The organism is Corynebacterium sp. UMB10321 (assembly GCF_030228725.1).
In the GTDB taxonomy this organism is placed as follows: Bacteria; Actinomycetota; Actinomycetes; order Mycobacteriales; family Mycobacteriaceae; genus Corynebacterium; species Corynebacterium pseudogenitalium.
The window spans coordinates 399,132-454,985 of the sequence record NZ_JASOZC010000001.1; the positions used below are offsets into that span (position 1 = coordinate 399,132).

The window sequence follows — 55,854 nt, forward strand, 5'->3', positions numbered from 1 at the left end:
TTGGGCGCTTGTGCCGAAGCGCTCGTCGATTTCGAGCTCACCGCGGTAGGTGAGGTGTGCGATGCGCCGGGCGGCAGCCAGTCCCTCATCGGGGGAGGTGCCGGTGGAGTAGTAGTCGCCGCCGTGCCAGTTGGGGTCGCGCACGATGGCGTAAATCTGAGCCTCCTGGATGCCGATCTGCCAGGCGCTTGCGCGCGCGGAGACCGCCATGACGCAGGCGTAGCCGACAGATTCGGGGTAAAGCAGCGTCCACTCCAGGGTGCGCGCCCCGCCCATGGAGCCCCCCATGATGGCATGCACACGGTGGATACCGAGCTGGGTGAACAGGGTGTGTTCGGCGCGGACCTGGTCGCGGACTGAAAGTGCGGGGAAGCGGGACCCCCACGCGACGCCGTCGGGATGCGTGCTCGCAGGGCCAGTCGAGCCGTAGCAGGACCCGATCACGTTGGTGCAGATCACGCACCAAGTGTCGGTGTCGAGTGCTTTGCCGGGGCCAATCGCCCCGCCCCACCACTCGGCGGCGTTGGAATCGCCGGTTAAGGCGTGCTCAACAACAAGGATGTTGTTGTCGCCCTTCGGGTCACCCCGGAACTGCCCCCACCGCTGGTACGCGATGTGGGCGTCCTGGATAGTGGCTCCGGCCTCTGTGGTGAAGTCGCCAATCGGGACTATCTGCAGCTCGCCTTCAGGCGCCAGGTTGGGCATGTTAGATCGCTGCGAATCCGCGCTCGAGGTCCGCAATGATGTCGTCGGCGTCTTCGATGCCGACGCTCAGGCGGATAGTCGCCTGGGAGATACCGGCGCGCGCCAAGCCTTCAGCATCCGACTGGGAGTGCGTCGTCGTTGCCGGGTGGACCACCAGGGAGCGCACATCGCCAATGTTTGCCAGGTTCGAGTGCAGCTTGAGGGCGTCGATAAACTTCCAGGCGTTGGTGTGGTCGTCCTTGTCGCCTGCGATCTCGAAGGAGAGGACCGAGCCGGTGTAGCGCAGGCCGAGCTTCTCCTTGACCGCGTAGTACGGGGAGGACTCGATGCCGGCGAAGTTCACCTTGGCTACCTTGTCGTGCTCGCTGAGGAACTTTGCCACCTTCAGTGCGTTCTCGTTGTGGCGCTCCACGCGCAGGCTGAGCGTGTCCAGTCCCTGCAGCGCAACCCACGCGTTGAACGGGGAGATTGCAGCGCCGGTGTCGCGCAGGATGCCGGCGCGGGCCTTCAGCGCGAAGGCCGGTGCACCGAGGTCCGCGTACTTCAGGCCGTGGTACGCCGGATCCGGGGTGACGAAGTACGGGAAGACCGGTTTGCCGTCGCGCTCGACGGTCCAGTCGAACTTGCCGCCGTCGACGAGGACGCCGCCGATAGCTGCGCCGTTGCCCGTGTAGAACTTCGTAGTGGAAGCGACGACAATGTCTGCACCGAGCTCCAGTGGGCGGACCAAGGCGGCGGTGGCCATGGTGTTGTCAATAATCAGTGGCACCTGGTTGCGGTGCGCGACCTCCGCGACGGTCGGGATGTCGAGGACGTCGGCGATCGGGTTGCCGAAGGTCTCGCCGTAGAACGCCTTCGTGTTCGGCTGGACAGCCGCCTGCCAGCTCTCTGGATCGTCAGGGTTGTCCACGAACGTGACGTCGATGCCGAGGCGTGGCAGCGTCACCTGGAACAGGGTCTCGGTGCCGCCGTAGATGCGAGGCGAGGTGACGATGTGGTCACCTGCTGACGCCAGGTTCGTGATGGCGGCGGTCTCTGCAGCCATGCCAGAGGCGAATGCGGTAGCTGCGACGCCACCCTCGAGGTCCGCGATGCGGTCTTCGAGCGCTTGCTGGGTCGGGTTGGTCAGGCGAGTGTAGATCGGGCCTGGGTTGGAGAGGTTGAAGCGGTCTGCTGCGTGCTGAGCGTTGTCGAACACGTAGGAGGTGGTCATGTAAATAGGCTGGTTACGGGCCCCGTAGTCGCTATCGACGGCCTGCCCGGCGTGGATAGAGCGTGTGGTGAAGGACCAGTCTTTCGTATTGCTGTTGTCGTATTGTGTCATGGGGAACAATGTAACGCTTGGTAGGTTCTGTGTGAACCAAGCTGTCTAGCAATACTGTTTAACCAGGCGATATATGTGAATATAAATAGAATAGTGAAGAGCGTCCAGCGTCACGCTCACCCCGGGCGGTAGTCATGCCAACTTGCTGGTTCAACCATGTTGACAATAGTGACGGTGATGTACGTTCGTGAACCTTCGCGTCGCGCAACGCGGGGTAGGCCTTCGGCGACGGGAGGGAACCGGTGCCGGGTTTTCGCCGTCAGAAAAGACATGGGGATTGACAGAGCACATAAGGCACAACAGCAACGGTGGGAGGAACGGAAGGAAGAGCTACGGCGGGGGATTGTGGACAAGCGGGTTCTTTCCCACAAGGAACTCGACAAACTCCGAGGGCCGTATCGGGTGCTCGACACGAGCATTGTGTATGCAGAGAAGGGCTGGAAAGAGCTGAGGTTCCACGAACGTCAGTGGCTGCGCGTCGAAGCTGCTGCGATGATGAGCAGGGAAGCGGTGTTGGTCGGAAGATCGGCCGCGCGCATGCACGGCATTTGGGTGATTAGTACGACGGAAGAACCCGTCGAACTGTGTCTGCTTTCGAGGGGGAGCCCGCCATCTCGCCGAAACCGGGAGGGGATAATGTTTCGGCGCATGGTGCTGCGTAGCAACGAAATCTCGTTGCGCGACGGCCACCGGGTTACTAACGGTTTCCGAACGTTTGCTGACATCGCCCGCCATTACGGCTTCGTCGAAGGGCTCGTCGCTGCCGACTACCTTCGGTGTAGTGGGTTTACGTTTGAACTTCTTGAACGGGAGGCATCCCAACTTGGCAGGCTAAAGGGCGTTGCCGTGGTCCGGGAGTGCATCCGGCACTGTGTCGCGGATTCCGGTTCGCCCTACGAATCTTTCGCACGTGCCCTGCTGATCCGGGCGGGGATCGGCCCTTTGCTTACGCAGTACGAAGTGGCTGGACGCTACGCGGACCTCTGCGTCGACGGCTGGCTGCTCATCGAGATCGACGGCAACGTGAAATACCAGGGACCCAACGCCGAACGCGCGCGGCAGGAAGAGTTCGAGCGGCAGAAGATGATCGCCAACAGGGGGTATGTCTTCCTCCGCTACTCGCCGTCGTTCTTGCGTCGGTACCCCGATCAGTTCGTCCGCGAGGTCCGCGACACCATCGCTGGCCGCCGGGCTGCGCTCGCGTGAGCAGTCGCTTCTCGACGCCACCACACCCGCAGCCCGCTCTTTGCCGAGGATGGTAACCAGAGGACGGTAATCAGCCGAGTAGAGGTGATCGCCGTCGGCCCAGTTACTCGGCTGATTACCATCCTCTGGTTACCACGTAGAGGTACCATCCTGGGTGCCAGGTCAAGAACCGTAAACGAAACCCCGGCCGCCGCGAAAACGCAGCAACCGGGGCCGATCAAACCGAGGGTTTACTTCAAACCGTCAATCACCTTGTTAAACGTTGCCGACGGACGCATGACGGCAGTGACCTTGGCCTCCTCAGGCCAGTAGTAGCCACCCAAGTCGGCAGGGGAGCCCTGCACCGCGAGCAGCTCTGCGTCGATGGTCTCGGCGTTCTCTGCCAGCGCTGCAGCAACCGGGGCGAACGTGGCCGCCAGGTCCGCGTCCTCAGACTGCGCGGCGAGCTCTTCGGCCCAGTAGCGTGCCAGCCAGAAGTGGGAGCCGCGGTCGTCGATCTCGCCGACCTTGCGCGATGGCGACTTGCCTTCGTTGAGCAGCTTCTCCGTTGCGCGGTCCAGCGCGTCACCGAGGACGCCTGCCTTCTCGTTGCCCTTGGTGTTCTTCTCGTGGCGGAAGGACTCTGCAAGTGCGAGGTACTCGCCGAGGGAGTCCCAGCGCAGGTGGTTCTCCTCCTGGACCTGCTGCACGTGCTTCGGTGCGGAGCCGCCAGCACCGGTTTCGAAGAGGCCGCCGCCAGCCATCAGTGGAACGACGGAGAGCATCTTCGCGGAGGTGCCCAGCTCCAGAATCGGGAACAGGTCGGTGTTGTAGTCGCGCAGGACGTTACCGGTCACGGAGATGGTGTCCTCGCCGCGGCGGATGCGCTCGACGGAGACCTTCGTTGCCTCAACTGGGTTCAAGATGGAGATGTCCAGGCCGTCCGTGTCGTGGTCCTGCAGATATTTCTCAACAAGGGAGATGAGGTTGCGGTCGTGTGCGCGCTCCTCGTCGAGCCAGAAGATGGCCTTCATGCCGGACAGGCGTGCGCGGTTGACCGCGAGTTTGACCCAGTCCTGGATCGGGGCGTCCTTGGTCTGGCATGCGCGCCAGATGTCGCCGGCCTCGACGTCGTGCTCAATGAGTACGTCGCCGGCCTTGTTTACAACCTGGACCTTGCCGTCGGCAGGGATCTTGAAGGTCTTGTCGTGGGAGCCGTACTCCTCAGCCTTCTTCGCCATCAGGCCGACGTTTGGCACGGTGCCCATGGTGGTTGGGTCGTAGGCGCCGTTGGCGCGGCAGTCGTCGATAACCGCCTGGTAGACGCCCGCGTAGGAGGAATCCGGGATGGTCGCCAGGGTGTCCTGCTCCTGGTCGGCAGCGTTCCACATGTGGCCCGAAGTGCGGATCATCGCAGGCATCGAGGCGTCGATAATCACGTCGGATGGTACGTGCAGGTTGGTGATGCCCTTGTGGGAGTTGACCATCGCCAACGCCGGGCCGTCCTTCAGTGCCTGCTCGAAGGCCGCGCGGATCTCCTCACCATTATCGACGCCAGCAAGGCCATCGAGGATCGCGCCCAGGCCGTTCTCGCCGTTCAGGCCAGCAGCGAAAAGGGTCTCGCCGTACTTGTCGTAGACGTCCTTGAAGTACGCGCGGACGACGTGGCCGAAGATGATTGGGTCGGAGACCTTCATCATCGTTGCCTTCAGGTGAGCGGAGAAGAGCACGCCCTCTTCCTTGGCGCGCTTGACCGCGTCGAGAAGGAACGCGTCGAGCGCCTTGGCGGACATGAAGGTGCCGTCCACGACTTCGCCAGCTTCGACAGCCAGGGAGTCCTTGAGGACGGTCTCGGTGCCATCATTGGCGACCAGCTTGATGGTCAGGGAATCGGCCGCCGGCATGATGACGGACTTCTCGTTGTGGCGGAAGTCTCCAGCATCCATGGTCGCAACGTTGGTCTTGGAGTCCTTCGACCACGCGCCCATCGAGTGTGGGTGCTTCTTTGTGAAGTTCTTGACGGCCTCCGGCGCACGGCGATCGGAGTTGCCCTCGCGCAGGACGGGGTTCACGGCGGAGCCCTTCACGGCGTCGTAACGCTTCTGTACTTCGCGCTCTTCGTCGGTGGAAGGATTGTCCGGGTACTCCGGCAGGTCGAAGCCAGCGGCCTGCAGCTCTGCGATGGCCTTCTTCAGCTGGACCAGGGAAGCCGAGATGTTCGGAAGCTTGATGATGTTCGCTTCGGGGGTAGTAGCAAGCTGGCCGAGCTGCGCAAGTGCGTCGTCCATCTTCTGCTCGTCGGTGAGACGCTCCGGGAACTGCGCAATGATGCGGCCTGCAAGCGAGATGTCAGCGGTGGTGACATCGAGTCCCGCCTGAGCGGCGAATGCCTCAACGATTGGCTTGAGGGAATAGGTTGCCAGCAGTGGCGCTTCATCGGTGCGTGTCCAAATGATTTGAGCCATGGTTCTCCTTAAGTATCGCGTCAAATGTGTTGCCTAAACCCACAGCGTACAGCTTTTACATACCGCGTGTCTTGTATTAGCGGGGAAAGGTAGGGTCATGGGCATGGTTTTAAGCATTGCTTCGGTCAACGTCAACGGAATCCGCGCGGCCACGAAGGTCCGCAACGAGCTTAATCACGGGATGCACGCATGGCTCGACGCCTCGTCTGTCGACGTCGTGCTGATGCAAGAGGTGCGGGCAACGCAGCAACAAACCGAGCTCGCGCTGGCGCCTGCGCTTGAGCAAGGGTGGTATCTCGCCGTCGCCCCGGCAGAAACTCCGGGCGCGAAAGGCCGCGCGGGTGTGGGAATTCTCTCACGAACCCCCCTATCTGAGGTAAGTGTTGGTATCCCAGGATTCGAGGACGCGGGGCGCTTCATTGCGGCGACGCTCGAAAATGGTGTGCGGGTGGCATCGCTCTACCTGCCGTCGGGTGCGGCGGAGACGGCCAAGCAGGACGAGAAGTACCGCTTCTTCGACCAGTTCGGCCCGGTGCTCGAGGAACTGCCCGCGAAGTACCCCGACATGGTGATCGCAGGCGACTGGAACATCTGCCACCGCCGCGAAGACTTGAAGAACTGGAAGACGAACCGGAAGAAGTCCGGCTTCCTGCCCGACGAGCGCGCGTTCATGGACTCCGTCTTCGGTGCGTTCCCGGATGACGCCGCGCAGGACCTCGAAGACAAGGAAGCAAGCCGGTGGGCTGGGGCGGTGGAGTATGAGTCGGAGGGGCGTCGACAAGCGAATGAGAGCCCGCAGTGGTTCGACGTCGCGCGCCGCCTGCAGCCCGAGGACGCGCCGTACACATGGTGGACCTACCGTGGCCAGGCGTTTAACAACGACGCCGGCTGGCGCATCGACTACCAGGCCGCAACGAAGTCCATGCTCGAGCGCGCGCAGCGCAGCTGGGTGGAAAAGGCGCCTACGGTTGAGCAGCGCTGGTCGGATCACTCCCCACTCATCGTGGAATACGACATTTAATATGGACGCAGTCAGCACCGATCAGCTCATCACCGCACTCTTCATCATCGGCATCGTCGCAGAGGCCATGACCGCCGCCGTGTCCGCGGGCCGCATGCGCATGGACCTCTTCGGGGTCATCACCCTCGGCGCGTTGACCGCGCTCGGCGGCGGCACGGTGCGCAACCTGCTGCTGGGGATTTACCCGATGGTGTGGGTGGAAAAACCCGAGTATCTGCTGCTCGTCGTAGTTGCTTCCGTACTGACTGTCCGCATTAGTTGGCTGATGCACCAGCTGCGTCGCGGCTTCTTAGTTGCCGACGCCATCGGGCTCGCCGCGTTCGTTGTTGTTGGTATTCGAATCGCGATTGAGAACGGCCACGGGTTCATCATTGCCTGCGTGGCCGCCATCACCACCGGTGTGTCCGGCGGTATCATTCGCGACGTCCTCTCCGATCGTGTGCCGCTGGTGTTCCGGAAAGAGCTGTATGCGTCGGCGGCGGTGATTGGCACCGTGGCGTGGTGGCTCATGATGATGGCGAGGGTCCCGGAGTGGGTCAACGTCATTGTTACCGTGCTGCTCGTGCTGGGTATCCGCCTGGTTTCCCTGAAGCGTGGCTGGTCACTGCCGGTCTATGTGTACGACGACGAGCGCGTCGCCGAGATCGACCCGAAGTACGCGCTGACCTCTTACTTCTACCGGCGAGCGCGGATGGTGCCGGGGGCGCGCCAGGTCTACCGCGGCATCAAGCGCATGCGCCGAACCGACCCGCGGCCAAACAATAAGACCGACAAAGAGGAAAAAGAATAGGGCAGGTACCGCACGCGCACGTTCCGGTCTACAGTAGGTAGGCATGACTAAAAAACAGCGCGTACTTTCCGGCATTCAACCCACGGCAGATTCCTACCACCTCGGCAACTACCTTGGGGCATTGAAGCAGTGGATTGACCTGCAAGACGGGTACGACGCGTTTTATTTCATCCCGGACCTGCACGCCATCACGGTCGACCAGGATCCGAAGGAGCTGCGCGAGCGCACCATCGCGGGCTGCGCGCAGCTGATCGCGCTCGGCATCGACCCAGAGAAGTCCACTCTGTTCGTGCAGTCGCATGTGCCTGAGCACACGGAGCTGACCTGGGTGCTGCAGTGCCTCACCGGCTTCGGCGAGGCAAGCCGCATGACGCAGTTTAAGGACAAGAGCCAGAAGCAGGGCCAGGATCGCACCTCGGTCGGTCTGTTCACCTACCCGGTGTTGATGGCCGCCGATATTTTGCTGTACTCGCCACAGGTTGTGCCCGTTGGTGAAGATCAGCGTCAGCACCTTGAGCTGACCCGCACGCTCGCCGAGCGTTTCAACTCCCGCTACGGCTCCACGTTCGTTGTGCCGGAGGGGCTGATTCCGGAAGGCTCGGCAAAGATTTACGACTTGCAGGACCCGACGTCGAAGATGAGCAAGTCTGGGCAGAACCCCAAGGGTCTGATTAACCTGCTGGATGATCCGAAGGTGTCCGCGAAGCGGATCCGTTCCGCGGTGACGGATGATGATGGCGTCGTCGCCTATGACAAGGAAAACAAGCCAGGTGTTTCCAACCTCTTAGTGATCCAGTCTGCGCTGACCGGCACCCCGATCGACTCGCTGGTGGCCAGCTACGAGGGCAAGGGCTACGGCGCACTGAAGGTTGACACGGCCGATGCACTTGAGGCCTTTACGACGCCACTTCGCGCCCGCTACGACGAACTCATGAACGACCGTGGACAGCTGGAACGCATCCTTGCGGACGGAGCGCAGCGCGCACGCGAGATCGCGGCGCCGTTGGTAAAAGACGTGTATGAGAAGGTTGGTTTTCTCGCGGGAGCCTAGCAATTCGGTGGCTAGATGGTGGACCTTTCCTCTACGATGGTGTGCTTAACGTAACAAACCAGAAGTAGGGAAGGGACTGTGATGGCCACTTCGACGTCGCCACAGACGGAGTACACCGATCGGCAGGGCATTGAGCGCGCCACGAAGCAGCAAACAGAGGGCGCTGCGGACGAGATTGCGAAGAAGGCTCCGGCGGTCGGGCACCTGATGCGGATGAACGAGCGTTTCTCCGCGCAGGGCGGAAACCAGCTTTCAGCAGGTATTACGTACTTCTCGGTACTGTCACTCTTCCCGCTGGCGATGTTGCTGTTCGCTGCCCTCGGTATGTTTTTGAACGGGCGCCCGGACATCATGCAGCAGGTGCAGGACCAAATCACTGAGAACCTCGAAGGGGGACTCGGCGAGACCGTCAACGAGTTGCTACAGGCAGCGATCGACCAGCGTGGAGCCGTCGCAGGTGTCGGTTTGCTCACAACCCTCTGGTCCGGCTTGGGATGGATGAACAACCTGCGAGTCGGCGTTTCGGCGATGTGGAACCTTGACGCGAATGATGGTGGAAACTTCGTCGTGAAGAAGCTGACGGACCTGTTGGGCTTGATCGGTTTGATTCTGCTCTTCATCGTGGCGTTCGGTGTGACCGCTGTAGGTGCATCCTCCTGGACCTCGCAGGCGATGGAGCACTTCGGTCTCGGTGACTTCCCGGGGGCCCGCCTCGTGGTGTGGGCCGTCGGCCTGTTGGTCGGTGTGCTGGCGAACTTCCTGGTTATGTGGTGGATGGTCACGTACATGCCGCGCACGAAGGTGCCGATGAAGTCCGGCCTGAAGGGCGCGCTGCTCGGCGCGGTCGCGTTCGAGCTGGTGAAGCAGTTCGCAACCGTGATCGTCAGCTCGGCGACGGGCAACCCAGCCGGCGCGATCTTCGGCCCAGTGATTGTGCTGATGGTGGTGCTCTATCTCATCTGGCGCGTTGTGCTCTACGTTTCTGCCTGGACCGCAACTACAGAGGAGTCGTTGGAGCTCGAGCCGGTTGAGGTCCCGGAGTCCGCGATCATTAATGTGCGCGCGGGCGCGTACCAGGACCCTGCTAGCAGCGCCTCGGCATCGGGCAAGGCGCTAGGCATTGGGGCCGCGATTGGTGCTATTGGCGTCGGGATCGTTTCTTTGCTGACGCGAAACTAAGCGCGACGGCGAGTGCGGTAACCACCAGCACGCCGCCGACGAGCGCGATGGAAAGCCAGGGAATGCCACCCTGGCTTTTTGCTGTTCCAGGCTGCTCATCAGCGGTATCGGTCGGCTGCGATGTTGTCGTTGGCGTTTCCTCGACAGGATTCAGCGACGCCACGTGGGTGCGGCTCTCGGAGGCGGAGGCGTAGGCGTAGGACTCGTGGAGAAGCGTCTGCGCCTGCTGCCAAGCGCGCATTTTATCCACCGTGGTGTCCAGCACTACCGCCACCAGACGCACGCCGTCGTGGTCGACTGCGCCTACAAACGTGTGGTTCGCGTCATCCGTGTAGCCGGTCTTGCCGCCGATGCCGTCTGGGTCGTTGAGGTAGAGCTTGTTGTCGTTCCACAGCTCGTAGCCCGGGATGTCACCATAGCCGGGGAACGGGTAGGAGGCGGTGTCCGCGATTTCGGCGAACGCCGGGTTGGAAAACGCGGCCCGGTAGGCGAGCGCCATATCCCATGCCGAAGTGGACATCCCAGCCCGATCCAGCCCGGAGTAGGAGGTTGCGCGGGTGTCGAGCATGCCGAGCTCGCGGGCTTTTGCGTTGATCTTCGTCAGGGTGGCGTCGTCACCGCCGAGCGCCTGCGCGAGCGCATGGGCGGCGTCGTTGCCCGAGGCCATCAGCAGGCCGTGTAGCAGGTCGTTGACGGTGTACTCGCCGCCGGCCCCGATGCCGACGGCGGAGCCCTCCTGGCCAGCGGATTCCTCGCTGACCACAACGCGCTGTTCGCGGGGCAGCTCGTCAATCGCCACGAGTGCGAGCAGCACCTTAATAATCGAGGCCGGCCTGTACCTGCCGTGCGGATCCTTCATCGCAATCACGTCGCCGGTATCGAGGTTGGCGACCAGCCACGCGGACGCGAGCACCCCCTCATCGACATGGAATCCCTCGGGCGCCTCGATGCCGCAGGAGCCCTCGTAGGTTACGGGGAGTGGTTGGAGCGTCTCAGTTTCGCGGGCCTCGGACGTCGATACTGGCTCGGGTGGCCACAGGGAGCGCTCGCAATTGTTCGTGTCCGGCGCGTGGAGGCGGACAGGGGGGACCCAGTTGCCGTAGTCGTCGTAAAACCCGGGGCGGGGTGTGACCGTGGTCGTGACCGTCGTATCCTCCGCCTGCGCAAGCGGGGCAGGGGCGAGAGTCAGGCACAGGGGCGCGCACACGGCGCTTGCGATGCGTATTGCAGTGTTCATCGCAGGCTATCGTACGCCAGGTCACCCACGATATTGGTGAGGCTGCGCTTTGTTGCGCGGGTGTGTAGTTTCAGCCACGATGTAGCGCATGGTTGCGGTTGAAGGCATGAATGAGCGGCTGAACAAGCTGCGCGCGGCAGTGCTCGGCGCGAATGATGGCATCGTTTCGACGGCCGCGGTGGTCGTCGGCGTCGCGGGTGCTACCCCGAACGTTCCCGCGATCGCTACGGCCGGCATCGCCGCGCTGATCGGTGGCGCAGTGTCGATGGCGCTCGGCGAGTACGTGTCCGTGTCCTCCCAGCGGGATATGGAAAGCGCCTTCATTGAGCGCGAGCTCGAGCTGCACAAGGAGGACCCGCACGAGGAGTTCGAGCACCTGGTCGCAGGCTACGTCGCGTCTGGTTTGAGCTCGAAGACGGCGCTGAAGGTGGCGAAGGAGCGCACCGCCGAGGACCCCATCAAGGCCCACTTGGAAATGCACTACGGCATCGACGAGGACGACCTTGCGAACCCATGGTCCGCGGCCATTGCGTCGTTCATTTCCTTCTCCCTCGGTGCGTTGCTGCCGCTTGCTGCGGTGCTACTTCCGCCAGACTCGTGGCGTGTGGCGTCGACGTTCATTGTGACTCTCGTGGCGCTGGCGGCAACTGGCGCGATCTCTGCTCGCATTGGTGGCGCGAGCGTGACGCGCGCCGTGTTGCGCCTGGTCATCGGCGGCGGGCTTGGGCTTGCCATCACCTTCGGCGCTGGCTGGGCCTTCGGCACCGCGGCGCTCTAAGAGTTTCGCGCTTCGTACTGCTTGACCAGCCGCTCGATGAGTTCGTCGGTGAGTTTGTCGTCCTGCAGAATCATGTCCAGCATCTTGCTGGCGGTCTGATCAAGGTTGCGGTCTTCGTCGTAGGAATCGCCGGAGAGATCCACCCCGATGCCGTCGAGCAGCGACTCGCCGGTCGACGCCTCCTCCGTCACATCCTGCTTGTCCTCAGCATCAATCGCCTCGAACTGGGAGGTGAATTCCTGCAGGAACGCGTCTGCCTCGTGCACGGCCTCTTTACGCCCTTTGCCGCGCTTGACCTCCGATTCGATCCTGCGCTGGAGCGCCTTTTCCATTTGGCGGTGGCGCCAGGAGCGCACGCGGGTCGGCTCGAGTTCACGTGCGATGTTGCGTGAGCGACGCTCCGCTTTCCGAGCCAGTTCCGCGAGGTGTGCCGCGGTCTGGTTTACCGGCGCGAACTCGGAGTTCGTGGAGATCCGCCAGTTTCCGTAGTAGCCGAGCAGGAAGAGTCCGAAGCTCACCATCGGGCCAATCACCATCCCGATCGCCATGTGGCCCGTGGCGTGCCCGATCAGGACGATGACAGAGCATGCCACGGCTGGAATGACCGTTGGTTGGTTGTTGCCGAAGACACTCGGTTCGCGGCCGGTGACGACGTCGCGGATCATGCCGCCGCCCGTCGCGGTGAACACGCCCATCATGATCGCAGGCAGGACCGGCAGCCCGTACGTCAGGGCTTTCGACGCCCCGGTGGCCGCCCACAGCGCTGAGACGAAGGCGTCGCCGTGGCTTTCAAGCACGCTCCACGCGCGCCCTTTGAAGTATGTAAAGCGCGCGATCACCGCGCCGGTAAAAGCCAGGATGAGGTACTCCGGCTGGCTCATTGCCGCCACGGTGCCTTCGTTGATGAGGACGTCGCGAAGCATGCCTCCGCCGAGTGCGGAGAGCATCGCGATGAAGAAAAACCCGATGATGTCGTAGCCACGGTGGCGTGCGATTGTGCCACCGATGATGCCCATCAGTAAGACACCGGATACATCGAACCAACGATAAATAGCGGAGATTAACGGATCGACCTGGTCCATGGTGGCACATTTTACGTGTGCCAGAATCCGGCGTCTTCGACGGCCTCAGGAATTTAGGCTGCGACTAGAACTTGGAGAAGCGCTTGATGAGCTGCAGCTCCATCTCGTTCCACGCCTCAGCCTTATCCGTAAACGGCGCAGATGGGACGTAACCTGCGGCTTCGGTGGAGCCCAGCATGTACGCCAGGTAGTCCTGCATGCGTGGGTTTGCCAGGAGGAATGAATTGAGCGAGTCGTCCTTGGCCCAGTCGGCGGCGTCGGCAAGCAGCTCGTAGGCCTTCGCCATCTGCTTGGTATCGACGCTATCGACGCCCTGCTTGATGTCCTGCGCGATGCCGTTGAAGGAGTAGGAGTTGTCCGGGTGGACGGTGACCTCGAGCTCACCAGCGTTTGCCAGGGTAACCAGGTCAGGCCAGGTTGCTACTGCGGCGAGGTCATGGTCATCGTTCTCGATAATCCAGCGTCCAAGGTGTTTGGTGGACGGGAACGTGAAGATTTCACCGTACTTGCCCAGGAATACCGGGTTGGAGCCCAAGTAGGTGCGCAACGTGTAGACGCTCTTGCCCTGGATGGAAACCTTCACTGGGTCGATTCCGGCACGTGCCCACGCGGAGTTGTCGTATGGGTCTTGCGCCTCCTGCTCAGCACGCTCGGCCTCGCTGGCTTGCTGCTTCGCCTCTTCGCGGGCCTTTTGCGCGGCCTCGATAGCTGCGGCAGCGGCGCTGACCGCTGCCGCGTCGATGGAGTCCGTCTGCACCACGCGGACCGACTCATCGAGGGATTTGACTACCTCTTCCCAGTTCGCCAGCACGACGCGGCCGACACCAGACCACTCGTCCAGGCCGTTCTCACCCTGGTAGTGATCAGAGCCGCGGTTGACGTTGCCCAAAATCGAGTGGGAGGCGAAGAAGATCAGTGCTGGCTCTGCCGCCGCTACCTCCGCGAGGGAGCGCGAAATCTGCAGCACGCGGGACAGGTGCGAGACGTTCTCGTGGCTTGGGCGGCCAGCCAGCAACTCCGGTGCACCAATGATGTCGAAGTACTGCTTGTCATTCGGCACCACACGGTCGTCGCCCTGGTTGGAAAACTGCTCCCACTTGGGGTGGTCCGCCAGGTCATGCTTCGGCGTGTTGTTGATGTATGCGAGCAGCGCCTCGGGGGATTCGAAGACGAGCACCGAGTTTTCATCGCCGAAAAAGGCCTGCCACTCGGAGCCGTGCTCCTTCCAGGTTGGCGCCCACAGGGTGTAGAAATCGCCGTCGGTCAGTGAAAGCTTGACGGGCAAAATAGCACGGGTAATCATGCAGCAAATCTATCACGCTGTTGGACGCCAGAAACCTTTGAAGGCCATTCCCATGTTTTCTGTTCGCACCGGGTTCATCTGAACTGGGTCGCCAGCTTCGATGAGCATCCCGTCACCGGCGTACATGGCAACGTGTCCATCCCACACCGCGAGGTCGCCCGGTTGCAGGTCCTCGTAGCGGACCTGTTGCCCGATATTTTGCTCTTGGGCTAGGCGTGGCAGCTCCACACCGGCCTGCCGATACGCCCAGCTTGTCAGCCCGGAGCAGTCGAACCCGCCGGGCGCAGATCCACCCCACGCGTACCGTGTGCCGAGCTGTTGTTTCGCCGCCGCGACCGCAGCCGCACCAGTTGCCGAGCCACCCCGGGAGGGAGGAGGTCCCGCCTGCTGAACGGCGGCGAGCTGGGTGACCTCGTTCTTAGCGTGAGGGAGTTCGCGGGCTGTGATGAGGCGCTCGAGCTCGTACATGGCGGCTTTTGCTTGCGAGGATGCGGCAATAGCGGGTTGGCTCGCTGCGTATGCCACGATCTCTGAGAGCTGCTTGGCCAGTGGTGCGAGGTCGTTCGCCAGCCCGTTGAGAGTGAGCCCAGCCTGGGTGACCGCCCACGCGACCTGGGCGGCGATCTTGATCCCCGCTCCGATCGCAGTTGCAGGGTTGAGCAACAGTGGGATGAGCGGCTGGGTGTCTCGGATGAGGTCAACCACGATATTGCTCAGGTCTTTGGCGGCAAAGAACACGAGGCTGCTTGCCTGGCCGAACATCTTCACAATGGTGTCGCGATCTTTCCCCAGCAGGTTCGCAGCATTGCGCAGCGTCTGGCCCGCAGGGTGCGCTCCTACGAACGCGGCGAGGGGCTCGATGGCGGAAAAATCTGGAGTGGACAGGAATGGGAGTTGGGGAAGTGGGGCAGGGACGTGTCGCAGAATGAGCTGCGCTGCCGCGATCGGGTCAATGCCCGCAGCCAGTGCAGCCATCACAACACCGCCTGAAGAAGGTTGCTGAATCGCTCATCAACGCTGATGGCCGCTTTTACAGCCAGGAGCATCGCGAAAGCGACGCGGCTTGCTTCCTCACTCAAAGCCTCGCTTCTCGCGTTTTCCTGCTCCACGGCCTGCGAGAGCGCCTGGCTGAACTCCGCGAGCGGCCACACATTGGGAACCGGAACGTTTGGCAGTGGTTGGAGCGCAGCGGCGTCGTCGCGTAGCGAGTCAGCGTGCGAATAGATCGTTGATTGGTCAAAAGCGAAAGTAGTCATAAGAGGTTGGACGCACAGAGTCAGTAAACGGTTCCCTCCGAATTTCAATTACCATGTGAATCATGGAAATTACCGTTGTTGACCACCCCCTAGCAGCCTCCCGTCTGACACTGATGCGCGATGAGCGAAGCGACAACACCGCGTTTCGTGCCGCACTCGCTGACCTGGGCGCGATGCTGATATATGAGGCGTCGCGTGACCTGAAAACCGAAACCTTTGAAACCAAAACGCCGGTTGCAACAGCCACCGGCGTTCGCTTGGAAAAGCCCCCAATTATTGTTCCGATCATCCGTGCCGGCCTCGGAATGATTGACCCGGCGTTGTCCATGATCCCGGACGCGCAGGTCGGCTTCATCGGCATGGCGCGCGACGAGCAGACGCACGAGCCGGTTCCATACCTCGAGGCGCTGCCCGACGACCTGTCGGGACAGCCGGTGTTCTTGGTTGACCCGATGCTGGCCACGGGAGGTTCCCTCATCCACGCGATTGAACTGTTGGAAGGCCGTGGGGCAGACGACATTACTTGTGTGTGCATGGTCAGTGCGCAGCCGGGCGTCGACAAGCTGAAGCAGCACGGCGGATCGGTGCGACTGATCACCGCCGTCATTGACCCAGGACTCAACGAGGACGCGTACATCGTGCCGGGCCTCGGCGACGCCGGAGATAGGTTGTACGGGCCACGCAATATTGACCTCTAGTCAAAGTAACGTGCGTCGGATATAATCACCGGAAGTTTGTTACGTACACGAGGGGGTATACGTGTTCTTTCAAGGGAGTCTTGGCGCACGTTTTTCGGATGTGGATTCGGACCAGTACTGGGCCAGCTACGCGTTTGCGTTAGGGGAGAAGATCCGCGCGCTGCGAACAATGCAGGGGCTATCGCAGGCGTACCTGGCGGAGCGGGCGGGGATCTCTCGTTCGCTGCTCTCTAACCTGGAGCGCAATAGCTACAACAGGAATAGGGCTGCTGACCCCACGCTTTCGACGATCTACCGGATCGCTGCCGCGCTCGATGTTTCGCCGCTGCAGCTGCTTCCAGCGGACGAGGAGCAGGTGGACGAACACGACCAGTCACAAGATTCGGCGGAGATGAGCGTAGAATCATTGCCACAATAAGGCGCAGTGGGAGCCACGCGCACAAATGCTGGGTGAAGGGTGAACATACACGATGACGGCCGGAGGAATTGCGCGCGCGGTAGACCAATGGGTGAAGGAACATCACTCGACAATGGTGGAGTGGCGCCGTCACTTCCACTCCTACCCGGAGCTTTCCAACCAAGAGTTCGCCACCACCGAGTTCATTGCGAAGGTGCTGCGTGAGCACGGCCTTGAGCCCGTCCTCTTTCCCGGCACGGGACTCTACGTCGACCTGGGCCCAAAGGACGGCAAGCGGCTCGCGTTCCGCGGCGACATCGACGCCCTGAAAGTGCCTGAGCAAACCGGTTTGCCGTTCGCATCCCAGCACCCGGGCGTTTCCCACTCGTGCGGCCACGACGTGCATACGACGGTGGCGCTCGCGCTGGCGTGCGCCTTATCGACGGTCCAGCTGCCGCTCGGCGTACGCATCATCTTCCAGCCGGCGGAAGAAGTGATGAACGGCGGTGCGCTCGACGTGATCGAGTGGGGCGCGCTGCAGGATGTCGCGAGCATTTACGCCCTCCATGCTGAACCGAAACTGCGCGTAGGCCAGATCGGTGTGCGCACGGGCGCTATTACCTCGGCGTCGGACGTGCTGCGCATTACGGTTAACGGGCCTGGCGGCCACACCTCTCGTCCGCAGCTTTCGGCGGACGTGGTCTACGCGCTCGGGGCGCTGATTACGCAGTTGCCGGCGCTGCTGTCGCGCCGGGTCGACCCACGTACGGGCACGGTGTTGGTGTTCGGGCACGTCGAGTCGGGCGACGCGGCGAACGCGATCCCGAAGACAGGCGAGCTACTGGGCACGTTGCGGACAGCGGATATCGGGACGTGGCGGATCCTCGAAGATCTGGTTACTGACCTGATTGACCTCGTCGTCGCACCGACCGGGTGCACGTACCACCTCGACTACATGCGGGGCGTGCCACCGGTGCTCAACGATGACGCCGCGACGGCGATCGGGGTACAGGCAGGGCGCAGGATCGACCCACACGCGGTGGTGACCGCGCCGCAGTCCTCGGGCGGAGAGGACTTCTCTTGGTACCTGGAGCACGTCCCCGGGTCGATGTTCCGGCTCGGTGCCTGGAGCGGTGAGGGAGAGATGCAGGACCTGCACCAAGGCAACCTTGATATTGATGAGCGAGCACTTGAAGTTGGGGTGCGTTTGTTCGGAGGGGTCGTCGAAAAGTACGCCGAAAACCTCAGCTAGTGCAACTTTTGGTTGGTAACGAAGCCGTGGGCGGCCGTGTAGACTAGCCAGGTATTTGTGCGAACGACGAAGACCGTTGAGGAGTATGTAGGTGTCGAAGAAGATCGTCATCATTGGCGGAGGGCCAGCTGGTTACGAGGCTGCGCTGGTTGCATCAAAGTACGGGGCCGATATCACCATTGTGGAAGACAATGGTTTGGGCGGCTCCGCTATCCGCAAGGACGTTGTTCCTTCGAAGAGCTTTATCGCCGGCGCCAACATTAAGACGGACCTTCGCCGTGCAGACGACATGGGGCTCAACCACGGGCTTGGGGAAGCCCAGCTTTCGCTGACCGCCCTGAACGCGCGCGTGATCGCGCTGGCTGATAAGCAGTCCAGTGACATCGCTAAGCAGTTGGAGCAGCGTGGCGTGCGCCTTATCCAGGGGCGCGCTCGTTTTACGGACCAACAGCACGGTCACACCACGCACCGCGTGGAGGTGCACTGCGAGGGCAAAGACACCGAGATTATTGATTGCGACATGGTGCTGGTGTGCACCGGCGCGAACCCGCGCGTGCTGCCGGGCGCTGAGCCGGACGGCGAGCGCATCCTGAACTGGCGTCAGATGTACAGCCTGCAGGAGATGCCGACGCACCTGATCGTGGTCGGTTCCGGTGTGACCGGTGCTGAGTTTGTTTCTGCGTTCGCTGAGCTGGGCGTCGAGGTGACCATGGTTGCTTCGCGTGACCGCATCCTGCCGCACGATGACGCCGATGCCGCTGACGTGCTCGAGGAGGTGCTCGCGGGCCGTGGCGTCCACTTGGAGAAGCACGCTCGCGTGGAGTCGGTGACGAACACTGGCGACGGCGTGGTTGTGCGCACGACGGACGGGCGCGAGATCGCCGGTTCGCACGTGATGATGTCCATTGGTTCGATTCCGAACACGGCGGACCTCAACCTGGAGGCGGCCGGTGTGGAAGTCGCCCCGTCGGGCCACATCATTGTTGACCGTGTGTCGCGTACCAACGTTGCAGGTATTTACGCTGCGGGTGACTGCAGCGACCTGATGCCGCTGGCATCGGTCGCGGCGCAGCAGGGACGCATTGCGGTCGACCACGCGCTGGGCGAGGGCGTGTCACCGGTGCGCCTGAAGACGGTGGGCAACGCGGTCTTTACCCGCCCGGAGATCGCCGCGGTTGGTGTGACGCAGCAGCAGATCACCGACGGCGAGGTTGACGCGGACATCTACAAGCTCGACTTGGCGACGAATCCTCGCGCAAAGATGCGTTCCCTCCAGCACGGTTTTGTGAAGATCTTCGCCCGCAAGGGCTCCGGCCAGGTACTCGGCGGCGTGATTGTCGCACCGACTGCCTCCGAGCTGATTCTGTCGCTGACCATCGCGGTGGCCAACGACCTGACTGTGCGCCAGCTGGCGAACTCGATGGCGGTGTACCCGTCCCTGTCCGGTTCGATTACGGAGGCGGCACGCAGGCTGATTGCTAAGTCTGATCTGGACTAGCGCTCGGGCTAGAACTAGGCGGCCCCGGAAACGCTCGCTGCGGACAGGATGTTCGTGGGCAGGTAGCGCAGCCGGGGCCGATTTTTGTTGCCGATTCGGGGGAGATGTTCAGCCCGTCGGCGTAAATCATGCGCTGGGTGAATGCGATATCGCAGCCCAGCACCACAGCGTGTTCCCGCCGCGGGGAATCGAACCCCACGACGGGGCCCTGCACCATCCGCGCAATCCATAGGTAGGTCCGGCCGTCCGGCATGACGGCGACCTGACGCGTCACTCTATTCGAAGTTTCAAACGCGCGGTGCACGACCCACAACGGGCAGCCCCCACCGTGGCGCGAGAAGTGGAAGGCTGTCGATGACTGCCGCTTCGATATGTTGCCTGCCCGGTCGGTGCGCACGAAGACGAACGGAATCGCCTCTGCGCCGGGGCGCTGCAACGTCGCGAGGCGCTGGCAGGTTGACTCGAAACCAGTGCCGAAGCGCGCGGAGATGACATCGATGTCGTAGCGGGTTTCTTCGGCAGCTTGGAGGAGCTCGGCGTAGGGCATGGTGACAGCGGCGGCGAAGTACTGCGCCAGCCCGTGGCGCGCGAGCTGGACGGGCTCGGGCTGTGTCGATTCGTCGAAAGTGTCGCGGACGTACTCGTCGATGAGCTCCGCGAAGGCGGTGCGGCCGTAGTGGTAGGCGAGTTCAAAGCACTGCTGGGACTCGGTGAGTCCGGTGCGTAGGCGGATCTCGCGCTGGTCGTGCTGCAGGGTCGAGCGGGGGCCGTGGGCGTATTGGTTGAAGCGCACTTGGATGCCGTATTCCCTGTCGAAGGTTGCCGCGAGGCGTGTCAGTCGCAGTTGCCGGTTCGCGGCGTGCGCTGCGAGCTGTTCGGCAGCAACGTCGAGCTCGTGGAAGTAGTTCTTGTGGTTCTGGAAGAATTCGCGCACGAGTGCGTGGGGGTGTTCGGAGTCGGTGGTCTCGGGTGAAGACAACGCCCTGAGAGAGTTGGCGATGTCGGGGAAGCGCTGTGCGAACTCGTGCAGTTTCGGCTGTGGGACGTCGGGGAGTAGCTCGGAAAGCTCGTTGACCATGCGTTGGTCTTCATCGGGGGAGAAGAACGTGGTGGAGAGCTGAAACGCGTGGGTGAGTTGGAGGAGCACGCTGACGGTGAGTGGACGCTGGTCGTTTTCGAGCTGGTTGAGGTAGCTCGTTGAGATGTCGATGCGGCGGGCCATTTCGCCTTGTGTGAGTTCGAGTTCACGGCGGAGCGTCTGTATCTTTGCCCCCGCGTACAGCTTTGCCATCGTACCTTTCTTCCATTTTGTGTGCGTGTACTGCGTAGTTAACAGAATTTGCACAAGTAGCAGAATTTGTACGCAGAAGTTTACATGCAAAAATCATGGCCCGCATCACATTTAGCTCCCTAGTATGAGCTGCAACATCAACGAGGTTTCGCGGCAGCGGAACTACAACGAAGACGAAGGAGCCAAGATGATCGAACACAACGTGCGCACGCACCGTTCGGCAGAAGATTTCCCGATTGAAGAGCACCTCGCATACAAGATCGCCAAGGTTGCAGCAGACCCAGTCGAGGTTCCAGCTGATACGACTGAGATGATCATCAACCGCATTATCGACAACGCCTCGGTCGCCGTCGCTTCATACGGTCGCCGCCCAGTCGCCACCGCTCGCGTGATGGCAGAGGCACATCCAGTTTCCGAAGGCGGTGCGCAGATCTTTGGTGTCGACGGCTCCTATTCCGCAGAGTGGGCCGCATTCGCCAACGGTACCGCGGTCCGCGAGCTGGACTTCCACGACACCTTCCTCGCGGCGGAGTACTCCCACCCGGGCGACAACATTCCGCCTATCCTCGCAGTAGCACAGCACAAGGGCCTCGACGGTAAGGCGCTGATCCGTGGTATCGCGACCGGTTACGAGATCCAGGTCAACCTGGTCAAGGGTATTTGCCTGCACGAGTGGAAGATTGACCACGTGGCGCACCTCGGCCCATCTGTTGCGGCGGGTCTGGGCACCATGCTGAACCTGGACATTGACACCATCTACCAGGCGGTTGGCCAGGCGCTGCACACTACGACGGCGACGCGCCAGTCCCGCAAGGGCCTCATCTCTTCTTGGAAGGCGTCCGCCCCGGCATTCGCGGGCAAGATGGGCATCGAGGCCGTCGACCGCGCGATGCGCGGCGAGGGCGCACCCGCTCCGATCTGGGAGGGCGAGGACGGCTTCATCGCCTGGATGCTGCACTCCCCAGAACACACCTACGTGGTGCCACTGCCTGCAGACGGTGAGGCAAAGCGCGCAATCCTGGATACCTACACCAAGGAGTATTCGGCTGAGTACCAGTCGCAGGCCCCAATCGACCTGGCGCGCCGCATGAAGCAGACCATCGCGGATGCCGGTAAGTCCACCGCCGATATTGAGTCGATCGTGCTGCACACCTCGCACCACACGCACTACGTCATCGGCACCGGCGCGAACGACCCGCAGAAGATGGACCCGAAGGCGTCCCGCGAGACCCTCGACCACTCGATCATGTACATCTTCGCCGTAGCGCTCGAGGACGGCACGTGGCACCACGTTGATTCCTACGCTCCTGAGCGCGCGAACCGCCCTGAGACGATCACGCTGTGGCACAAGATCTCCACGGTGGAGGACCCGGAGTGGACGCGTCGCTACCACTCGCAGGACCCGGCCGAGAAGGCGTTCGGCGCAAAGGCCGTCATCACCTTCAACGACGGCACCGTCATCGAGGATGAGATGGCCGTGGCGGACGCTCACCCATTGGGGGCGCGCCCGTTTGCCCGTGAGCAGTACATCCAGAAGTTCCGCACGCTGGCGGAGGGGATCGTCGATAAGGAAGAGCAGGACCGTTTCCTTGAAGACGTGCAGAACCTCGAGCAGCTCACCGACTTGAGCAAGCTCAACATCAAGGTGAACGCGGACGCGCAAGCCAATGCTCCTCAGATCCCAGGAGGGATTTTCTAAGATGTTTGTTCCTGATACAACGCCAAATGAGCGCCGACTGGCGCTGCGGGCCTCACTCGAGTCCGCCGAAATTACAAAACTGCCCGGCGCGTTCAATCCGCTGACGGCTCGGCTCATCGAGGACATCGGTGGCTTCGAAGGGGTCTACGTCTCCGGCGCGGTACTTGCCAACGACTTAGGCCTGCCGGATATTGGGCTGACCACACTGACGGAGGTCGCCCAGCGCGGCGGGCACATCGCTCGCGCTACGAACCTTCCAGTGCTTATCGACGCCGACACCGGCTTCGGCGAACCGATGTCCGCAGCACGCACTGTGGCTGAGTTCGAGGCCGCGGGGCTTGCCTCGCTGCACCTGGAGGACCAGGTGAACCCGAAGCGCTGCGGGCACCTCGACGGCAAGGAAGTGGTGCCGCGCGACCTGATGGTGCGACGCATCAGCGCCGCAGTAAAGGAGCGCCACGACGATGCATTCGTCATCTGCGCGCGTACCGACGCAGCTGGCATCGAGGGCATCGACTCCGCAATCGAGCGGGCCAAGGCTTACGCAGATGCCGGCGCGGACCTTATCTTTACGGAGGCACTCTATACCGAGAAGGACTTCGAGACCTTCCGCAAGGCCGTCGATATCCCGCTGCTGGCGAACATGACGGAGTTCGGTAAGACCAAGCTGCTCTCCGCCGGAACCTTGCAGGACCTCGGCTATAACGCGGTGATCTGGCCGGTGACCACGTTCCGCCTCGCAATGGGGCAGACCGAGGCCATGCTCCGCGACATCGCGGAAACCGGCACGCAGGAGCCGTGGTTGGACCGCATGCAGCACAGGTCCCGCCTATACGAGCTGGTCAAGTACGAAGACTTCAACCAGTTCGACCAGTCCGTCTTCACATATTCCAAGGACACCTACTCGTCCACATTCGAGTAATCCCTATCCCGCATCCCTAACCCAATCCCTATCCTGAAAGGACTTCATCCCATGACCACTCAAGAAATCAAGAAGGGCCTCGCTGGCGTCGTTGCGGACTACACCGCAATCTCCAAGGTCAACCCTGAGACCAACTCCCTGCTGTACTACGGTTACCCGGTCCACGAGCTGGCAGAGCACTGCACCTTCGAAGAGGTTGCGTACCTGCTTTGGCACGGCGAGCTGCCAGACAAGTCGGGCGCAGAGGAGTTCCGCCTCGGATGCATGAACAACCGCGACATCGATGAGGAACTCATCCAGGTCATTAACTACCTGCCGAAGGACTGCCACCCGATGGACGTGCTGCGCACCGCAGTGTCCTTCCTGGGCACCCGCGACGAGTACAAGTTCACCCCGGATGCTGACCACATCCGCAAGATCGGTACCGAGCTGCTGGCGAAGCTGCCGACCATCGTGGCCACCGACATTCGCCGCCGCCAGGGCAAGGGCTACATCGCCCCGAGCAAGGACAAGGGCTTCTCGGAGAACTTCCTCTGGATGGTCTTCGGTGACGAAGAAGGGGCCCCGGCAACCATCCCGTCGGATATCGAGGCATTCGAGAAGACCATGATTCTCTACGCGGAGCACTCCTTCAACGCGTCCACCTTCACCGCCCGCACGGTGACCTCGACGCAGTCCGACGCCTGGTCTGCGATCACCGCGGCGATCGGCGCACTGAAGGGCCCGCTGCACGGTGGCGCGAACGAGTTCGTCATGCACCACATGAAGGAAATCGACGACCCAGCAAACGCGGAGCAGTGGTGCCTGAACAAGCTGAAGAACAAGGAGCTCGTCATGGGCTTCGGCCACCGCGTGTACAAGAAGGGCGACTCGCGCGTGCCGACCATGGAAGCCGCGTTCAAGAAGCTCGCCGCGGAGCACAAGGACCAGGGCGCCGAGAAGTGGGTGGAAATCTACGACATCATGGCGAAGACGATGTACGAGAACACGTCCATCAACATCCGCCCGAACCTGGACTTCCCGTCCGGCCCGTCCTACTACATCCTGGGCTTTGACATCGAGTTCTTCACGCCGCTGTTCGTGATGAGCCGCATCACCGGCTGGACCGCGCACATCATTGAGCAGTACGAGAACAACTCGCTGATCCGCCCACTGTCCGCGTACAACGGCCCGGAGGAGCGTCACCTGGACGGCACCTACCAGCCGCAGTAAGCCAGAACGACGGGTGGTCTGCCTTTGGGGCGGACCATCCGTTTTGTTTGTTTTTATATGAGAGGCGTTGACCGCTGACCCCAACTTGGGGGGTAATCGCTATGGGAACAGATGCAATTGTGCATTTTCCCGTGGTGTGGCGCCAACCTGCGTTAGGATTGTCAGGCCAACCAAATAACATTCAAACTGTCACGTATGTCACAGTATGGAAGGATTGCATCGATGGAGCAGCTCCCCCTGAATGACCTCCCGGCATTCAAAAAGATCTTGGTAGCAAACCGTGGCGAAATCGCGGTTCGTGCCTTCCGCGCAGCATTTGAGACTGGCGCAAAAACTGTCGCGGTGTACCCGCGCGAGGACCGAAAGTCCTACCACCGACCGTTCGCCGACGAAGCCGTACGAATTGGTGTTGAGGGCCAGCCAGTCAAGGCGTACCTGGACATCGACGAAATTATCCGTGCGGCGAAAGAGACCGGCACCGATGCAATTTACCCGGGCTATGGGTTCCTCTCGGAGCGCGCAGACCTTGCGCGCGCTTGCCGCGACAACGGCATTAAGTTCATCGGCCCAAGCCCAGAGGCGCTTGAGCTGACTGGTGACAAGGCGGCCGCTGTGCACGCTGCTGAGCGCGCCGGGCTGCCGACGTTGAAGGACTCCGAGCCGTCAACTGACCCGGCGGAGCTCGCCGAGATTGCGAAGGAATTCACCTTCCCGGTCTTCGTCAAGGCAGTCGCCGGTGGTGGTGGGCGCGGTATGCGCTTCATCGAGAAGATCGAAGATGTCGAGCGCCTCGCGGCAGAGGCATCCCGCGAGGCGGAGGCAGCGTTTGGCGACGGCCACGTGTACCTCGAGCGAGCGGTCATCCGCCCGCAGCACATTGAGGTGCAGATCATGGCGGACTCCTACGGCAACGTGGTGCACCTGTTTGAGCGCGACTGCTCGCTGCAGCGCCGTCACCAGAAGGTCGTCGAAATCGCTCCGGCACAGCACATCACGCAGGAACAGCGTGAGCGCATCTGCCAGGACGCGGTGAACTTCTGTAAGGAGATCAACTACGAGGGCGCCGGTACCGTCGAGTTCCTCGTTGACGAGCAGGGCAACCACGTCTTCATTGAGATGAACCCGCGTGTCCAGGTGGAGCATACCGTCACCGAGGAAATCACCGGCGTGGACATCGTGAAGAACCAGATGTACATCGCTGCGGGCGCGAAGCTCGAGGACGTGCACCTGACCCAGGACCTCATCGAGATGAACGGTGCGGCGCTGCAGTGCCGCATCACCACGGAGGACCCGAACAACGGGTTCCGTCCGGACTCCGGCGTGATCACCGGCTACAGCTCCCCGGGTGGCGCGGGTGTGCGTCTCGACGGCTCCGCAAACGTCGGTACCGAGATCACCCCGAACTTCGACTCCCTGCTTGTGAAGATGACGTGCCGTGGCCGTAACTTCCAGGTTGCCGTCGACCGCGCACTGCGCGCGCTTAACGAGTTCACCGTCACCGGTGTCTCCACCAATATTGGCTTCCTGCGCGCGCTGCTGTCCGACGAGGACTTCCGCTTCAAGCGCATCAACACCGGCTTTATCAACGATCACCCGTTCTTGCTTGAGGCTCCTGCCGCGGCTGACGATGCCGGCAAGATCCTCGACTACCTGGCGAACGTGACCGTCAATAAGCCAAACGGCCCACGCCCGACCTCGATTCGTCCTTCGAAGAAACTGCCGGAGTTCGATTACGGCGACCTGCCACGTGGCTCCCGCGACGACCTGCTGGAGCTCGGCCCGACGAAGTGGGCGGAAAAGATCCGCAACCAGACGGCTCTCGGGGTGACCGAGACGACGTTCCGCGATGCGCACCAGTCGCTGCTGGCAACCCGCATCCGTACGAACACGCTGGTCGCTGCGGCGAAGCACGTCGGCCACATGACGCCACAGCTCGCCTCTGTAGAGGCGTGGGGCGGCGCCACCTACGACGTGGGCATGCGCTTCCTGCACGAGTCTCCGTGGATGCGTCTCGACGCCCTGCGTGAAGCCATCCCGAACGTGAATATCCAGATGCTGCTGCGCGGCCGCAACACCGTGGGCTACACGCCGTACCCGGACTCGGTGACGAAGGCGTTCGTGAACGAGGCGGCGTCGTCAGGCATTGATATCTTCCGCATCTTCGACGCCCTCAACGACGTTTCCCAGATGCGCCCCGCTATCGAGGCTGTTCTGGAGACCAACACCACCGTCGCCGAGGTTGCGATGGCGTACTCGGGCAACCTGCTCGACCCCGCCGAGGACATCTACACGCTGGACTACTACCTGCGTCTGGCCGAAGAGATTGTCGACGCCGGCGCGCACGTCCTGGCGATCAAGGATATGGCCGGCCTGATGCGTCCGGGCGCTGCCGCGAAACTGGTCAAGGCGCTGCGCGAGCGCTTCGACCTGCCTGTTCACGTGCACACTCACGACACGGCTGGCGGCCAGCTAGCGACCTACCTGGCGGCCGCAAATGCTGGCGCGGACATTGTGGATGTGGCGTCGGCACCGCTGGCGGGTACCACCTCGCAGCCGTCGCTGTCCGCACTCGTTGCTGCCTTCGCGAACACCGAGCGTGACACCGGCATTGACCTGCAGGCTGTCAGCGACCTCGAGCCGTACTGGGAGGCCGTGCGCCAGGTTTACGCTCCGTTTGAATCTGGTATTCCTGGCCCGACCGGTCGTGTGTACAAGCACGAAATCCCGGGCGGTCAGCTTTCCAACCTGCGTACGCAGGCGAAGGCGCTGGGCCTGGGCAACCGCTTCGAGCTCATCGAGGACTACTATGCCGCGGTGAACGAGATCCTCGGCCGCCCGACGAAGGTCACGCCGTCGTCGAAGGTTGTGGGTGACCTTGCGCTGCACCTGGTGGGTGCGGGCGTGGACCCGAAGGACTTCGCGGAGAACCCGCGCAAGTACGACATCCCTGAGTCCGTCATCGGCTTCCTGCAGGGTGAACTGGGTACGCCTCCGGGTGGCTGGCCGCTGCTGCGCGACAAGGCGCTCGAGGACCGCCAGGAAGTCGACCACACGGTGGACGTGCCGGAAGAGCTCGCTGGTGACCTTGATTCCGAGGACCACGTGACGCGCCGTGCTGCGCTGGACCAGCTGCTGTTCCCGAAGCAGTACAAGGAGTTCCTGGAACACCGCCGCACCTACGGCATCACGGACCACCTGTCGGACCGCACCTTCTTCTACGGCCTTGTTGAGGGTGAGGAGACGATGATCTGGTACGGCGAGCTCGAGGATCACCTGCCGCCGCTCGTGGTCAACCTTGACGCCGTGGGCGAGCCCGATGAGAAGGGCATGCGCCAGGTCATCCTGACGGTCAACGGCCAGATCCGTCCGATGCAGGTCAGGGACGAGAACGCCGAGTCCACAGTCGCCGAGGTGGAGAAGGCTGATCCGTCGCAGGAAGGCCACGTTGCGGCACCGTTCGCTGGTGTGGTGAACGTGACCGTCAAGCCTGGCGACGAAGTCAAGGCCGGCGACCAGGTTGCTTCTATCGAAGCGATGAAGATGGAGGCCGCGATCTCGGCGACGAAGGACGGCACCATCGAGCGAGTCGCCTTCACGCAGGCAACCAAGGTGGAGGGCGGCGACCTGGTCGTCGTGATCTCCTAAAGGGTTTCTCGCCGCAGTTAGCCGACGTTGCAGTCAAACACCATGACATTGGCATCGTCGGCAACCGTGGTGAAGCCGAACTGCTCGTAACGGTGGCGCGCACGCTCGTTGTCTGGGTCAACCCAGAGAGCGACGCGGGGCGCGCCTTGTTGCGCTGCAAGCTCAATGACTGCGCGTAGCAGTTTCGAGCCGAGCCGGTGGCCTGCGAAGCGGCGTTCCACCGCGATGGCGAGCTCCGGCACGTCGGGGCCGAGGTTTGCGTGGCCTGCATCCGGGTCATCCCAGTAGCGCAGCCACACGCCACCGGCGGGGGTGCGGAACTCATCGCAGGCGATAATGCCGCCGTCGCGCTCCGGGTCCCAGTGGTCCACGTAGTCGGTCACCCCGAGGCGCTCCTCGTGCCCGACGGGCGCGGTTTCATCGCCGAATACGTCCGCAAGAAAGTTCAGGCGCTGCAGGTACATGCGGTCTGATTCGGTGGCTTGGCGTAGAGTAAACGACTTGTTTTGTGTCATGGTGCCACTGTAACGCGACTACTACGGATAGGCGCAGCCAGGGCCGTGCGGTACCCTGTGGCCTATGCGAGGAGGAACTGCACGCGGCATCGGGGCCGTCACTGTGGCGTTGGCCCTTGGTATCTCACACGGGGCTGCGGTCGCGGCGCCGGTGGTGCAGCAGGGGGGTCTGATTGTTGTTGGTAGCAACGTGAAATGCACCGTCGCGATGAATGACAAAAACCAGGGCGTGAGCTACACCAGCGCCCACTGTGGCAGCAACGGGGATCGTGTCACCGTCCAGGGGGCCGAAGGCCTCACCGGAACGTTTATCCCCTCGCCGTTGTACCGCGATGAGGAGGATTACACCGCGAACGACTGGGCCATGGTGGTCTGGGACGACGGCGTGGCCCTCGGCCCGAACTGGCTCAGCGGAGACACCCTTATTTCCCCAGGCACGACGCTGACCTCGAAGGATCGCGTGTGTACCTACGGCGGGGTGACGAAGGCGAAGCGCTGCGGTTCGTTCGCTGCGCGCCTCGGCAACACGGTGTTCAGTACGCTCCCAAATGGCCAGGCAGGCGACTCCGGTGCACCCGTGTGGGTCGAAGGCAAAGGAATGATCGGGCCGTACTCGGGCGTGAGCAACATCTCCTCATCGTCGGGCGTGCGCGGGCTTTCCCGCGCGGTTCACCCGGAAGACGGCCGCGACTACGGCAGCGATGACGAAATCGAGGTGCTCAAGCGCTGGTTCCATATCGACGGCCCCGTGGTGCACACCGCCAAGCGCCCAGTAGAAACGGCCGCGAAGGCAGGGGCGCAGTTGGGCAAGCGCCTGGACTCGCTGTCCTCCGAGGATGACTCCGCAGTGCGCGGTGTGTTGCCAGTCGTGCTGGCAATCGTGTTGGGCGTACTCGTCGCCGCGGCACCCGACATCGTCTCTATCGTCGAATCGTGGCGCTCAATAGCAGCGGCTAGAGGTCAATAACCATGGTGCCCGGGTGTGGGGCATCGGCAACATCCCGGAAGCCGAATTTCTCATAGACGTGGCGGGCTTTGGGGTTGTCGGCGTCGACAGATAAAGCGAGCTGTCGCGCACCCTTGTCGCGCGCGAGCTCGCAAGCCTGCTCAATCATCGTGCGTGACAGGCCCTTGCCCTGCGCGCGGGCTTCAATCGCGATGGCGAACTCGGGGATATCCGGCCCAAGGTTTGCCCACCCCACGGCGGAGGTATCCTCCCAGAACCGCAGCCAGATCGCCCCGGCCGGTACGCCGAGGGCGTCGTAGACGATGACGCCGCCGTCGCGCTCCGGATCCCAGTCGCCGATGTAGCCTGCGGCGTAGGTGGGGTAGTCACTGAACAGTTCGCTCGATTCATCACCGTGCGCCTCGGCGAGGAAGTAAATACGCTCGAGGTACGTGCGGTCGGACTCGGTGGCCCGACGGAAACTAAAGTCCATGGGCTACTTCAACTCCATGAGCGTTGCGCCCTTGGCCGCTTGAGCGCCCTGCTCGGCGGCCAGGCCCGTCACGACGCCATCCTTGTGCGCCTTGACCGGGTTTTCCATCTTCATCGCCTCGAGCACGACGAGGACGTCGCCCTCAGCGACGGTGTCGCCCTCTGCCACGTTGACCTTGATTAAAGTTCCCTGCATCGGCGCCGTCACGGCGTCGCCGGATGCGGCGGTCTTCGCGGCCGATGCGCGGCGCTTCTTCGGCTTGCGAGCAGGGCCCGCACCGGGCACGAGTGCGGAAGGCAGGGCTACCTCGATGCGGCGGCCGTCAACCTCCACGGCAAACACCTGCTTATCGACGCCTGCTTCGCCCTCCACACCTTCACCATCAGCTGCGGTGACGGCTGGCATCTCGCCATCCCAGGTCTCTTCGATCCAGCGAGTGTAGACGTCGAACGAGGTGCCGTCGCCGATAAAGGCGTCGTGCTCGACCATTGCGCGGTGGAAGGGGATCACGGTCGGGATGCCCTCGACGACGTATTCCGCAAGCGCGCGGCGGGCACGATTCAGCGCTTCCTCGCGCGTTGCGCCGTACACGATCAGCTTGGCCAGCATCGAGTCAAACTGACCGTTAATCGCCGAACCTTCGCGCACGCCGGAGTCCACGCGCACGCCGGGCCCGGCTGGCTCGCGGTAGACGTTGATCGGGCCAGGAGAAGGCATGAAGTTGATAGTTGGGTCCTCGCCGTTGATGCGGAACTCAAATGCGTGCCCGCGCGGCGTTGGGGTCTCCGTGATGCTGAGCTGCTCGCCGCGGGCGATACGGAACTGCTCGCGTACCAAGTCCAGGTCGGTGGTCAGCTCAGTGACCGGGTGCTCTACCTGGAGGCGCGTGTTGACTTCCAAGAAAGACACCAGGCCGTCAGCGCCAACCAGGTACTCTACGGTGCCTGCGCCCGAGTAGCCGGCTTCCTTACAGATCGCCTCGGCGGAGCGCTCAATGCGCTCGCGCTGCTCATCGGTGAGGAACGGTGCAGGGGCTTCCTCGATGAGCTTCTGGAAGCGGCGCTGCAGCGAGCAGTCACGGGTACCCACGACCACGACATTGCCGTGCTGGTCCGCGAGCACCTGCGCCTCAACGTGGCGAGCCTTATCCAGGTAGCGCTCCACGAAGCACTCGCCGCGGCCGAAAGCGGCAACGGCCTCACGGGTCGCGGACTCGAACAGCTCCGGGATTTCTTCCCGCGTATGCGCGACCTTCATACCGCGTCCGCCGCCGCCGTAGGCGGCCTTAATCGCGATCGGGAGGCCGTGCTCATCTGCGAACGCAAGGACTTCCTGTTCGTCTGCGACCGGATGTTTCGTGCCGGGGGCCATCGGGGCGTCGACAGCTTCGGCGATCGCACGGGCCGCCACCTTGTCACCCAGCGTGGCGATAGCCTCGGGGGAGGGGCCGATCCAGGTCAAACCGGCGTCGATAACTTTCTGTGCGAATTCAGCGTTTTCGGCGAGGAAACCGTAGCCGGGGTGAACGGCGTCCGCACCCGAATCCGCCGCCACTTTGAGCAGCTTCGCCATGTCCAGATAGGTCTCTGCGGCGGTTTCCCCGCCGAGGGCGAACGCTTCATCGGCAAGGGAAACATATGGTGCGGCCGCGTCGCTGTCCGCGTACACCGCAACGGACGCGATGCCTTCATCCTGGGCAGCACGAATGATGCGCACCGCGATCTCGCCGCGGTTTGCAACCAACACCTTGGTCACTTGCTGATTGTGAATAGGCACAAAAAATCCCGTCTTTCTCAAAGAGTCTGAGCTTTGCCGAAATATATCGGATTTTGCCACCCTATGTTACTACTTGCCGGTAGGTCCCAGCGATTCTCATAGCGGGGAGTGCATGAAACGCGTCGCGGGGGCGCGCTTAATCATACGTGCCTAGCAGGTAGCTGATGGAGGAGCTCCAGCGGTCGTGGAACTTTTCGACGTCCCCCGAGACCGCTGCTATGCCCTCGTCGGTGGCGCGAAGCTCGGCAGAGTAGTGGTTGACGAGCCCTTCGGCTGTAGACCTGCCGCGCTCCGACCATTCGAAGATTGCGCTGTCGTCCCCGAGTGGGGTGATGCTGTCGACTCGGTCGAAAGCCTTCATCTCTTTGATTGGTTTGCCGTCGACATAGAACGCTACTCCGTCGGTAATGGAGGCGCCGGTGCCAGCTGGGCGGTCCTTGTCCCCGAGTGAGCCGCGGAAGATGATCCAGCTCAGACGCTGACACGGGTCGTAGCGATTGTCGATGTCCTCGATCCAGTAGTTGAAGTCGCTGCCATCATCAGCGGGCATGCGCCCGGGCGTCGAGTTGGAGGGGTATGCCTCGCGTGGATCATTGGGTAGCTGGACACACGCATCCGCATTATTCTGCTGCGCTGGCTGCTTGGCAGGCGATGAGGCGGTGTCAGGGGTGTCTGAGGACGAGGGCTCTTCCACCACGGTGGTCTGTGTAATGGTGATGACGGGTGGTGTGTCTGTTTCGGAGCTGCACGCGGTGAAGGTCAGTGGTGCCAATACCGCGAGAGTGGCAGCTGATGCGCGGTTGAAAAGCATGCGTGTCATGGTTTCGTCCTGGGGTTAGATGAGAGGGGTGTGGTGACGCTGCCTGGGTCGGCGTCGGAAAGCATTTGGCGACAGACTATCAGTTTGTGCTTGTCGACGAGCCAGCGCTTACTGCGTGCCAGGGGGTTCGTGCTTGGCGCCGGAACACACAGGGCACTCGTCCAAGTGCCTGCTTGCCGACGCCACGTGGCACCCCAGCGTTACACTACGAGGCATGCTACGGATGGACGACTTTGCCTCAGTGATCTATTCGGCGGGCAAGGTTTTCGACAACCTCCGTACCAGACGGCTTGCGACTGAGGAGTTCTTGGCAAATGGCAGCACTGCCGGAATCGCCTCGCGGGCTGACTTGCAGCTGCTCCAAGACCTGCAGGACGCTGCACGAATTGCGCTGCGTGCGAAACACGACCGGCAGCCGGTGACCGCCGAGCTTGTGTGCGCACTCAACGCCGCGATCCTATGCGTAGCCGCGGGGTGCAGACACGGGGAAAGTGATTCCTGGCAGCCAACCTGGCAATGGGTTGGAGAGCAGGAGAGACTCAGAATTAGTCTCCGTAGTTCGCGAGGTAACGGATCTTCGGTGTGATCTCCACACGGCCTTTGCCCTCGCGGTGGCGCTTCATGATGAGCTTGGCCGCGGCGATCTGGCCCGCGTTCGGAGGAACGTTGGTCTTTGGGACGTAAAACTCTTGATTAGGGGTACGGCGCTTTTCCATTTATGTCACCTGCTCTCGGAGTCCCAACTCCTGGTTATTTGCTTGATTAATGAATCGACGAGGTCATTCTCATTATTTCCTAGGAAGGGCGCGTCATCAAGCGCATCGATGGCAGCGACACCGATGGCGACGACTTCTGGCTCTTTTGATACGCAAAGGTCCGTCGCCCAACGCAAATTTGAGCCCCACAAACGGGATGGGCTGGGAAGTGGTCCGCCCTGTCCTCGCAAAGCTTGACGTGACCGGTCGTATCACTCTCGCTCAGCCACGACGGCGACTACGCCACCGCCACCTGCCTGATATGTGCTTAGAAGTCCGGTGCGACTGGCCGCCAACCTGTTCTGGCTTAGCGTTCGCCGCGCTCCACTGGCACGCGCACCATGTTTCCCCACTCCGCCCACGAGCCGTCGTAGAGCGAAACCTGCTCGAAGCCGAGCACGTGCTTCAGCACGAACCAGGTGTGGGCCGCGCTTTCGCCGAGCTGGCAATAGACCACAGTCGGTGTAGCAGGGTCGAAGTCTTTATAGACGTGCGCAATGTCGTCCCTGCCCTTGAGGCGCGCGTTCGGGAACACGGAGTTGCCCCACGGCACGTTCACTGCGCCGGGGATGTGCCCGTGGCGCAGAGTATCGACGCCACCATCCTTTGCGGCCGCCTCTGCTCCTGCGTAATGCTCGGGCGAGCGGGCGTCGATAAGCTGGGCGGGGGTTTCCTGCAGCAGCTCAGATGCGAAGGTGCGAAGCGGGGCGTCCTGGCGCTCGACTACCGGGTACTCAGTGCGTGGGTACTCCGGCACCGCGAAGGAGGTATCGCGCTCTTCACCCATCCAGGCGTCGCGGCCGCCGTCGAGGATGCGCACATCCGGGTGACCGAACAGCTCAAAGACCCACGCTGTGTAGGCGGCCCACCAGTTGGAGCGGTCGCCGTAGATCACCACGGTATCGTCGCGGGAGATGCCGCGCGCGCTCATGAGTTCTGCGAAGGCCTCGCCGTCGATAAAGTCGCGCTGCACAGGATCATTGAGGTCGTTGTGCCAATCGATCCGGACGGCGCCTGGGATGTGCCCAATGTCGTAGAGGAAGGCGTCCTCGTCGCTTTCGACCACCCGCAGACCCGGCATGCCCAAGCGTGCAGAAAGCCACGCGGCTGACACGAATCGTTCCGGATGTGCGTAGTTCGCAAACTGCGAGTGATCGTCGAGTTCGATGCTCACGGTGGGTTAACCTCCAATAGCAATGGCCAATAACACAGAGCGAAGTTACTTACTGCCCCTCACCCTACATGTCAAGGAAAATAGGTGACGCAAAATTCCGCAAAAACGGGTCCAGTGTGCGCGGTGTCACTCGCGTGCGCAGGGTGTATTCACGGGGGTTATACGCGGTGTGAACTTGGGCACGTTTTCCCAGGCGAGTGCGGAAAAATTCATCCTGCCAAATAAAGTTACTAATTGGAACATACAGACACCCGTTTCCACCCACAAGGTGGGACAATGACTAGAAAGGTGCCCCATGCATAAAGCTATCGTCGTATTCGAGGTCGAGGGCGGCTCAGATAAGTATTTCGACGGACACCGGAAAGACACCATGCCGATCGTCAACGCGATCAAGGCTATGGGATGGCACGCCGAAGTTGTCTTCTACCGCCCTGAGTGGAAAGACGCGATTTACACCTACGTCTCCGAGAACTTCGACGGTTACATCTCCCGTGTCAACCCAGGCAACATCCCTGGCGGTGAGAAGGGCTACTTCGACCTGCTCACCAGCCTTTCGGTTGCGGGCCTGGTCGGCATGTCCACGCCGGGCGAGATGATGGCCTACGGCGCGAAGGACGCCCTGGTGAAGCTGAAGGACACCGACCTCGTCCCGTCCGACACCGCCGCGTACTACGACGTCGAGACGTTCCACGAGACCTTCCCGACGTCCCTGTCCTACGGCGAGCGCGTGCTGAAGCAGAACCGTGGCTCAACTGGTGAAGGCATCTGGCGCGTCCGTATCGCTGACGAGGACCTCGCGGTCTCCGTCGAGCCGGGCACCGCGCTGCCGCTGGACACCAAGATCCGCTGCACCGAGGCCGTCGACAACCACACCGAGACGCGCGAGCTCGGCGAGTTCATGACCTTCTGCAACCAGTACATCGTTGGCGACAACGGCATGCTGGTGGACATGCGCTTCATGCCACGCATCGTCGAGGGTGAGATCCGCATTCTGCTCGTCGGACCGCACCCGGTGTTCGTTGTGCATAAGAAGCCCGCAGAGGGCGGCGACAACTTCTCCGCAACCCTGTTCTCCGGCGCAACGTACACCTACGACAAGCCAGAGGCATGGCAGGAGCTCATCGACATGTTCGCTGAGGCCCGCCCGGTCATCGCCGAGAACCTCGGCGGCGACAACATCCCGCTCGTTTGGACCGCGGACTTCATGCTGGCCGACGGCGAGAACGGCGAGGACACCTACGTGCTCGGCGAGATCAACTGCTCCTGCGTTGGCTTTACCTCCGAGCTCGACATGGGCATCCAGGAGCTCGTTGCGCAGGAGGCAATCAAGCGCGTCGAGGCGAAGTTCGCCTAGTCGCGTTTAGCCATAGGCGCCATGGCGCCGACCGGGGTTTAGAGGAGCGTAGCGACGCTGTCCGGGTCGGCGTCGGAGAGCATTTGGCGGCAGCGGTCGTACTCGGCGTCGTCACCGATCGCCTTGGAGGTCAGGGCGAGCATCGCGATGGCCTTGAGCACTGGCACGTTCGCCTCGTGCGAGGCCGGAACCGGGCCCCAGCCCTTCCAACCGTTGGCGCGCAGCCGGTCGAGCGAGCGGTGGTAGCCGGTGCGGGCGTACGCGTAGGCGACGATCGTGTCGCCGTCCGCCAGCTCGCGCTCGGCGCGGGCAGCCCACACGGCGGGGGAATCGGGGTGTGCGACGGCGGTGGCGTCGGCAAGTAGGTCGCAGCCGGTTGCTGGGTCTTCTGGGAGGTGAATTGGGTCGGGGGCAAGCATGTCGTTGAACTTCATGCCGACTAGGATACCCAGAACTCCGACGCGTCCAGTCCGAAGTGATAGAGGCAGCGCCGCAGCAGCGGCATGGACAGGCCGATGACGCTGGTTGGGTCGCCGTCAATGGAGTCAATAAACCAGGAGCCGAGCGCCTCCAGCGTGAACGCGCCCGCGCACTGCAGCGGCTGGCCGGAATTGGCATAGGCCACGATGTCGGTGTCGCTCGCCTCGCCGAAGCGGATGGTGGTGCGCACGGTGTCCGTGACCCACTCGCCGTTGTAGGCGACGGCGTGGCCGGTGAGCAGCTCTGCGGTCTTGCCGCGCTGTGCTCGCCAGCGCTCGATCGTGGCCTCCACGGTGTGCGGCTTGCCGAGCAGTTGGCCGTCCAAAAGCAGCATGGAATCGCAGCCGACCACGACGTCGTTAGGGAACTCGCCGGCGACGGTCTCAGCCTTCGCGCGGGCGAGGGCGGCGACGGTGTGCGCTGGTGGGGCGTCGACAAGCGAGGCGATCACCGCATCCTCGTCGATGTTGGCGGGCCGAAGCACCGGCTCGACGCCACCCTGCTCGAGCAGCATTCGGCGCGACGGCGACTGTGAGGCGAGAACAATCCGCATGGCTTAGGAGTACGTCGAAGGGGAGAACGCGAGCGGGTTAAACAGCGTCGGCGCATGCACCGGCGAGGGCGCTACGCCCCACAGGTTGCGCTGCCCGCGCTTCGCCGCCTGCGCCTGCTGCTGCAGTTGCTCCAGCACGAGGCGTAGCGCCTCGACCTCCTCGGGGGAGGGGTTGCCTTTCACAACGTCGAAGGGGAGGGAAGACATACGTTCCTTTCGTGGTTACAGCGGCAGGTTGCCGTGCTTCTTCTGCGGCGGGTACACAACCTTGCGCTCCAGCAGGTGCAGGCCCTCCACGAGTTGGGCGCGGGTGTCGCTTGGTGCGATGACGGCGTCGACAAGGCCGCGCTCGGTAGCGACGTAGGGGTTGAGGTTTTCTTCCTCGTACGCCTGCGTATCGACGCCCAACGCCTCGGCGGCCGTCGGTGCGTCAGCCAGCGCGATCTGCGCGGTCGGCCACGCGAAGACCAGGTCAGCGCCCAGGCCCTTCGAGCCGAGCACCGAGTAGGCGGTGCCGAGCGCCTTGCGTGTGATCACCGTGATGGTGCCCACCTGGACCTCAGCGAAGGCGTACGCCAGCGTGGATGCCGCGGACAGGGCGCCTGCCTGCTCCTCCTCGACGGTCGGGACGAAGCCTGGGCAGTCCACGATGTGCAGCAGCGGCAGGTTGAAGGCGTCACAGGTGCGGATGAAGCGCGCGGCCTTTCGGGCTGCGTCGGCGCTCAGACAGCCGGCGAGCACACTTGGCTGCGTGGCCACGATGCCGAGCGCCCGACCGTCAATGTGCGCGAACCCGGTGACGACGTTGCCGGCGTGGGCGCCGCCGAGCTCGTAGAAGTCGCCGTCGGTGATCGTCTCGATGGCGGTGGTGATGTCGTATGGCTGGGCGTCCTCGTCGGGAACCAGGGAATCAAGCACGCTGGCGTCAGCGCCCTCTGCGACGTCAGCCACGGGAGCAGCCGCGCGGTTGTTCAGCGGCAGGTAGCTCACGAGCTTGCGTACCTCGTCGACAGCCTGCTCGTCGGTGCTGACGCGAATGTTGGCCACACCGGTGGTGGCCGCGTGGACGTCGGCGCCGCCGAGCTGCTCCGCGGTCACCTCGCTGCCAGCGACCTTGGAAGCCACATCGGTCGCAGCTAGGTGCAGGCTCGCGCCATCAACCATGATGCGCATATCAGCCAGCGGAACGGTCGTGGCAGCAAGCGTGGCCACCTCACCGGCAACCACGGCGATCTGCGGCACCAGGCCAGAAGCCTGCGTCGCGGCACGCAGGATCTTCGCCTGCATATGCGCCGTGACGACGCCCTCCTGCCAGCGCGGGCCGAGCGAGTCGTAGAACCCGATCACCGGCACGCCAGTCTTTGCGGCCAGCTCGTAGACTTTGAGGATCTTCTCGGCGTACACCTCGCCGATGCCGCCGTCGAAAATGGTGGCATCCTGGGAGAATACGCACACGCGGCGGCCGTCGATGAGGCCGTAGCCTGCCACGACACCATCCGTCGATGGTTTGGTGCGGTCCATCTTGTACGCCTCGACGCGGTGGCGTGCCAGCGCATCGACCTCCACGAAGGAGCCCGCGTCCAGGAGCCGCTCAACGCGCTCGCGCGCGGTCAGGTCCCCGGCCTCGTGGACGGCGTCGATCGCGTCCTGGCCAAGCGGCGCCTGGGCCTCGTCAAGCCGGTTGCGCAGATCTTGGATACGGCCTGCAGTCGTCGACATGTCAGGTTTGGAAGAAGATTTATCGCCCATATCGCCTCAGTCTAACTAGCACGGAAAGAAAACCACATTATAAATCGCGCGGCGGGGCCCTTATGTTTCAGGTGCCAGGACGCCAACACGGCACGGGCAACGCGCTTAGCGCATGCTCGGGTCCTTGAAAATGCTCCACGCAGCTGAGATCAGCGGCAGCTGCAGCGGAAGTCGACCGATGCTGATCACCTGCTTTTGCCACGGCTTGTTGCGCCACTGGCGGGCCATCTCGAAGTTCGCAGGCCACACGGCCAGCAAGAGCGCTGCTGCGAAGCCACCACCGAGTTTGCGCAGCTTCGGCGCACGTTTCTGGTGTCCCGCATGTGACGCCGGGCCAAGCTTGGGCGCGGCCAGCAGCACAGCAGCTGCCAACTCCGCGGCGCCGGACGCGTAGGTATACGTCCGGGCCTCACCTGGGAGGGACTCGGGAACGATCGAATCGAAAGGTTCTGGTTTGATGAAGTGCAGGATGCCGGCCACCCCGAACGTCGGGATGAGTGCCTTGCGGAGGAAACGTTGAATCGTCATGTGTCTAACAGTAGCGCTAGATTAGGTCAACATGAATGCTGAAGAACTGAGCAGGCTCCAGCGGGGCGTCGAAAAGTATTGGCCGGTGGTGCGCTGGGTGGAAACCACCGGGTCGACGAACGACGATCTGTTGCGTGAAGGCGAGCCGGGCACCGTGCTCATCGCGGGGGAGCAGACGGCGTCGCGCGGGCGACTTGGCCGCAAGTGGGTCAGCCCGAAGGGTGCGCAACTGGCGATGAGCATGGTGCTGCGCATCGACGACAACCCGCCACCGTTCGGGCTGCTGTCGATCGCGCCCGGCGTCGCGGTGACCGACGTCGTGCCGCAGGCCCAGCTCAAATGGCCGAACGACGTGCAGATCGGCGGGAAGAAGCTCGCCGGGATTCTCTCCGGACTGGCGGACGGGCGCGTAGTGGTCGGCATCGGCATCAACCTCAACTTCGAGCCCGAGCAGCTGCCCATCCCCACCGCAACGGCGCTGAATCTCGAGGGGATCGACGTCGACTTCGTGGACTTCACCACGCAGGTGCTGTGCGCGATGGGTGAACGTTTCGCGCAGTGGCAGCAGCGCGACCCGCAGCTGCTGGCCGACTACCGCAAAGTGTGCAGCACGATCGGGCAGCACGTGCGCATTGAGCTGCATGACGGCGAGGTGATTGGCACCGTCGATGGCGTCAACGACGAGGGCGAAGTGATCATCGACGGCACGGCATACAGCGTCGGAGATGTGCACCACCTCCGGCCGAAACAGTAGGATCTGTGCCGTGCAACAGTCGCGGGTGAAGTTTCAGCTGGCAGAGGGCGAGACCGTCCTCGCCGACACGAACCCGCCGTTAACGAGCCTCATTTTCCCGTTGCTCGAGCTCATCGTGATCACCGGGATCGCCTGGATTGCCATCGGCTGGATGGACGTCACCCCGTTTGTGAACCCCCAGGCGCACAACATCGTGGTTGCGGTGTGGGCGCTGCTGTCGGTGTGGCGCTTCGTGTTGCCGGTGGTTCGCCACCGCCGCCAGCGTTTCCTGCTCACCGACCGCCGCATCCTCGCCCGCTCGGCGCGCGGTGCGGTCGATTCCATTCCGCTGCGTCAGATTCATTCTTTTCGACGCCAGCGCGGCGGGCTGTCCATCGCCCTGTGGGGGTTCGACCAGCCGGTGTTCTTCCCGCAGGTGGGGAAGGCGCGTGCGGTGGAGCGTGCGCTGGACGAGAGCCTGCGCCGCCGCTAACTACTCCTTAATTTCCGTTGTGTGCAGCTGGCTATCCAGGTCGCTCGGGCTGAGACTGCCTGCCTGGAAGTCTGCCGTGATCGGCAGGTGCAGATCCATGTCGGTGGCGGGGCACAGCTCGATGATGGCGTCGTTAATGGTGTAGTCGAGCACGTGGCCGCCGGCTGTGCGGGCGTCGTCAATGAAGTGGACGTGGCAGCCGGGCACCCCGATGCCTTTGGCGTAGGCGGGCGTGCGGAAGCCGCCGATGATGCCGTGTACGTCGGTGAAGTGGTGCTCGGCGTCATCGCCGATGGCCTCCGTCATGGGGCGGTACGGTTTCTCCTGCTTGGTCACGGTGCGGGTGACCACCTCGTCGAAGGTGCCGGTGATTCTGACGGCGTAGAAGAAGTTGTGGCTCGGCTCGAGCGCGTCGATGAACTCGGCAAGTTCCGCGCGGCGCATGCCTTTCGGCGCGTCGACGCGGATGCGCGGCACAAAGTTCGTCACGACGGTAAACGGCGTGCGTTGGTCAAGGCTGGCGACGCGCGCTTTGCCGTCGCTGGTGAGCTGGTAGCAGACGCCGTCGAGAATGATCATCTCTCCGTCGAGCCCGTCGAAGGTGCCAAGGCCGAAGTTCCCTTTGCCGAGGATGTCTCCGATGGTCAGTTCGCCTTCGTAGATGCCGTCGAGAAGCGCGGTCATCAGTGAGTTCTGGAAGATGGTGTGGCGAACAATCGCGGGATTCGTTTCAGTCATGCCCACATCGTAGCGCCCATAAGGCTAAGGTAGTTCGTTGTGAGAGACGCTCAAGGAATGCCCAGAGTTGCCGTTATCGGTGACGGTCAGCTTGCCAGAATGATGCACACGGAAGCCATCGAACTTGGACTGCAGCCCAGGGTGCTTGCAGGCGCCCCGGACGCCTCGGCCGCCCAGGTGTTTGGTGACGTCCAGCTTGGTGACTACACCAACTTCGACGACCTGCACGCGACCATTCAGGGTGCCTCGGCGATTACGTTCGACCACGAACACGTCCCAAACGAGTTCCTGCAGCGCCTGCTGGACGAAGGTTACAACGTGGAGCCGCGCCCCCAGGCGCTGATTTACGCCCAGGACAAGCTTGAGCAGCGCACCAAGCTCAAGGAGCTGGGGGCACCGGTGCCGCCGTTTGCGAAGTTTGACTCCGTGGAGGACGCCCGCGAGTTCTGGAAGCTTGTCGACGGCCGCGTGTGCGTCAAGGCGACGCGCGGAGGCTACGACGGGCACGGCGTCTGGTTCCCAGAGACCCTGCAAGAGTGCGAGCAGCTGGTCACCGATCTGCTTGAGAAGGGCGTTGTGCTCTACGCGGAAGAAAAGGTGAACTTCGCCCGCGAACTTTCCGCGATGGTGGCGCGCAACCGGGACGGCGAGGTCAAGGCGTGGCCCGTCGTCGAGTCACGGCAGGCGGACGGCGTCTGCCATATCGCGATTGCTCCAGCGCCAGAACTGCCGGCTGATGTGGCGAAACAGTGCCGTGATCTTGCCACCAATATTGCGACCAAGCTTGACGTTACGGGCGTGCTCGCCGTTGAGCTCTTCGAGTGCATCGGGGAGGACGGGGCGTCGAAAATTCTGGTCAACGAGCTTGCGATGCGCCCGCACAACACGGGGCACTGGACGCAGGACGGCTGCGTGACCTCCCAGTTTGAGCAGCACCTGCGCGCGGTCCTGAACTGGCCGCTCGGGTCCGTGGACACGCTCGAGCCGGTCACGGTGATGGTGAACACTCTCGGTGCGGAGGAGGATCCGCAGATGCCGATGGAGCAGCGCGTCATCGAGGTAATGCGCCGCTACCCAGAAGCCAAGGTACATCTCTACGGCAAGAGCTGGCGCCCTGGGCGCAAGATGGGACACGTCAACGTCACCGGCTACGACGCCACGTCCACCTTGGCAATTGCGCAGCACGCCGCGCACTTTATTGTTCACGCGAACTGGTACTAACAGGAGGAGAGTTTCTTCATGAACGCACGCGTTGGCCTCATCATGGGCTCGGATTCGGACTGGGACACGGTTGCGCCTGCCGCAGAGGTACTTGCGGAGTTCGGGGTGCCGTTTGAGGTCGGGGTGGTCTCCGCGCACCGCACCCCTGAGAAGATGCTTGCCTATGCGAAGCAAGCACATGAACGTGGCATCCAGGTCATCATTGCGTGCGCCGGTGGGGCAGCCCACCTGCCGGGGATGGTTGCCGCGGCAACGCCACTGCCAGTCATCGGTATCCCTCGCGCATTGAAGGACCTTGACGGGCTGGATTCTCTGCTTTCCATCGTGCAGATGCCAGGGGGTGTTCCAGTCGCGACGGTGTCTATCGGCGGCGCGAAGAACGCGGGCCTGCTTGCTGTTCGGATGCTCGGTGCCGGGGATCCGGAACTAGTGGACAAGATGGCGAAGTACCAGGCCGACATGGCGGCCGAAGTTGAGCGTAAGGATGCCGCGCTGCGCAGCCGGTTGCTGGGTGAGTAGCAGTCCCATCGTGGTGCTGGGTGCGCGAATTGTCGACGGCCACCCGTCGCGCATGCTGCACGCCCGGCTCTGCAGCGCACTGCTCCGCTGGCGGACGGACGCGCACGCTGGCGTGCGGCGCGCCATCGTGGTCACCGGCCGCGGGGAGGCGGCCGTGATGGCTCGCTGGCTTGTCGAGCGCGGCGTGCCCCGTGAACTGATCATTCAGGAGCCCCATGCGTCGTCGACGAACGAAAACCTCGAGCGTACCCGCGCGTTGTTCCCGCACGCGCCGCGGCTGATCGTGGTGACCAGCAACTTCCACGTGCGCCGCACGCGCGTGTGGGCCTGGCACCTGGGGATTCCAGTGGAGATGGTGCCTGCGCGCACCCCGCGCCGCTCCCGGCCGAAGAACTACGCGCGCGAGCTCGTTGCGTTGCCGCACTCCGCGGCGCGGGTTGTGTGGCGACGCCTTATGCACAAAATGCGCTAGAGTACATCCGATGGTGCTACTTTTGGTGCCATGTGCTTCAGTCCTAGGAAGGCTCCATTCATGACACACTTACATCGCCGCATCACCGGCTTGATCACCGTTGCAGTACTGGGGGCCAGCGTGGCTTCATGCGCCGGAGATGGCCAAGACGCCACAGACGCGCCCCAGACCGACAAGGACGGTGCCGCAGTGACTGCCGGGGCCAACCAACCCGCAGAAGTCAATGGGGTCGATTTGCATTTTCTCGCGATGATGACACCGCATCACCAGCAAGCCGTGGACATGAGCGAGATCATCCTGGCCGCCGATGGCATCAGCGAAGCCACCGCGGACTTGGCCGAACGGATTAAAATCGGGCAACAAGAAGAAATCGACACCATGGTCGACTGGGCTGAACAATGGGACCAGGGTGACTTGATGGCACATCACGCCCCACACATTGCCAATGGCATGATCACTCCAGAACAGATGGACCAGCTGAAATCACTTTCGGGCGAGGAAGCAGACACCCGGTTCCTCCAGCTCATGCATTTCCATCACGCGGGTGCCGTTGCCATGACCCAAGACCAAATCGACAACGGCGGCTACCAGCCTCTCGTGGAACTGGCTCAACAAATGGTCGACGTGCAAACCGCTGAGATGCACGAGATGGAACAACTCCTGGAAGCCAGAGGCGAAAGCCTGCTGACTGAGTAACCAACCTGGATAAACGAAGCGGGAGCGCGTTAACCCGGGTATAAGTTCGTAGTGCACCTGTAATACGACTGAAAGGGAACACCCATGATCGCCAACTTCAACGCCGCGCAAAGCAAGCAGACCGCCGACGGCTTCTTCTCCGCGCTTTTCGACTTCTCCTTCTCCCAGTACATCACCCTGAAGTTCGCCCGCGTGATCTACCTGATCTCCGCAGTCTTCATCGGACTGTGCTGGGGTCTTCGGCCTTTTGGTGTCGCTGGCTACGTTTAGTGTTGGTTTTGGCACCGGCCTGCTCATGCTGATCGGCTTCCTTCTCTTCGGTACGCTTTTCGCGCTGTTCTCATTGATCAGCGCGCGCGTCACCCTCGAATTCATGGTCTCGGCGATCAAGACGGCGCAGAACACTTCCGAGATCGCAGCGGCGCAGCGTCGTTAGGGGTCGCTAGACCCCGCCCGGCAAACTGTGCAGAGTGAGGCCGCGCGCGGCGGCAGCCTCGCCGAAGCGCGCAACGAAATCGGCCGAGCGCTTACCGGAGGCGCAGTAGACCACGACCTCGCCCGCGCCGCGCAGCGTATCGAGCAGTGCGAGCGCGGCGTCCGGGTCTTCGCGCCACACCGAGGCCGGCAGGTGGAAGGACGCGTGCGGCAGGTCCTTGATCGCTTTTTCACCGAGTTCGCGCACGTCCAGCGCTGTGGCGTGACCATCCGCGACCTGCACGAGTAGGCGCGTTTTCTCGCCGTCTGGCGGCAGCATACACGGGGCAGCTTCGGCGACGAGTTCGGTGACCAGCTCGCGCTGCGGGTCGGCAGCGACCTCGAAGCGCCGGAGCGTCCCGGCGAGCGCCTCGTAGACATGGAGCACACCGACCTCGGCGTCCATGCCCGCGAGGTATTTCACGGCCTCCGTGGCCATCAGCCCGCCGACGACCGAGGTCGTCACCCCGAGCACGCCGGCGGTGGCGCAGTCCGGAGTGTCCTCGGGTGCCGGGTGGGTGGGGTAGAGGTCGCGTAGCCCGACCCCGCGTGCATCCGGTCCGGAGTACCACAGCGCGAGCTCGCCGTGGAAGCGCAGCACCGAGCCCCACACCAGGGGCGTGCCGGTGAGTTCTGCGGCGTCGCCGGCGAGGAATTTCGTGGTGAAGGTATCGGAGCCGTCGATGACCAGGTCGTGCTCGCGGAACAGCCCAGGTGCGTTGGAGGTGTCGAGGCGCTTGCGCAGCGGCACGATCGTGGCGTCTGCGCGGTGTCGGCGCAGCTGCTCGGCTGCCACCTCCACCTTGGGCCGGCCCACGTCGGAGGCGCTAAACAGAATCTGGCGGTGGATGTTGGTGTCATCCACCACGTCATCATCAATCACCGTGATCGTGCCGACACCTGTGGCCGCCAGCGCCTGCATCACCGGGCAGCCGAGCCCGCCCGCGCCGATGACAAGCACCCGCGCGCGGTTCAGCGCCTCTTGGCCCGCTAGCCCGAAGCCGGGCAGCAGCGTTTGGCGCGCGGTGCGCCGCAGCTCAGCGTGAGGCAGGCTCATAGGACCTCATCCGCCCAGCTCGCTAGGCCATCAAAGCTTGACGACGCCAACGCCCCTTCCGCATGCGTCCGCCGCGGAATCCGACCCGCATCCCGCGCGAGCCGGCCAGCCTCGACCGCGTGTCGCATCGCACGCGCCATCGCGACCGGGTCCTGGCAACGGTTGACCGCGCTGGCGAGCAGCACGCCGTCGCAGCCGAGTTCCATGGCCAAGGTGGCGTCGGAAGCGGTGCCGACGCCGGCGTCGAGAAGCACGGGCACCTGCGCACGCGCGCAGATCAGCTCGATGTTGTGCGGGTTCAAAATGCCAAGGCCGGTGCCGATCGGAGAGCCGAGCGGCATCACCGCATGCACCCCAACCTGCTCCAGGCGGGCGGCGACGACCGGGTCGTCGGAGGTGTAGGCAAGCACGACGAAGCCTTCGGCGACGAGGAGCTCGCAGGCGTCGACAAGCTCGACGACGTCCGGCAGCAGCGTGTGCTCGTCCGCGATGACCTCCACCTTGACCCAGTTCGTGCCGAGCGCCTCGCGCGCCAGTTGCGCGGTGAGCACCGCGTCGCGGGCGGTGCGGCAGCCCGCAGTATTCGGCAGGGGATTGATGCCGAGCCGGGTGAGCATCTCGAAGACGCTCTCGCCGCCATTGGTGCGGGCGGCATGCCGACGCATCGCCACGGTGGTCAGCTGCGTGCCGCTGGCCACCAGCGCGTCCTCGAGCAACTGCTGGCTGGTCGCCCCGCCGGTGCCCATGATCAGGTGGGAGTCGAATTTCTTGTCGGCGATGTTCAGCACGTCTAGCCTCCTTGGACGGCGGTGAGGATGTCGACGGTGTCGGCGTCGGCAAGCGAGCTGTCCCAGCGACTTGCGGGCACAACCTTGCCATTGACAGCGACGGCGACGCCTTCTGCGTGGCCGACGACCTCCTCGACCAGCGACCGCACAGTCGGCGCGGTGTCGAAGGTATGGGGCTTCTCGTTGATGATGATGCGCATGATGCTCCTTTACAGTTCGTGGCGGCCGGGGTCGCAGTCGGAAATATCGACGGTGGTTTCGCGGTCCAGCCCGAGGTCGGCGCCGACGCGCGCGCCGAGCGCTGCCAGCAGGATGCCGTGGCGGAAATAACCGGTGGAGACCACCAGGTTCTCGCCGCGCAGCCCCAGGTAGGGCAGGTCGTCGGGCGTGCCTGGGCGATTGCCGACGAGCGCCTCAACCAGCTCGCAGTCCTCGATGGCGGGGACGACGCGGATGGCGTCGCGAAGCAGCGTATACACGCCATCGACGGCGGGCCGCACGCGCGCGTCTTCGCGGCTGGTTGCGCCCACGGCGATGGTGCCGTCGGTGCGCGGGATGATGTAGACGGGGCGGTCCTCGACGAAGGCGCGCACGACCCGGCCGACCGGCATGCGGCCGGTAAGACGCAGCATGTCGCCGCGCACCGGTCGCAGGTTCAGCGGCAGACCGAGCGCGCTGGCACCGAGACCGTTGCACGCGTAGATGGTGTCGCCGCGCAGGCTGCCGGTGCTGGTTTCGACGCCCACGCAGGTTTCGCCCTCCCAGCGCAGTGCTGTGGCCTGCTCGCGAACCAGCGTCACGCCGCGCGATGCAAGCTCGCGCAGCAGAGCGGCGGCGAACATGCGCGGGTTGACCTGGTGGTCGCCGGGGATCTCCACCACGCTGGCCAGCTGGGGGCTTAGGCCCGGCTCCTGCGCCCGCGCCTGGCGCAGCGTGAGGCGGTCGACGTCCATGCCGTGGGCGTGCTGGTGCTCGGTGAGCTCGCGCAGGTGGGTAGCGTCGGCGCGGTCGGCGGCGACCACGAAGGTCGACTCGGTGCGGTACCCAACCTCGATGCCCGGCAGGTCTGCGATCAGCGAAGGATAGAGCGCCGCCGACTCCAACATCAGCGGATAGAGCGGCTCCTGGCGGTACTGCACTTCCGCGGCCGGGGCGAGCATGCCGCCGGCCACGTTGGTCGCGCCGCTTGCCGGGGCCGGGTCCACCAGCGCGATCCTGCGGGGATCCACCCCGCGGCGTGTGAGCTCGAACGCGGTGGTCAGGCCGATGATGCCGGCGCCGACGATGACGTGCTCGAAACTACTCACGACGCTTCCTCGAAATCCTTGACGATACCCGCCGCCATCGCGCGCGGGTCCTCAGCGTGCATGAAACCGCGGACGATCGCCACGCCGGCCACGCCCGTGGCGGCAAGCGCGGCGGCATCCGTGGCGTGTACGTCGCCGATCGCCACGACCGGTACCTGCGAGGCCTCGACCAGCGCCGGGTAGCCGTCGAGGCCAAGTGGGGCGCGGCCGGAGTCCTTCGTCGGGGTCGGGCGGAAGGGGCCCGCGCCGACGTAATCGATCACGTCGGCGTACGCGTTCGCCGCCTCCACCAGTGCGAGCGTGCCGGTGGTCAGTCCGAGGATCGCGTCCGGCCCGAGCAGTTCGCGCGCGGCGCGCGGGTCCATGTCGTCCTGGCCGATGTGCGCGCCGTGGATGTGGTGGGTGCGCATGAGGCGGGCGGCGAGGGGAACGTTGTCGTCGATAAGCACGCGCGTGCGCGGGTTCGCCGCGGCGACCGCATCGGCGACCTCGCACGCGAGACGCTCGAGGTCGGCTTTGGCGATCGGCTTGCTGCGCACCTGGATCACGCCCGCCCCGCCGGCCGCGGCTTCGGCGGCGACGCGCGCGACATCGGCGGTAGGCTGGCCCGTGACGAAATAGCAGCGTAGGTCGAGCGACTTAGGCATCGCGCACCACCCACGCGCGGTCGGCCTGGTCGAAGAAATCGCGCTCGTAGCGCGAGGCGACCGCACACGCGCGCACCGCCGCGTCCAGGGCGTCGGGGTTCGCCTCAAGGGTGGCCTCGCAGCGGTCGATCGCGCCGCGCACCGCCTCGTAGAAACCGTTGCCCGAGTAGGTGGCCAGCCAGTCGTGGTAGGGATGCGAGGCGTGGTTGTGCTCCGCGAGGCGCGCGCCGACCTCGTAGTAGAGCCAGTAGCAGGGCAGCACCGCCGCCTGCCCGATCGCCGCCGACTCGCCGAGGGCGGAGGCGAGCAGGAAATCGGTGTAGGCGCGTGTGACCGGCGACGGCAGCGTCTCGCGGCCAAGATCGGCGAGCCAGGTGCGTTGCATCTCTTGCTCGTCGGTGATCGCGGCGTCCGCATCCTTTGCCCACGCGCCGCCAAGCGCGTGCAGCGAGCGCGCGTACTTGGTCAGGTAGTAGGCGTCCTGCTCGAGGTAGAACATGAAGTCGGCGTGGTCGAGGGTGCCGTCGGCAAGCGTGCGGATGAACGGCAGCTCCATAATCGCGGTGAGGTACGGCGCCGAGGCGTCCCACAGCGCCTGGGTGTACGGGCCAGCAGGCGTGGCGAGTGGCGCGGTTGGTGGGGCGTCGATGCGCAGGAAGCGCTCGGGGTTGCAGTCGGCGGCGCGCTGCATGCGGCGGCCGACGTGCCCGTGGTCGACGGGGCCGCGGCCGTGTCCAACGGCGAGCACGTCGGCGTGCGCAATCGCCTCGTACAGCCAGCGCGACGCCCACTCGGTCGCCGCCGGCGTATCGAAGCCGGCGCCCAGGCGCGTCGCCAGCGCCGAGGAAAAAGAGCAGCCCGTGCCGTGCGTGTTCTTCGTGTTCACGCGGCTTACCGACACGTGGTGCACGCGCTCGGCGGTCACCACGGCGTTGTCTGCGCGCGGGCCGGTGAGGTGCCCGCCCTTGACAATCACGGTTGTGTCCAGCTTTTTCGCCAGCCCCTGCGCCTGCGCGATCGCGGTGTCGAAGTCGGTGGCCGGGTCTTCGCCGGTGAGGACGGCGAGTTCGGGGAGGTTGGGCGTGATGATGTCGGCAAGCGAGGCGAGCTCGCGCAGCGCGACTTCCGCCTCGGGCGTCAGGAGCCTATCGCTTGACGACGCCACCATCACCGGATCCAACACCACCGCGGCCTCTCGTGCGTGTGTGGTGAGGAATTCGCGCACGACCTCGATGATTTCGGTGGTGCCGAGCATGCCGATCTTGATCGCGTCGATCGCCACATCATCGGTGACGGAGCGCAGCTGTGTGCGCAGAAAGTCGATCGGCGGGGTGAAAATCTCCTGCACACCGGTGGTGTTCTGGGCGACCAGCGAGGTCACTACGCTGTAGGAAAAGCCGCCGGCGGCCTGGATGGATTTGATATCGGCTTGGACGCCTGCGCCTCCGGTCGGGTCGGTGCCGGCAATCGTGAGGATGCGGGGCAGGGCAGGTGCATTCATGTGGGACATCCCTTCGCTAGGTTGAGCTAGAGCAGGTTCGACGGGTCTGATCTCAGCACCACTTCGGGGTGCACCCCGTGTCACATTGGTGACACTAGCACAGCGCGAATCCTGCCCTGCGCACGATCGCAGCGGCAAAAACCAGACCTATATTAGGCGTATGGATTGGGCTGCCGGTTCTCTTTTGAGCTGAAAGTGGAATGCTTCTCACAATCGCTTGTTTGTGCAGCGTGTGGGTGTTTATTGTGGGTGGCATGATACTCGTAGACGCATTAATCGCCGGCGAAGTACCAGTCCGACATGGCGGCTGAAGTTGAGCGTAAGGACGCCGCGCTGCGTGAGCGTCTGCTCGGCGAGGAGTGATTTAGTCTTCGCCTGCGCGCCACTGGCGCCACCGGCGAATCAGCCACCACAGTGCTGCGACGAAGGCGGCAAGAACGAGGCCCGGCCAGATTGATGGCTCGGGCTTTGTGATGTTGATGGCGGCCTGTACGAAGGCGAGCAGGGTGAAGAACCCTACGAACCCAATGATTGTTTGCCAGAGCAGATCCTGGCGCTGTGAGGGCCGTTGCACTCGTTAGAGGCGGGGGCCGAAGTTCAGGCCCATGTGCGGGGCAGCGAAGTATAGCCACCCGGCCATCAGGGCCCCGAGTACTGCCAAGAGCCCAACCACAACTCCGGCGACCTCAAGCGCGTTTGCTTCTTCCTTGGTCACACCACCGTTTGCGGTGGTGTTGGTGGTGACGTTGGTGGTCACTGTCGTGCCGTTGTTATCGGCGTTGGTGTGCACCGTTGCGGTGGTTTCGGCGTGTGCCGTGCCAGTCATGCCGCTCAGTACCAGGGAGGATGCGAGTGCGGTTGCCGTCGCGATTCGGAGTGTGGTGTGGTGCATAGCTGCTCTTTCTAGGGGCGGGAAGTAATAAAGTGAATACAGCTTAATCTAGACATAAGAAAAAGTTAAGTCAGCCCTTCACGCCGCCGGCTGTGAGACCAGACACAATACGGCGCTGGAATACCAGCACCATGATGATCAGCGGAATCGTCACCAGCGAGCCCGCCGCCATAATCGCAGCGTACGGGTACTCGAAGGCGCTCGGCCCCGAGAATCGTGCAATTGCGACGGTGACAGGTTCAGTCGCCGTGGACGACAGCTGGCGCGCCAACATAAATTCATTCCAGGTGGTGATAAACGCCAGGATGGCCGTCGTGAAGATGGCCGGTGCCGCCAACGGCAGCAAGATGAGGCGAAATGCCTGGCCACGGGAGGCGCCGTCGACACGCGCTGCTTCCTCGAGCTCCCAAGGAAGTTGCTGGAAGAACGACACCAGCGTGTAGATAGTCAGGGGGAGGGCGAATGAGATGTTCGGGATGATCATGGCACGGTATGTGCCGATCCACCCGAGGTCACCGAACAGCTGGAACAGGGGAGTGACAAGCGCAATGCCAGGGAACATCGAGGCCGCCAAAATGATGCCCGTGATGAATCCCTTGCCGCGGAAGTCCAGGCGAGCAAGCGCGTAGGCGGTGAACACGCCCACGGCGACCGCCAACGCCGTTGTCGCCAGCGAAATAATCAGCGAGTTGAAAATCGCCCCGAGGAAGTCATTGCCGGCGTCCGTGGCCAGTGCGTCCCGGTAGTTCTCGAGGGTGACGTGCGTGGGCCACGGCGTGGTATCGAACGTGAAGCGTTTGTCCCGCAGCGCCGTGATCACCATCCAATAAAACGGGGCGAGCCCCCAGAACATGATGAAGATGATGCCTGCGTAGTGGCCGAGTCGTTTCATCGCGCTGCCGCCTCCTTCTTCTCCTGCTTGCGCTTCGCGCGCCGGGCTTCACGCCGTTCGTTCGCGCCACCAACGTTCGCTCCGAGGAACCGCACCATGACGAACGCAACCGCGAAGATTAGCAGGAAGATGAGAGTGGACAGCGCCGAGGCCGAGTTGAAGTTGCCCTGACGCATGTCCTCAACCACCAGTTGCGAAATTGTCGCGGTAGGGGAGTTTGAGGAGCCCGAAATCATGATGACCGGCAGGTCGTACATGCGCAGCGCGTCGAGCGTACGGAAGAGCACCGCCACCATGAGCGCTGGCCGCACCAACGGCAGGGTGATGCTGGTGAAAGTCTGCCATGCGGAGGCGCCGTCGACGCGCGCGGCCTCGTAGACATCCTTCGGAATCATCTGCAGGCCTGCGAGGATGAGCAGCGCCATAAACGGCGTGGTCTTCCACACGTCGGCGATGATCACCGCGAAGCGTGCCGCCCACGGGTCAGTTGTCCACGCCACGCTCGCGCCCAGCAGCGAGTTCACGATACCGCTCGGTGCGAACATGAACTGCCACAACTTCGCGGTCACCGCGGTTGGGATCGCCCAAGGGATGAGTACGGCCGCGCGGATCAGACCGCGGGCGCGCGACGGCCGGTTCATGATGATGGCCATCCCGATACCGAGCACTGTCTCCAAGGCGACGGTGACCACGGTGAAGAAGAGTGTCACCGACACTGCTGGCCAGAAGTCGGTCGCAAGCACGCCAGGAGGGCAGGCACCCACCACGCCCGACGGCGTCATACAGCGGTTCGACAGCCAGTACAAGTAATTATCGACGCCAGCAAAGCCACCATCGACGAACACTCCGGTAGAGGCGTCGAGGTGCCGGTTGGACTGGAATGAAAGCCATATTGCGCGGACGATCGGGTAGCCGATCACCACCGCCAACACCAGCAAGGCGGGCGCGACGAGCGCTGCTGCCTTCGTGGTATCGCGAGGCTTGGATGGAGATGTGCTCATCGCGGGCCTTTGCAAAGTAGACGGGAAGATGGAGATATACGAACTATAACGCCCGCCCGAACACAGTCCGGGCGGGCGTTCTGCTCATACGACGTATCGTATTAGGAAGCCTGCTTGATAGCAGCTGCCATGTCGGCGGTGGCGTCATCGACGCTCTTACCGGCGGTCAGTGCTGCGTAGGCGTTGTCCTGGATAGCCTTCGAGATCGCAGGGTAGAACGGGGAAACCGGGCGAGGCTGCGCGTTCTCCAGCGAAACCTTCAGTGCTGGCAGGTATGGGTGCTTTGCAACCAGCTCGGCGTCGTCGTAGATCGATGCGAGCACTGGTGGGAAGGATGCTTCAGCGAACGAGAGCTGGTTGTCTTCGTTGATGATGAACTCGATGAAGTCCTTCGCGGTCTGCTTGTGCTTGGAGTTGACGTTGATGCCGTTGTTGTAGCCACCGAGGGTGGAAACACCCACGCCGTCCTTGCCAACCAGCGGCTGGACCTCAAAGTTCACGCCAGCTTCCTGGGCGTTGGTGTACATGTACGGCCAGTTGATCGCCAGGGCGGTGTTGCCCTCGGTGAACGCGAGGTTGGTTTCCTCCTCGGTTGCTGCCGTAGAGCTCTTGGCGATGACGCCGTCGTTGTACGCGTCAACGAGTGCCTGCAGTCCGGCCTTTGCGGCGTCGGACTCGACGGTTGGCTCGCCGGCGTCGTCAAGGACGCTGCCGCCCCAGCCGTTGATGAAGCCGAGCGTGTTGACGGTCAGGCCCTCGTACTGCTTGAGCTGGGTGGTCAGGCAGTCTCCCTCGACCTCCTTGCAGGCGGCAATGACGTCATCGAAGGTGTCAGGCGCGCTTGGGACCTTGTCGACGTTTCGGAACAGCAGCTGGCCGTTCGTGTTCTGCGGCAGGGCGTAGAGCTTGCCGCCGTAGGTCGCGGAGTCGACGGTGGACTGCAGCAAGCCGGAGGTGTCGATGGCGTAATCGCCCTCGAGCGGCTCGAGCCACTGGTTCGCTGCGAAGTCGGCCGTCCACACAACGTCGAGGGCCATCACGTCGTAGTCGGCGTTACCCGCCTGGAGGGACTGCACGAGCGTATCGCGCTGGTCGTCGGCCTCGCCGGCGAGCTCAGAGAGGGTGACCTGTTCATCTGGGTGAGCCTCGTTCCACTTCTCGATGATCGGCTTGAGCTTGTCCGTGTCATTGCGGCCCATGGCGAACGTGATCGGGCCGCGCTCCGCGCCGCCCTCGGAAGCGGAGGTGACGGAGTCCTTGTTGGTGTCCGCTGCCTCGTTGTCAGAAGAGCAACCGGTCAGAGCTGCGCCAGCGAGCGCAATTGCACAGAGGGTTGCACCAGTCGTACGGAGTTTCATTCATCCGCCTTTCGTTGGGTCATGTGTGACTCGTGTGAATTCGGTGTCTTCAATCTAGTGAAAAACTGGACCCGGGCGCGCAGAAATCTGCCGAATTACCTACGAACGGGGGAGAAAACGGGGTTAAATGTCCGGTTGTATGTGGTTTACGTGTTCCGCCTGGGCGATGGCGGCGATCCTGTCTTTACCAGGTGTTTCCGTTCCGCCTGTCACCACGACGACTGAACCGCCCCCAGCCAGCGGGGCAAGTACGCGATGTTCGAATTCTTCGGCGCTGTTCCAACCGGCAATCAATACCCGTTCGGGGGAGGCGGGCTGCTCAGCCCCCTGAGGAGCCGCTTGTGACCACTGCGCGATGTCTGCAGTCTGTCCAAAGTACTGGTCGCCGTAGCTGCGCACCGTCGGACTGAAGTCCACGGTTCCAAGCGGCAGCGTGCCGCCTGATTCGACGACGCCGCGCCCGAAGGGGTCCCTTGAGACAACGACGCACTCGTCCGCATCAGCCCAGGTGTCGACGCGCTCCGCCACGGTAAACACGAGCGGGACATCGTCGCCTGTGCTCGCGAAGATCGGGCGACGCCCAATGTTGTAGGCGCCAAGCGCGATCACCGCAGCCTGCCAGGACACCGGAAGGTCGATCACAATGGGGTCAGAGCCCTCGAGGTCGAACTCCTCGTCCAGCAAGTTGCCCACTTTGCTCAGCCAGTTGTCCAGAGTCAGCGCGGAAAATTCCACGCGGCTGCCCTGTGACTCGTCGTAGACGGTCAGGCGTGGTGTGGCGGGGTCTTCCTGCAATAAGCGTGCCAGCATACTCATGGCAGCCAAGCATAGGTGGCCAAGCTAGTTCACGCAGCGAGGCCCTTGGCCGCCAGCGTCGATCTCCGGGCCCAGACTCATGCCGCTGATATCGTCGCCAGGTGTGCCGACGGGCACATGCTGTTGGGCATCTTCCGGATCGACCTTCGCAGGCCCGTTGTAGTCTTCCGCGACAACCGCGATGATGCTGCCCGGTTCGAGAGCATTGTTCGCCGTGACTGGGACGCCGCCAAGCATCTCGGCGAGCTTGCGTGCTCGTGGGTCTTCGGGGTCGGCGGCGACCACCTGGGATTCCCAGTAGATGCCGTCCATTGCGTTGGACACATCGGAGACCGTAATGCCTGCGTCGGCCAACCACTCGCCGGTGGCGCGGGCCTGGCCTGGAACGGACCCCGCGTTGAGGACGGAGACCTGCGCACCTGCAAAGTCTTCGGCCTGCTGGGGAGCTTGCTCCGGTTGGCTGTCCTCGGGGACCTGTTCCTTGGCTGCGGACTCCATGAAGCTGTGGACCTCGTTGATGTCCACGGTCACGATGGATTCGCCGAAGTCGCCGACGCCGTTGACCGAGGTCACAGGGATGGTGGTGAAGGTGACGTTGCCGCCCGCCAGGCCGGACATCTGCTGGGCAAAACGCATCACGTCGAGGCTCTGGTCAAGAGTGACCGAGCGCTCCGCCGCGGTTGCCAAGTCGCGCAGTTTCGCTGGGCTTGTCAGCGTGCCTGCGGAGAGCACCTTCTGTACCAACGACGCCATGTATGCCTGCTGGCGCACGATGCGGTCGAGGTCGCCGCGCGGCAGGTCGTGGCGCTGCCGCACGAAGGACAGCGCCTGAGCGCCGTCGAGCGTTTGTTGCCCGGCAGGGAAGTGTGCGCCGGAGAGTGGCTCGTCGACCGCGGCGTTGAGGCAGACGTCCACCCCGCCAACCGCGTCCGTAAGCAGGACGAAGCCGAGCAGGCCTACCTGCGCGTAGTGGTCGACTTCCACGCCGGTGAGGTCATTGATGGCGTCGATAAGCCCGAGCTGGCCTGCGCGTGCAACCTCTTGCTCGAGTGCCGGGCCCTCCGGCTTGCCCGCGGCGATGAGCTCCTCGCGTTTGGCGGCGGCGTGCGCACCGTA

58 protein-coding genes and 1 riboswitch (2 of these 59 running past the window's edge) are annotated in these 55,854 nt (G+C 63.2%); of the genes, 24 read left to right on the forward strand and 34 right to left on the reverse strand.

Translation table 11 applies throughout. The features are described 5' to 3' along the window. Together QP752_RS01935 and QP752_RS01940 are read right to left on the reverse strand one after the other, a co-directional pair. Positions 1-705, reverse strand: partial view of a homoserine O-acetyltransferase gene (locus tag QP752_RS01935; RefSeq protein ID WP_083290817.1) — the 5' portion only. The gene continues 390 nt to the left of window position 1, outside the view; the window shows 705 of its 1,095 coding nt (coding positions 1-705); the start codon lies at positions 703-705; its stop codon lies off the left edge, out of view. A 1-nt stretch (position 706) separates the two neighbouring features. Next, positions 707-2,029, reverse strand: coding sequence for an O-acetylhomoserine/O-acetylserine sulfhydrylase (locus QP752_RS01940; RefSeq protein ID WP_284804145.1), 1,323 nt, complete (start codon positions 2,027-2,029; stop codon positions 707-709). Between the two features lie 270 nt (positions 2,030-2,299). Between QP752_RS01940 and QP752_RS01945 the strand changes: the two genes are divergently transcribed. Further along, entirely contained in the window at positions 2,300-3,235 is a 936-nt protein-coding gene (locus QP752_RS01945) for a hypothetical protein (RefSeq protein WP_083329460.1), read from the forward strand. Positions 3,236-3,465: 230 nt separating this feature from the next. Here the strand turns inward: QP752_RS01945 and QP752_RS01950 are convergent, their stop codons facing one another. Beyond that, a complete protein-coding gene (locus QP752_RS01950; RefSeq protein ID WP_070363006.1) occupies positions 3,466-5,679 on the reverse strand; it encodes an NADP-dependent isocitrate dehydrogenase in 2,214 nt (737 codons plus the stop codon). Between the two features lie 103 nt (positions 5,680-5,782). Here QP752_RS01950 and QP752_RS01955 point away from each other — a divergent pair, with 103 nt between their 5' ends. From QP752_RS01955 to QP752_RS01970, 4 genes are all read left to right on the forward strand, one after another. Next, positions 5,783-6,700: an exodeoxyribonuclease III gene (locus QP752_RS01955; protein WP_070477798.1), complete on the forward strand. Its 918-nt coding sequence runs from the start codon at positions 5,783-5,785 to the stop codon at positions 6,698-6,700. Position 6,701: 1 nt separating this feature from the next. Next, complete coding sequence (locus QP752_RS01960; RefSeq protein WP_070363005.1) at positions 6,702-7,490, forward strand: trimeric intracellular cation channel family protein; 789 nt, start codon at positions 6,702-6,704, stop codon at positions 7,488-7,490. Positions 7,491-7,533: 43 nt separating this feature from the next. Then, positions 7,534-8,541 (forward strand): tryptophan--tRNA ligase, encoded by a 1,008-nt coding sequence (gene trpS, locus QP752_RS01965; protein WP_070363004.1) that lies wholly within the window; start codon positions 7,534-7,536, stop codon positions 8,539-8,541. A gap of 81 nt (positions 8,542-8,622) precedes the next feature. Next, positions 8,623-9,720 carry a YhjD/YihY/BrkB family envelope integrity protein gene (locus QP752_RS01970; RefSeq protein WP_070477651.1) on the forward strand — a complete coding sequence of 366 codons (1,098 nt, stop codon included), beginning with the start codon at positions 8,623-8,625 and terminating at the stop codon, positions 9,718-9,720. Here the strand turns inward: QP752_RS01970 and QP752_RS01975 are convergent. Further along, a complete protein-coding gene (locus tag QP752_RS01975; protein WP_256007740.1) occupies positions 9,680-10,957 on the reverse strand; it encodes a D-alanyl-D-alanine carboxypeptidase family protein in 1,278 nt (425 codons plus the stop codon). The two genes, QP752_RS01970 and QP752_RS01975, sit on opposite strands and share 41 nt — an antisense overlap. A gap of 88 nt (positions 10,958-11,045) precedes the next feature. On the opposite strand from QP752_RS01975, the gene QP752_RS01980 reads away from it, so the two are divergent. Next, on the forward strand, positions 11,046-11,735 hold the full coding sequence (locus QP752_RS01980; protein ID WP_256007741.1) for a VIT family protein: 690 nt from the start codon (positions 11,046-11,048) through the stop codon (positions 11,733-11,735). Here the strand turns inward: QP752_RS01980 and QP752_RS01985 are convergent. The 4 genes from QP752_RS01985 to QP752_RS02000 form a co-directional block, all read right to left on the reverse strand. Continuing rightward, positions 11,732-12,817: a trimeric intracellular cation channel family protein gene (locus tag QP752_RS01985; RefSeq protein ID WP_256007742.1), complete on the reverse strand. Its 1,086-nt coding sequence runs from the start codon at positions 12,815-12,817 to the stop codon at positions 11,732-11,734. The genes QP752_RS01980 and QP752_RS01985 overlap by 4 nt on opposite strands. A 64-nt stretch (positions 12,818-12,881) precedes the next feature. Next, positions 12,882-14,120: a hypothetical protein gene (locus tag QP752_RS01990; protein WP_070477653.1), complete on the reverse strand. Its 1,239-nt coding sequence runs from the start codon at positions 14,118-14,120 to the stop codon at positions 12,882-12,884. A gap of 12 nt (positions 14,121-14,132) precedes the next feature. Next, the gene (locus QP752_RS01995; RefSeq protein ID WP_256006198.1) at positions 14,133-15,095 is read right to left on the reverse strand and encodes a C40 family peptidase; all 963 of its coding nucleotides are present in this window, start codon (positions 15,093-15,095) and stop codon (positions 14,133-14,135) included. After that, entirely contained in the window at positions 15,095-15,376 is a 282-nt protein-coding gene (locus tag QP752_RS02000; protein ID WP_284804151.1) for a hypothetical protein, read from the reverse strand. The genes QP752_RS01995 and QP752_RS02000 overlap by 1 nt, the downstream gene beginning before the upstream one ends. 62 nt (positions 15,377-15,438) lie before the next feature. Here QP752_RS02000 and upp point away from each other — a divergent pair, with 62 nt between their 5' ends. The 4 genes from upp (at position 15,439) to QP752_RS02020 (ending at position 19,221) form a co-directional block, all read left to right on the forward strand. Further along, positions 15,439-16,074, forward strand: a complete 636-nt coding sequence (upp, locus tag QP752_RS02005) for a uracil phosphoribosyltransferase (protein WP_070362997.1) — start codon at positions 15,439-15,441, stop codon at positions 16,072-16,074. A gap of 100 nt (positions 16,075-16,174) precedes the next feature. Further along, positions 16,175-16,492, forward strand: a complete 318-nt coding sequence (locus tag QP752_RS02010; protein WP_070362996.1) for a helix-turn-helix domain-containing protein — start codon at positions 16,175-16,177, stop codon at positions 16,490-16,492. A gap of 52 nt (positions 16,493-16,544) precedes the next feature. Further along, positions 16,545-17,723, forward strand: a complete 1,179-nt coding sequence (locus QP752_RS02015; RefSeq protein WP_070362995.1) for an amidohydrolase — start codon at positions 16,545-16,547, stop codon at positions 17,721-17,723. A gap of 91 nt (positions 17,724-17,814) precedes the next feature. Next, positions 17,815-19,221: an NAD(P)H-quinone dehydrogenase gene (locus QP752_RS02020; protein ID WP_070477660.1), complete on the forward strand. Its 1,407-nt coding sequence runs from the start codon at positions 17,815-17,817 to the stop codon at positions 19,219-19,221. Here QP752_RS02020 and QP752_RS02025 read toward each other — a convergent pair. Further along, entirely contained in the window at positions 19,202-20,512 is a 1,311-nt protein-coding gene (locus QP752_RS02025) for a short-chain fatty acyl-CoA regulator family protein (protein ID WP_284804153.1), read from the reverse strand. The two genes, QP752_RS02020 and QP752_RS02025, sit on opposite strands and share 20 nt — an antisense overlap. A 187-nt stretch (positions 20,513-20,699) precedes the next feature. Between QP752_RS02025 and prpD the strand changes: the two genes are divergently transcribed. The 4 genes from prpD (at position 20,700) to QP752_RS02045 (ending at position 27,990) form a co-directional block, all read left to right on the forward strand. Then, a complete protein-coding gene (prpD, locus tag QP752_RS02030; protein ID WP_284804331.1) occupies positions 20,700-22,211 on the forward strand; it encodes a 2-methylcitrate dehydratase PrpD in 1,512 nt (503 codons plus the stop codon). Position 22,212: 1 nt separating this feature from the next. Then, on the forward strand, positions 22,213-23,133 hold the full coding sequence (gene prpB / locus QP752_RS02035) for a methylisocitrate lyase (protein ID WP_070975875.1): 921 nt from the start codon (positions 22,213-22,215) through the stop codon (positions 23,131-23,133). A 51-nt stretch (positions 23,134-23,184) separates the two neighbouring features. Then, entirely contained in the window at positions 23,185-24,345 is a 1,161-nt protein-coding gene (locus QP752_RS02040) for a bifunctional 2-methylcitrate synthase/citrate synthase (protein ID WP_284804156.1), read from the forward strand. A 195-nt stretch (positions 24,346-24,540) separates the two neighbouring features. Next, positions 24,541-27,990, forward strand: coding sequence for a pyruvate carboxylase (locus tag QP752_RS02045; RefSeq protein WP_284804158.1), 3,450 nt, complete (start codon positions 24,541-24,543; stop codon positions 27,988-27,990). A gap of 17 nt (positions 27,991-28,007) precedes the next feature. Here QP752_RS02045 and QP752_RS02050 read toward each other — a convergent pair whose 3' ends face one another. Next, complete coding sequence (locus tag QP752_RS02050) at positions 28,008-28,505, reverse strand: GNAT family N-acetyltransferase (RefSeq protein WP_070975880.1); 498 nt, start codon at positions 28,503-28,505, stop codon at positions 28,008-28,010. A gap of 64 nt (positions 28,506-28,569) precedes the next feature. Here QP752_RS02050 and QP752_RS02055 point away from each other — a divergent pair, with 64 nt between their 5' ends. Continuing rightward, positions 28,570-29,472: a S1 family peptidase gene (locus tag QP752_RS02055; RefSeq protein WP_256006204.1), complete on the forward strand. Its 903-nt coding sequence runs from the start codon at positions 28,570-28,572 to the stop codon at positions 29,470-29,472. Here QP752_RS02055 and QP752_RS02060 read toward each other — a convergent pair. The 5 genes from QP752_RS02060 to QP752_RS02080 all read right to left on the reverse strand — a co-directional run bounded on the left by QP752_RS02060 (position 29,459) and on the right by QP752_RS02080 (position 34,469). Further along, on the reverse strand, positions 29,459-29,944 hold the full coding sequence (locus QP752_RS02060) for a GNAT family N-acetyltransferase (RefSeq protein WP_070975883.1): 486 nt from the start codon (positions 29,942-29,944) through the stop codon (positions 29,459-29,461). The genes QP752_RS02055 and QP752_RS02060 overlap by 14 nt on opposite strands. A gap of 3 nt (positions 29,945-29,947) precedes the next feature. Further along, on the reverse strand, positions 29,948-31,720 hold the full coding sequence (locus tag QP752_RS02065) for a biotin carboxylase N-terminal domain-containing protein (RefSeq protein WP_070975884.1): 1,773 nt from the start codon (positions 31,718-31,720) through the stop codon (positions 29,948-29,950). Positions 31,721-31,856: 136 nt separating this feature from the next. Further along, positions 31,857-32,540 (reverse strand): hypothetical protein, encoded by a 684-nt coding sequence (locus QP752_RS02070; protein WP_256007748.1) that lies wholly within the window; start codon positions 32,538-32,540, stop codon positions 31,857-31,859. 545 nt (positions 32,541-33,085) lie between these two features. After that, positions 33,086-33,256 carry a hypothetical protein gene (locus QP752_RS02075; protein ID WP_168156198.1) on the reverse strand — a complete coding sequence of 57 codons (171 nt, stop codon included), beginning with the start codon at positions 33,254-33,256 and terminating at the stop codon, positions 33,086-33,088. A gap of 346 nt (positions 33,257-33,602) precedes the next feature. After that, positions 33,603-34,469 (reverse strand): sulfurtransferase, encoded by an 867-nt coding sequence (locus tag QP752_RS02080; RefSeq protein WP_284804163.1) that lies wholly within the window; start codon positions 34,467-34,469, stop codon positions 33,603-33,605. A gap of 295 nt (positions 34,470-34,764) precedes the next feature. On the opposite strand from QP752_RS02080, the gene QP752_RS02085 reads away from it, so the two are divergent. Beyond that, positions 34,765-35,823 carry a Cj0069 family protein gene (locus QP752_RS02085; protein ID WP_070477676.1) on the forward strand — a complete coding sequence of 353 codons (1,059 nt, stop codon included), beginning with the start codon at positions 34,765-34,767 and terminating at the stop codon, positions 35,821-35,823. A 38-nt stretch (positions 35,824-35,861) separates the two neighbouring features. Here the strand turns inward: QP752_RS02085 and QP752_RS02090 are convergent, their stop codons facing one another. The 5 genes from QP752_RS02090 to QP752_RS02110 all read right to left on the reverse strand — a co-directional run bounded on the left by QP752_RS02090 (position 35,862) and on the right by QP752_RS02110 (position 39,133). Continuing rightward, positions 35,862-36,257, reverse strand: coding sequence for a DUF3151 domain-containing protein (locus QP752_RS02090; RefSeq protein WP_070477678.1), 396 nt, complete (start codon positions 36,255-36,257; stop codon positions 35,862-35,864). Positions 36,258-36,262: 5 nt separating this feature from the next. Next, complete coding sequence (locus tag QP752_RS02095) at positions 36,263-36,856, reverse strand: nucleoside triphosphate pyrophosphatase (protein ID WP_284804166.1); 594 nt, start codon at positions 36,854-36,856, stop codon at positions 36,263-36,265. A 3-nt stretch (positions 36,857-36,859) separates the two neighbouring features. Then, the gene (locus QP752_RS02100; protein ID WP_070362979.1) at positions 36,860-37,063 is read right to left on the reverse strand and encodes an acyl-CoA carboxylase subunit epsilon; all 204 of its coding nucleotides are present in this window, start codon (positions 37,061-37,063) and stop codon (positions 36,860-36,862) included. Between the two features lie 15 nt (positions 37,064-37,078). Beyond that, entirely contained in the window at positions 37,079-38,605 is a 1,527-nt protein-coding gene (locus QP752_RS02105) for an acyl-CoA carboxylase subunit beta (protein ID WP_284804168.1), read from the reverse strand. Positions 38,606-38,710: 105 nt separating this feature from the next. Then, positions 38,711-39,133: a hypothetical protein gene (locus QP752_RS02110; protein WP_070362977.1), complete on the reverse strand. Its 423-nt coding sequence runs from the start codon at positions 39,131-39,133 to the stop codon at positions 38,711-38,713. Positions 39,134-39,164: 31 nt separating this feature from the next. Here QP752_RS02110 and QP752_RS02115 point away from each other — a divergent pair, with 31 nt between their 5' ends. Next, positions 39,165-39,887, forward strand: coding sequence for a biotin--[acetyl-CoA-carboxylase] ligase (locus QP752_RS02115; protein WP_256006209.1), 723 nt, complete (start codon positions 39,165-39,167; stop codon positions 39,885-39,887). 10 nt (positions 39,888-39,897) lie between these two features. Beyond that, positions 39,898-40,359, forward strand: coding sequence for a hypothetical protein (locus QP752_RS02120; RefSeq protein ID WP_246814899.1), 462 nt, complete (start codon positions 39,898-39,900; stop codon positions 40,357-40,359). Here QP752_RS02120 and budA read toward each other — a convergent pair whose 3' ends face one another. Beyond that, positions 40,360-41,097 (reverse strand): acetolactate decarboxylase, encoded by a 738-nt coding sequence (gene budA, locus QP752_RS02125; protein ID WP_070477688.1) that lies wholly within the window; start codon positions 41,095-41,097, stop codon positions 40,360-40,362. A gap of 57 nt (positions 41,098-41,154) precedes the next feature. Between budA and QP752_RS02130 the strand changes: the two genes are divergently transcribed. The 6 genes from QP752_RS02130 to QP752_RS02155 all read left to right on the forward strand — a co-directional run bounded on the left by QP752_RS02130 (position 41,155) and on the right by QP752_RS02155 (position 44,441). Next, positions 41,155-42,318 (forward strand): 5-(carboxyamino)imidazole ribonucleotide synthase, encoded by a 1,164-nt coding sequence (locus tag QP752_RS02130; protein WP_256041924.1) that lies wholly within the window; start codon positions 41,155-41,157, stop codon positions 42,316-42,318. A gap of 18 nt (positions 42,319-42,336) precedes the next feature. Further along, on the forward strand, positions 42,337-42,837 hold the full coding sequence (gene purE, locus QP752_RS02135) for a 5-(carboxyamino)imidazole ribonucleotide mutase (RefSeq protein ID WP_070362972.1): 501 nt from the start codon (positions 42,337-42,339) through the stop codon (positions 42,835-42,837). Then, positions 42,830-43,309 carry a YdcF family protein gene (locus QP752_RS02140; protein ID WP_071572702.1) on the forward strand — a complete coding sequence of 160 codons (480 nt, stop codon included), beginning with the start codon at positions 42,830-42,832 and terminating at the stop codon, positions 43,307-43,309. Before purE ends, QP752_RS02140 begins: the two co-directional genes overlap by 8 nt. 60 nt (positions 43,310-43,369) lie before the next feature. Beyond that, a complete protein-coding gene (locus QP752_RS02145; RefSeq protein ID WP_070362970.1) occupies positions 43,370-44,005 on the forward strand; it encodes a DUF305 domain-containing protein in 636 nt (211 codons plus the stop codon). 84 nt (positions 44,006-44,089) lie between these two features. Further along, a complete protein-coding gene (locus QP752_RS02150; RefSeq protein ID WP_070362969.1) occupies positions 44,090-44,275 on the forward strand; it encodes a DUF4282 domain-containing protein in 186 nt (61 codons plus the stop codon). Further along, on the forward strand, positions 44,256-44,441 hold the full coding sequence (locus tag QP752_RS02155; protein ID WP_240492828.1) for a DUF4282 domain-containing protein: 186 nt from the start codon (positions 44,256-44,258) through the stop codon (positions 44,439-44,441). Before QP752_RS02150 ends, QP752_RS02155 begins: the two co-directional genes overlap by 20 nt. Positions 44,442-44,447: 6 nt before the next feature. Here QP752_RS02155 and QP752_RS02160 read toward each other — a convergent pair whose 3' ends face one another. The 13 genes from QP752_RS02160 to QP752_RS02220 form a co-directional block, all read right to left on the reverse strand. Beyond that, entirely contained in the window at positions 44,448-45,536 is a 1,089-nt protein-coding gene (locus QP752_RS02160) for a ThiF family adenylyltransferase (RefSeq protein WP_284804172.1), read from the reverse strand. Continuing rightward, on the reverse strand, positions 45,533-46,324 hold the full coding sequence (locus tag QP752_RS02165; RefSeq protein WP_284804174.1) for a thiazole synthase: 792 nt from the start codon (positions 46,322-46,324) through the stop codon (positions 45,533-45,535). Before QP752_RS02165 ends, QP752_RS02160 begins: the two co-directional genes overlap by 4 nt. A 2-nt stretch (positions 46,325-46,326) precedes the next feature. Then, the gene (gene thiS, locus QP752_RS02170; RefSeq protein WP_070362966.1) at positions 46,327-46,524 is read right to left on the reverse strand and encodes a sulfur carrier protein ThiS; all 198 of its coding nucleotides are present in this window, start codon (positions 46,522-46,524) and stop codon (positions 46,327-46,329) included. 9 nt (positions 46,525-46,533) lie between these two features. Then, positions 46,534-47,631: a glycine oxidase ThiO gene (thiO, locus tag QP752_RS02175; protein ID WP_070362965.1), complete on the reverse strand. Its 1,098-nt coding sequence runs from the start codon at positions 47,629-47,631 to the stop codon at positions 46,534-46,536. Beyond that, positions 47,628-48,278: a thiamine phosphate synthase gene (locus QP752_RS02180; protein ID WP_070362964.1), complete on the reverse strand. Its 651-nt coding sequence runs from the start codon at positions 48,276-48,278 to the stop codon at positions 47,628-47,630. Before QP752_RS02180 ends, thiO begins: the two co-directional genes overlap by 4 nt. Further along, positions 48,271-49,779: a bifunctional hydroxymethylpyrimidine kinase/phosphomethylpyrimidine kinase gene (locus QP752_RS02185; protein WP_284804178.1), complete on the reverse strand. Its 1,509-nt coding sequence runs from the start codon at positions 49,777-49,779 to the stop codon at positions 48,271-48,273. Before QP752_RS02185 ends, QP752_RS02180 begins: the two co-directional genes overlap by 8 nt. Beyond that, a riboswitch (TPP riboswitch) is annotated at positions 49,771-49,867 on the reverse strand. (Overlaps the previous gene by 9 nt.) Before the next feature lie 276 nt (positions 49,868-50,143). After that, entirely contained in the window at positions 50,144-50,353 is a 210-nt protein-coding gene (locus QP752_RS02190) for a PEP-CTERM sorting domain-containing protein (RefSeq protein WP_070477699.1), read from the reverse strand. 3 nt (positions 50,354-50,356) lie between these two features. Beyond that, positions 50,357-50,671, reverse strand: coding sequence for a hypothetical protein (locus QP752_RS02195; protein WP_070362961.1), 315 nt, complete (start codon positions 50,669-50,671; stop codon positions 50,357-50,359). A 70-nt stretch (positions 50,672-50,741) separates the two neighbouring features. Next, complete coding sequence (locus QP752_RS02200) at positions 50,742-51,563, reverse strand: carbohydrate ABC transporter permease (RefSeq protein ID WP_070477701.1); 822 nt, start codon at positions 51,561-51,563, stop codon at positions 50,742-50,744. Further along, on the reverse strand, positions 51,560-52,564 hold the full coding sequence (locus QP752_RS02205; protein WP_256059599.1) for a carbohydrate ABC transporter permease: 1,005 nt from the start codon (positions 52,562-52,564) through the stop codon (positions 51,560-51,562). The genes QP752_RS02200 and QP752_RS02205 overlap by 4 nt, the downstream gene beginning before the upstream one ends. 101 nt (positions 52,565-52,665) lie before the next feature. After that, the gene (locus QP752_RS02210; protein WP_256000579.1) at positions 52,666-53,922 is read right to left on the reverse strand and encodes an ABC transporter substrate-binding protein; all 1,257 of its coding nucleotides are present in this window, start codon (positions 53,920-53,922) and stop codon (positions 52,666-52,668) included. Between the two features lie 123 nt (positions 53,923-54,045). Further along, a complete protein-coding gene (locus QP752_RS02215) occupies positions 54,046-54,738 on the reverse strand; it encodes a TIGR03089 family protein (RefSeq protein ID WP_284804182.1) in 693 nt (230 codons plus the stop codon). A gap of 24 nt (positions 54,739-54,762) precedes the next feature. Then, positions 54,763-55,854, reverse strand: the 3' portion of a protein-coding gene (locus QP752_RS02220) for an LCP family protein (RefSeq protein WP_083290820.1). The gene runs 471 nt beyond the window's last position; the window shows 1,092 of its 1,563 coding nt (coding positions 472-1,563); its start codon lies beyond the right edge, outside the window; it ends in the stop codon at positions 54,763-54,765.

Excerpts from the sequence above, each read along its gene's own strand:
- QP752_RS01990 (WP_070477653.1), bottom strand. The coding sequence starts at position 14,120 with ATGATTACCCGTGCTATTTTGCCCGTCAAGCTTTCACTGACCGACGGC.
- QP752_RS02090 (WP_070477678.1), bottom strand. The coding sequence starts at position 36,257 with ATGAAGTTCAACGACATGCTTGCCCCCGACCCAATTCACCTCCCAGAA.
- budA (WP_070477688.1), bottom strand. The coding sequence starts at position 41,097 with ATGACTGAAACGAATCCCGCGATTGTTCGCCACACCATCTTCCAGAAC.
- QP752_RS02050 (WP_070975880.1), bottom strand. The coding sequence starts at position 28,505 with ATGACACAAAACAAGTCGTTTACTCTACGCCAAGCCACCGAATCAGAC.
- QP752_RS02025 (WP_284804153.1), bottom strand. The coding sequence starts at position 20,512 with ATGGCAAAGCTGTACGCGGGGGCAAAGATACAGACGCTCCGCCGTGAA.
- QP752_RS02085 (WP_070477676.1), top strand. The coding sequence starts at position 34,765 with ATGCATAAAGCTATCGTCGTATTCGAGGTCGAGGGCGGCTCAGATAAG.
- QP752_RS02055 (WP_256006204.1), top strand. The coding sequence starts at position 28,570 with ATGCGAGGAGGAACTGCACGCGGCATCGGGGCCGTCACTGTGGCGTTG.
- QP752_RS02150 (WP_070362969.1), top strand. The coding sequence starts at position 44,090 with ATGATCGCCAACTTCAACGCCGCGCAAAGCAAGCAGACCGCCGACGGC.
- QP752_RS02040 (WP_284804156.1), top strand. The coding sequence starts at position 23,185 with ATGACCACTCAAGAAATCAAGAAGGGCCTCGCTGGCGTCGTTGCGGAC.
- QP752_RS01995 (WP_256006198.1), bottom strand. The coding sequence starts at position 15,095 with ATGGCTGCACTGGCTGCGGGCATTGACCCGATCGCGGCAGCGCAGCTC.
- upp (WP_070362997.1), top strand. The coding sequence starts at position 15,439 with ATGGAAATTACCGTTGTTGACCACCCCCTAGCAGCCTCCCGTCTGACA.
- prpB (WP_070975875.1), top strand. The coding sequence starts at position 22,213 with ATGTTTGTTCCTGATACAACGCCAAATGAGCGCCGACTGGCGCTGCGG.
- QP752_RS02105 (WP_284804168.1), bottom strand. The coding sequence starts at position 38,605 with ATGGGCGATAAATCTTCTTCCAAACCTGACATGTCGACGACTGCAGGC.
- QP752_RS02095 (WP_284804166.1), bottom strand. The coding sequence starts at position 36,856 with ATGCGGATTGTTCTCGCCTCACAGTCGCCGTCGCGCCGAATGCTGCTC.
- QP752_RS02075 (WP_168156198.1), bottom strand. The coding sequence starts at position 33,256 with ATGGAAAAGCGCCGTACCCCTAATCAAGAGTTTTACGTCCCAAAGACC.
- QP752_RS02100 (WP_070362979.1), bottom strand. The coding sequence starts at position 37,063 with ATGTCTTCCCTCCCCTTCGACGTTGTGAAAGGCAACCCCTCCCCCGAG.
- QP752_RS02115 (WP_256006209.1), top strand. The coding sequence starts at position 39,165 with ATGAATGCTGAAGAACTGAGCAGGCTCCAGCGGGGCGTCGAAAAGTAT.
- QP752_RS02160 (WP_284804172.1), bottom strand. The coding sequence starts at position 45,536 with ATGAGCCTGCCTCACGCTGAGCTGCGGCGCACCGCGCGCCAAACGCTG.
- QP752_RS02000 (WP_284804151.1), bottom strand. The coding sequence starts at position 15,376 with ATGACTACTTTCGCTTTTGACCAATCAACGATCTATTCGCACGCTGAC.
- QP752_RS01980 (WP_256007741.1), top strand. The coding sequence starts at position 11,046 with ATGGTTGCGGTTGAAGGCATGAATGAGCGGCTGAACAAGCTGCGCGCG.
- QP752_RS01940 (WP_284804145.1), bottom strand. The coding sequence starts at position 2,029 with ATGACACAATACGACAACAGCAATACGAAAGACTGGTCCTTCACCACA.
- QP752_RS02200 (WP_070477701.1), bottom strand. The coding sequence starts at position 51,563 with ATGAAACGACTCGGCCACTACGCAGGCATCATCTTCATCATGTTCTGG.
- QP752_RS01945 (WP_083329460.1), top strand. The coding sequence starts at position 2,300 with ATGGGGATTGACAGAGCACATAAGGCACAACAGCAACGGTGGGAGGAA.
- trpS (WP_070363004.1), top strand. The coding sequence starts at position 7,534 with ATGACTAAAAAACAGCGCGTACTTTCCGGCATTCAACCCACGGCAGAT.
- purE (WP_070362972.1), top strand. The coding sequence starts at position 42,337 with ATGAACGCACGCGTTGGCCTCATCATGGGCTCGGATTCGGACTGGGAC.
- QP752_RS01975 (WP_256007740.1), bottom strand. The coding sequence starts at position 10,957 with ATGAACACTGCAATACGCATCGCAAGCGCCGTGTGCGCGCCCCTGTGC.
- QP752_RS01970 (WP_070477651.1), top strand. The coding sequence starts at position 8,623 with ATGGCCACTTCGACGTCGCCACAGACGGAGTACACCGATCGGCAGGGC.
- prpD (WP_284804331.1), top strand. The coding sequence starts at position 20,700 with ATGATCGAACACAACGTGCGCACGCACCGTTCGGCAGAAGATTTCCCG.
- QP752_RS02205 (WP_256059599.1), bottom strand. The coding sequence starts at position 52,564 with ATGAGCACATCTCCATCCAAGCCTCGCGATACCACGAAGGCAGCAGCG.
- QP752_RS02215 (WP_284804182.1), bottom strand. The coding sequence starts at position 54,738 with ATGAGTATGCTGGCACGCTTATTGCAGGAAGACCCCGCCACACCACGC.
- QP752_RS02195 (WP_070362961.1), bottom strand. The coding sequence starts at position 50,671 with ATGCACCACACCACACTCCGAATCGCGACGGCAACCGCACTCGCATCC.
- QP752_RS01985 (WP_256007742.1), bottom strand. The coding sequence starts at position 12,817 with ATGGACCAGGTCGATCCGTTAATCTCCGCTATTTATCGTTGGTTCGAT.
- thiS (WP_070362966.1), bottom strand. The coding sequence starts at position 46,524 with ATGCGCATCATCATCAACGAGAAGCCCCATACCTTCGACACCGCGCCG.
- QP752_RS01955 (WP_070477798.1), top strand. The coding sequence starts at position 5,783 with ATGGTTTTAAGCATTGCTTCGGTCAACGTCAACGGAATCCGCGCGGCC.
- QP752_RS02110 (WP_070362977.1), bottom strand. The coding sequence starts at position 39,133 with ATGACGATTCAACGTTTCCTCCGCAAGGCACTCATCCCGACGTTCGGG.
- QP752_RS02185 (WP_284804178.1), bottom strand. The coding sequence starts at position 49,779 with ATGAATGCACCTGCCCTGCCCCGCATCCTCACGATTGCCGGCACCGAC.
- QP752_RS02045 (WP_284804158.1), top strand. The coding sequence starts at position 24,541 with ATGTCACAGTATGGAAGGATTGCATCGATGGAGCAGCTCCCCCTGAAT.
- QP752_RS02210 (WP_256000579.1), bottom strand. The coding sequence starts at position 53,922 with ATGAAACTCCGTACGACTGGTGCAACCCTCTGTGCAATTGCGCTCGCT.
- QP752_RS02130 (WP_256041924.1), top strand. The coding sequence starts at position 41,155 with ATGCCCAGAGTTGCCGTTATCGGTGACGGTCAGCTTGCCAGAATGATG.
- QP752_RS01960 (WP_070363005.1), top strand. The coding sequence starts at position 6,702 with ATGGACGCAGTCAGCACCGATCAGCTCATCACCGCACTCTTCATCATC.
- QP752_RS01950 (WP_070363006.1), bottom strand. The coding sequence starts at position 5,679 with ATGGCTCAAATCATTTGGACACGCACCGATGAAGCGCCACTGCTGGCA.
- QP752_RS02145 (WP_070362970.1), top strand. The coding sequence starts at position 43,370 with ATGACACACTTACATCGCCGCATCACCGGCTTGATCACCGTTGCAGTA.
- QP752_RS02060 (WP_070975883.1), bottom strand. The coding sequence starts at position 29,944 with ATGGACTTTAGTTTCCGTCGGGCCACCGAGTCCGACCGCACGTACCTC.
- QP752_RS02180 (WP_070362964.1), bottom strand. The coding sequence starts at position 48,278 with ATGCCTAAGTCGCTCGACCTACGCTGCTATTTCGTCACGGGCCAGCCT.
- QP752_RS02070 (WP_256007748.1), bottom strand. The coding sequence starts at position 32,540 with ATGACACGCATGCTTTTCAACCGCGCATCAGCTGCCACTCTCGCGGTA.
- QP752_RS02015 (WP_070362995.1), top strand. The coding sequence starts at position 16,545 with ATGACGGCCGGAGGAATTGCGCGCGCGGTAGACCAATGGGTGAAGGAA.